The 41,286-nt window shown below is 39.7% G+C and carries 37 protein-coding genes and 1 pseudogene; 20 read left to right on the top strand and 18 right to left on the bottom strand.

The features are described 5' to 3' along the window. Positions 1 to 128 precede the first annotated feature (128 nt). Positions 129 to 1,457: a pyridoxal phosphate-dependent aminotransferase gene (locus tag A33Q_RS07955; RefSeq protein ID WP_009035936.1), complete on the top strand. Its 1,329-nt coding sequence runs from the start codon at positions 129 to 131 to the stop codon at positions 1,455 to 1,457. Here A33Q_RS07955 and A33Q_RS07950 read toward each other — a convergent pair. Further along, on the bottom strand, positions 1,411 to 2,445 hold the full coding sequence (locus A33Q_RS07950) for a zinc dependent phospholipase C family protein (protein ID WP_009035937.1): 1,035 nt from the start codon (positions 2,443 to 2,445) through the stop codon (positions 1,411 to 1,413). The two genes, A33Q_RS07955 and A33Q_RS07950, sit on opposite strands and share 47 nt — an antisense overlap. A 203-nt stretch (positions 2,446 to 2,648) precedes the next feature. Here A33Q_RS07950 and rpsT point away from each other — a divergent pair, with 203 nt between their 5' ends. The 9 genes from rpsT to A33Q_RS07905 all read left to right on the top strand — a co-directional run bounded on the left by rpsT (position 2,649) and on the right by A33Q_RS07905 (position 11,694). Beyond that, positions 2,649 to 2,903, top strand: coding sequence for a 30S ribosomal protein S20 (rpsT, locus tag A33Q_RS07945; RefSeq protein ID WP_009035938.1), 255 nt, complete (start codon positions 2,649 to 2,651; stop codon positions 2,901 to 2,903). A gap of 142 nt (positions 2,904 to 3,045) precedes the next feature. Continuing rightward, positions 3,046 to 3,744, top strand: a complete 699-nt coding sequence (gene radC / locus A33Q_RS07940; protein WP_009035939.1) for a RadC family protein — start codon at positions 3,046 to 3,048, stop codon at positions 3,742 to 3,744. A 6-nt stretch (positions 3,745 to 3,750) separates the two neighbouring features. Continuing rightward, positions 3,751 to 4,377: a DUF1684 domain-containing protein gene (locus A33Q_RS07935; RefSeq protein ID WP_009035940.1), complete on the top strand. Its 627-nt coding sequence runs from the start codon at positions 3,751 to 3,753 to the stop codon at positions 4,375 to 4,377. A gap of 179 nt (positions 4,378 to 4,556) precedes the next feature. Continuing rightward, complete coding sequence (gene pheT / locus A33Q_RS07930; RefSeq protein WP_009035941.1) at positions 4,557 to 6,968, top strand: phenylalanine--tRNA ligase subunit beta; 2,412 nt, start codon at positions 4,557 to 4,559, stop codon at positions 6,966 to 6,968. A 2-nt stretch (positions 6,969 to 6,970) separates the two neighbouring features. Next, positions 6,971 to 7,255 (top strand): hypothetical protein, encoded by a 285-nt coding sequence (locus A33Q_RS07925; protein ID WP_009035942.1) that lies wholly within the window; start codon positions 6,971 to 6,973, stop codon positions 7,253 to 7,255. 1 nt (position 7,256) lies between these two features. Next, positions 7,257 to 7,541, top strand: a complete 285-nt coding sequence (locus tag A33Q_RS07920; protein WP_009035943.1) for a cell division protein ZapA — start codon at positions 7,257 to 7,259, stop codon at positions 7,539 to 7,541. Between the two features lie 65 nt (positions 7,542 to 7,606). Then, complete coding sequence (gene rny / locus A33Q_RS07915; protein ID WP_009035944.1) at positions 7,607 to 9,172, top strand: ribonuclease Y; 1,566 nt, start codon at positions 7,607 to 7,609, stop codon at positions 9,170 to 9,172. A gap of 199 nt (positions 9,173 to 9,371) precedes the next feature. Continuing rightward, a complete protein-coding gene (locus tag A33Q_RS07910; protein ID WP_009035945.1) occupies positions 9,372 to 10,163 on the top strand; it encodes a zinc-dependent peptidase in 792 nt (263 codons plus the stop codon). Positions 10,164 to 10,410: 247 nt separating this feature from the next. Continuing rightward, the gene (locus A33Q_RS07905; RefSeq protein WP_016254923.1) at positions 10,411 to 11,694 is read left to right on the top strand and encodes a M20/M25/M40 family metallo-hydrolase; all 1,284 of its coding nucleotides are present in this window, start codon (positions 10,411 to 10,413) and stop codon (positions 11,692 to 11,694) included. Positions 11,695 to 12,187: 493 nt separating this feature from the next. Here the strand turns inward: A33Q_RS07905 and A33Q_RS07900 are convergent, their stop codons facing one another. From A33Q_RS07900 to A33Q_RS07890, 3 genes and pseudogenes are all read right to left on the bottom strand, one after another. After that, complete coding sequence (locus A33Q_RS07900; RefSeq protein WP_009035947.1) at positions 12,188 to 12,448, bottom strand: type II toxin-antitoxin system PemK/MazF family toxin; 261 nt, start codon at positions 12,446 to 12,448, stop codon at positions 12,188 to 12,190. Between the two features lie 70 nt (positions 12,449 to 12,518). Further along, positions 12,519 to 12,752, bottom strand: a complete 234-nt coding sequence (locus tag A33Q_RS07895; RefSeq protein ID WP_009035948.1) for a hypothetical protein — start codon at positions 12,750 to 12,752, stop codon at positions 12,519 to 12,521. Positions 12,753 to 12,912: 160 nt separating this feature from the next. Further along, positions 12,913 to 13,209: pseudogene (locus tag A33Q_RS07890) on the bottom strand (efflux RND transporter permease subunit); the annotation flags it as partial. A 731-nt stretch (positions 13,210 to 13,940) separates the two neighbouring features. Here A33Q_RS07890 and A33Q_RS07885 point away from each other — a divergent pair. Next, positions 13,941 to 15,137, top strand: a complete 1,197-nt coding sequence (locus A33Q_RS07885) for a 6-bladed beta-propeller (RefSeq protein WP_009035950.1) — start codon at positions 13,941 to 13,943, stop codon at positions 15,135 to 15,137. A 235-nt stretch (positions 15,138 to 15,372) separates the two neighbouring features. On the opposite strand, the gene A33Q_RS07880 is transcribed toward A33Q_RS07885, so the two are convergent. The 4 genes from A33Q_RS07880 to A33Q_RS07865 all read right to left on the bottom strand — a co-directional run bounded on the left by A33Q_RS07880 (position 15,373) and on the right by A33Q_RS07865 (position 23,686). Further along, positions 15,373 to 18,480, bottom strand: a complete 3,108-nt coding sequence (locus tag A33Q_RS07880; protein WP_009035951.1) for an efflux RND transporter permease subunit — start codon at positions 18,478 to 18,480, stop codon at positions 15,373 to 15,375. A 449-nt stretch (positions 18,481 to 18,929) separates the two neighbouring features. Next, complete coding sequence (locus tag A33Q_RS07875) at positions 18,930 to 19,229, bottom strand: GIY-YIG nuclease family protein (protein ID WP_009035952.1); 300 nt, start codon at positions 19,227 to 19,229, stop codon at positions 18,930 to 18,932. A gap of 346 nt (positions 19,230 to 19,575) precedes the next feature. Continuing rightward, on the bottom strand, positions 19,576 to 22,608 hold the full coding sequence (locus A33Q_RS07870) for an efflux RND transporter permease subunit (RefSeq protein ID WP_009035953.1): 3,033 nt from the start codon (positions 22,606 to 22,608) through the stop codon (positions 19,576 to 19,578). A 4-nt stretch (positions 22,609 to 22,612) separates the two neighbouring features. Next, positions 22,613 to 23,686 carry an efflux RND transporter periplasmic adaptor subunit gene (locus A33Q_RS07865; RefSeq protein ID WP_016254918.1) on the bottom strand — a complete coding sequence of 358 codons (1,074 nt, stop codon included), beginning with the start codon at positions 23,684 to 23,686 and terminating at the stop codon, positions 22,613 to 22,615. Positions 23,687 to 23,958: 272 nt separating this feature from the next. Here A33Q_RS07865 and A33Q_RS07860 point away from each other — a divergent pair, with 272 nt between their 5' ends. Then, positions 23,959 to 24,153 carry a Uma2 family endonuclease gene (locus A33Q_RS07860; protein ID WP_009035955.1) on the top strand — a complete coding sequence of 65 codons (195 nt, stop codon included), beginning with the start codon at positions 23,959 to 23,961 and terminating at the stop codon, positions 24,151 to 24,153. A gap of 287 nt (positions 24,154 to 24,440) precedes the next feature. Here A33Q_RS07860 and A33Q_RS07855 read toward each other — a convergent pair whose 3' ends face one another. Beyond that, positions 24,441 to 25,703: a replication-associated recombination protein A gene (locus A33Q_RS07855; protein WP_009035956.1), complete on the bottom strand. Its 1,263-nt coding sequence runs from the start codon at positions 25,701 to 25,703 to the stop codon at positions 24,441 to 24,443. 295 nt (positions 25,704 to 25,998) lie between these two features. Here A33Q_RS07855 and A33Q_RS21815 point away from each other — a divergent pair, with 295 nt between their 5' ends. After that, positions 25,999 to 26,100, top strand: coding sequence for a type II toxin-antitoxin system YoeB family toxin (locus tag A33Q_RS21815; protein WP_084328474.1), 102 nt, complete (start codon positions 25,999 to 26,001; stop codon positions 26,098 to 26,100). Between the two features lie 655 nt (positions 26,101 to 26,755). Here the strand turns inward: A33Q_RS21815 and A33Q_RS07850 are convergent. The 9 genes from A33Q_RS07850 to lpdA form a co-directional block, all read right to left on the bottom strand. Then, positions 26,756 to 27,772, bottom strand: coding sequence for a threonine aldolase family protein (locus A33Q_RS07850; protein WP_040490243.1), 1,017 nt, complete (start codon positions 27,770 to 27,772; stop codon positions 26,756 to 26,758). 206 nt (positions 27,773 to 27,978) lie between these two features. Next, the gene (locus tag A33Q_RS07845) at positions 27,979 to 28,905 is read right to left on the bottom strand and encodes a glycerophosphodiester phosphodiesterase family protein (RefSeq protein ID WP_040490245.1); all 927 of its coding nucleotides are present in this window, start codon (positions 28,903 to 28,905) and stop codon (positions 27,979 to 27,981) included. After that, entirely contained in the window at positions 28,895 to 29,353 is a 459-nt protein-coding gene (locus A33Q_RS07840) for a DUF2721 domain-containing protein (RefSeq protein ID WP_009035959.1), read from the bottom strand. Before A33Q_RS07840 ends, A33Q_RS07845 begins: the two co-directional genes overlap by 11 nt. Positions 29,354 to 29,430: 77 nt before the next feature. Next, positions 29,431 to 30,450, bottom strand: coding sequence for a hypothetical protein (locus tag A33Q_RS07835; protein WP_009035960.1), 1,020 nt, complete (start codon positions 30,448 to 30,450; stop codon positions 29,431 to 29,433). A gap of 387 nt (positions 30,451 to 30,837) precedes the next feature. After that, positions 30,838 to 31,995, bottom strand: a complete 1,158-nt coding sequence (locus tag A33Q_RS07825) for a DUF4221 family protein (protein WP_009035962.1) — start codon at positions 31,993 to 31,995, stop codon at positions 30,838 to 30,840. Between the two features lie 82 nt (positions 31,996 to 32,077). Further along, on the bottom strand, positions 32,078 to 32,269 hold the full coding sequence (locus tag A33Q_RS21960) for a hypothetical protein (protein ID WP_152527393.1): 192 nt from the start codon (positions 32,267 to 32,269) through the stop codon (positions 32,078 to 32,080). 331 nt (positions 32,270 to 32,600) lie between these two features. Next, positions 32,601 to 33,431: an anti-sigma factor gene (locus A33Q_RS07820; protein ID WP_009035963.1), complete on the bottom strand. Its 831-nt coding sequence runs from the start codon at positions 33,429 to 33,431 to the stop codon at positions 32,601 to 32,603. Then, a complete protein-coding gene (locus tag A33Q_RS07815) occupies positions 33,431 to 33,964 on the bottom strand; it encodes an RNA polymerase sigma factor (protein ID WP_009035964.1) in 534 nt (177 codons plus the stop codon). The genes A33Q_RS07820 and A33Q_RS07815 overlap by 1 nt, the downstream gene beginning before the upstream one ends. 97 nt (positions 33,965 to 34,061) lie before the next feature. Next, on the bottom strand, positions 34,062 to 35,462 hold the full coding sequence (lpdA, locus tag A33Q_RS07810) for a dihydrolipoyl dehydrogenase (RefSeq protein ID WP_009035965.1): 1,401 nt from the start codon (positions 35,460 to 35,462) through the stop codon (positions 34,062 to 34,064). 178 nt (positions 35,463 to 35,640) lie between these two features. Between lpdA and A33Q_RS07805 the strand changes: the two genes are divergently transcribed. The 7 genes from A33Q_RS07805 to A33Q_RS21810 all read left to right on the top strand — a co-directional run bounded on the left by A33Q_RS07805 (position 35,641) and on the right by A33Q_RS21810 (position 40,692). Then, a complete protein-coding gene (locus tag A33Q_RS07805) occupies positions 35,641 to 36,039 on the top strand; it encodes a GxxExxY protein (RefSeq protein WP_235062781.1) in 399 nt (132 codons plus the stop codon). 113 nt (positions 36,040 to 36,152) lie between these two features. Next, the gene (gene fabG, locus A33Q_RS07800) at positions 36,153 to 36,899 is read left to right on the top strand and encodes a 3-oxoacyl-[acyl-carrier-protein] reductase (RefSeq protein WP_009035967.1); all 747 of its coding nucleotides are present in this window, start codon (positions 36,153 to 36,155) and stop codon (positions 36,897 to 36,899) included. 257 nt (positions 36,900 to 37,156) lie between these two features. Then, complete coding sequence (locus A33Q_RS07795; RefSeq protein WP_009035968.1) at positions 37,157 to 38,458, top strand: M23 family metallopeptidase; 1,302 nt, start codon at positions 37,157 to 37,159, stop codon at positions 38,456 to 38,458. A 242-nt stretch (positions 38,459 to 38,700) separates the two neighbouring features. Then, complete coding sequence (locus A33Q_RS07790; RefSeq protein WP_009035969.1) at positions 38,701 to 39,549, top strand: SPFH domain-containing protein; 849 nt, start codon at positions 38,701 to 38,703, stop codon at positions 39,547 to 39,549. 6 nt (positions 39,550 to 39,555) lie between these two features. Next, entirely contained in the window at positions 39,556 to 40,047 is a 492-nt protein-coding gene (locus tag A33Q_RS07785) for a hypothetical protein (protein WP_009035970.1), read from the top strand. Between the two features lie 2 nt (positions 40,048 to 40,049). Further along, complete coding sequence (locus tag A33Q_RS07780; protein ID WP_009035971.1) at positions 40,050 to 40,532, top strand: hypothetical protein; 483 nt, start codon at positions 40,050 to 40,052, stop codon at positions 40,530 to 40,532. Further along, complete coding sequence (locus tag A33Q_RS21810) at positions 40,522 to 40,692, top strand: Arc family DNA-binding protein (protein ID WP_009035972.1); 171 nt, start codon at positions 40,522 to 40,524, stop codon at positions 40,690 to 40,692. Before A33Q_RS07780 ends, A33Q_RS21810 begins: the two co-directional genes overlap by 11 nt. Positions 40,693 to 41,286: the final 594 nt, after the last annotated feature.

The raw sequence follows: 41,286 nt of genomic DNA, 5'->3' as shown, positions 1-41,286 counted from the left end.
ATGTAGGCGGATATTCATATAATATATTAAGTAAAAATTAATCTTCAAAAATTCAGAGATCTTATTGAACTTTCTTCAATAATTATTCTTGTTTTTTGTTTCTTTGTCAACGAAACACTGGTAAGCACATGAGAAACCTACTTTTAAGACCCGGGGCAGAAGAGCTTTCCTACGAGATCCGGGGCATTGTCAAAAAAGCACGGGAAATTGAAGCATTGGGATATCCCATCACGTGGGAAAATATTGGTGACCCTATACAAAAAAGTAATACCATTCCTTCTTGGATGAAAGCCATCGTATCTGACTTAGTACAGGATGACAAAACCTACGGTTATGCAGATTCTAAAGGAGTACTGGAAACCCGTCAGTTCCTTGCCAAAATCAATAATGAAAAAAAAGGCACCCAAATCACTGCTGACGATATTCTTTTTTTCAATGGTCTTGGTGATGCCATAGCCAAGCTCTATCAATTTTTGATTCCTACAGCAAGAATTATAGGACCTTCACCCGCATACAGCACGCATAGCTCAGCAGAAGCTGCCCATGCCAATACCGCTCCGATTACCTACAAACTCGATCCGGATAACCAATGGCTACCTGATATGGAAGACCTGTACAATAAAGTCAAATACAACCCCAGTATTGTAGGGATTCTCATCATCAATCCCGACAATCCCACAGGTATGGTTTATCCAAAGGATGTTTTGGAAGGTTTTGTACAAATCGCGAAGGAATTCAACTTGCTCTTGATTGCTGATGAAATCTATCAAAATATTACTTACAATGGTATTGAGGCAACTGCATTGGCTGAGGTAATAGGCGAATTGCCTGCTATTTCTCTGAAAGGGATTTCCAAAGAATTTCCTTGGCCAGGCTCTAGGTGCGGATGGATGGAGTTTTACAACAGAAATGCCTCCAAGGAATTTGCGAAACTCTGCCAGACATTGGAAAACGCAAAAATGATTGAAGTCTGTTCAACAATACTCCCGCAGCTTTCTATCCCCAAAATCATGAGTCATCCTGAATACAAAGCTTATAGAATGGAGCAAAATGAACGAATTGGGCAAAGGAGCAGAATCATGAAAGAAATTCTTGGGGACATTCCTGGCATCAAATTCAATCCTACCCAAGGAGCATTTTACAATACTATAGTTTTTGATGAAGATTTCCTTGCCCCGTCTCAAAAGCTACCCATAGAAGACAAAAAAATTCAATCGCTTCTGAATGGATGGCTTCAAGAAACTGAAATGCCAATGGATAAAAGGTTTGTATATTATTTGTTGGCTGCTTACCAAATATGCGTAGTTCCCATCAGCTCATTCTGCTCTGATCTGAGAGGATTTAGAGTCACACTTCTAGAAGAAGAGGAGGAAGTATTCAGAAATACATTTCAAAAACTCGGACAAGCCATTAGGACTTATCTGAATATTTCAAAGATGGAAAAATCCTTTTCCTGATTAAAGCTACCGGAAAGAAAGGCCTCATATGAGTCAATACCAAGCCCTCATGTTCGCGCACTTTCAGGTTTTTGTCGGGATTGAGGTTTTCTTTAGGCCATTCGGTTGGCCCCAAGTCCAACTCAGATAAATCCGGCTGCCCGGCATCTATCCAAGCTGTATACCAAAAATCCGCCGTCATTTTAATGGATCGCTTCATCTGTCTTTCTACCTGACCTGAAAGCATCGTGTGGTAAGCTAATGTAAATTCTCTGGAATAAACTTGTGTGTTGATACCTCCCCTTTCTTCAAAACTGTATTTTTTGTCAATTGCAAAACGATCTGTTAAGATCTTTTCAAACAGCAAGACCGAATCCAAAGCCAAATGAGCACCGGCCACAGCTTCCCAAACAGAAAGCTGTGGTTTTTCGTGATAAACAGCCTTCCCTACAAAAAAATCAAAATCCTCTGCCAATAATTCGGGTATCCTGCTTTCCCAGAACCCATGAATTCCATATTGGCCAGTCAATTGCCCATTGTAGTTTTTTGTAGTATGCAAGGGGACATGCATATCCGCTATGTAATGTCCCAAATCTGCAGAAAGTCTTAAAATTGCTTTGATATCCTTTCTCTTCATGGCCTCAGTAAGTTGGATTTTGACATGATAGACATTCCAAGGGCCTATCCCCTTTTCCCTTAGAACTTCTTCGGTATATATTTCCAATGCTTGATTCCAGTAAGGAGGCAATTGATACAATGCAGAATCACCATAGCTGTCCAGATCGATAAAATGTTTTTCAGCTTCACCTTTGACCGCATATCTCCTCCGGTCAGGATTGACAGCATTTTCAGAAATAAAGTCTATGTACCGTTTATAAAATCCAAAAACCTCTGGAGGCAAAGAAAAAACGGCTTGCCTATTTATCCTTCTATGGGCATAAAAACCCCATCCTAGAAGCTCTGCACAACAAAAAGTAAGCAGGAAGAAAGAAATAAAAATCATTTTCATACCTAAAATTAATCAATAACTAAGTTTAAATAAAACAATTTGTATTACATTTGTCGACTTGAATTTAAAAGAGGCAAAACATAAGCTAGAAGGTTCACAAGAAGTTAAGTTTTCAAATTCTTTTGTGAATCTAAAATTATCAGTTAACTTTGCACTCCGTTTAGGATAAGGGTATAATCAAAGAAATTAAGTAAAATAAGGATATGGCAAATCACAAATCGGCACTTAAGAGAATCCGTGCAAACGAAGCCAAGCGTTTGAGAAACAGATATCAGCACAAGACCACCAGAACTTTTATCAAAAGACTGAAGTCCTCCACTGATAAAACAGAAGCGCAAGAGTTGTTGAAAAAAGTTACTTCCATGATTGATAAGCTTGCCAAAAAGAATATCATTCACAAAAACAACGCGGCAAACAAAAAGTCTAAATTGACCAAATTCGTCAATTCTTTAGCCTAAAAGAAATTTATCCGTTTAAATAGCCCCGGGATCATCACCGGGGCTTTTTTTGTTTTGAAGCTCTTCTTATTTTTAAGTACCCACAATTTTTGGGGACCATGGGATCTGATCCTGTATTTGTCATTTTTAAACCCAACATGCCATGGAAGACTATACATCCATCAAAATATCCTTACTTTCAGAGGAAGACAGACCAAGAGAAAAACTTTTACTGAAAGGCAAATCAACACTCTCAGATGCAGAGCTTATTGCTATTCTAATAGGTTCAGGCACCAAACAGCTCAGTGCTGTAGATTTATCCAAACATATTTTAGCCAAAGTAAACCACAGCCTTGCGGATTTAGCCAAACTGAGTATCACAGATCTAAAAAAATTTAAAGGAATTGGAGAAGCCAAAGCTATTTCCATAGTTGCTGCACTAGAGTTGGGGAGAAGAAGAAAACTGGTAACCGAACAAACAAGAAAAGTAAAAATTTCATCCTCTGCTGATGTATGGAATATTATGAAGCCTGACCTGATGGATGAATCTATTGAACATTTCTACATTCTATTGCTTAACCGAAGTAACCATGTCCTGAAGAAGCAGCTTATCAGCTCAGGCGGTACAAGTGGGACAGTTGCAGATCCTAAAATTATCTTCAAGCACGCTTTGGACAATATGGCCAATTCTATTATTCTGGTACACAATCATCCTTCAGGCAACCTCAAACCATCTGAGCAGGACCGTCGTTTGACCAATCGGCTAAAAGAGGCCGGCAAAAACCTGGAAGTACCTGTCCTGGACCATGTGATATTCACAGATCTTGCCTATTTTAGCTTCGCAGATGAAGGTTTGATTTAAATTAACATGAAAACAAATACCATACTTATCATTGGAGTACTGACTGTAATAGTTCTTGCAGTAATCTATACCTTAACTGGCACCGACAGCCCGGAGACTTACATAGAAAATGTAGAAAAGGAAAGAGAAAGGCAATATAAGTTCATCAGGTTCAATGTTGACTCCCCCCTTACTGAAGAACAGAAAAGAACTTTTGGAGAGCTGGAGTATTACCCAATAGACCCGGACTATAAAGTAAGGGCAAAAATGGTTCCCTTGGAAAACAAAAAGATGGTAGAGCTTCCCATGACTGACGGTACTTTGGAAAAATACTTACAGCATAGCTATGCCGAATTTGAACTGAAAGGGGAAAGCATCAAATTATTGCTCCTGCAATCCCAAAAAGATCCGGACCGGAGAAATTTCTTCTTAGCATTTGCCGACGCCACAAGCGGTGAGGAAACATACGGAGGAGGGCGCTACATCAACCTACGCCAAGATGGCAAAAACAGCATTACCATAGATTTTAATCTCGCCTACAACCCCTACTGTGCCTACAATCCAGACTTTGCCTGCCCATTACCTCCAAAGGAAAACATTCTCGAAATCCCAGTCTATGCAGGGGAAAAAGATTATAAGAAGGATGAAGGATGAGAAGCGAGAGACAAGAGACGAGAGGTTAGAAATAAGATGCGAGATGCGAGACAAATAGAAGATAGGTATGATATTTAAATAGAGCCTCGTAAATCCTAAATCGCAATTTTTCAGGCATCGCCTTCTAACCTAAGGCAATTCTCTTAAATTTGTGCCTTATTCTGAACTGAAGTAATTCCATGAAAATATCAATCAATAGATTACAAGATTTTATACGCCTTGATCAATCCCCTGAGGAAATAGCCGATCTGCTCACCGGCAGTGGCTTGGAAGTCGAGGGACTTGAACTTTTTGAATCCATCAAAGGTGGGCTGGAAGCTGTGGTGATTGGAGAAGTACTGACCTGCGAAAAGCACCCCAATGCGGATAGACTCAGCATCACCACCGTGGATATCGGAAATGAAACTGTACCCATTGTCTGCGGAGCACCCAATGTCGCCAAAGGCCAAAAAGTAGTGGTCGCCAAAGAAGGGTCAACCCTTTTCCCAATTAGCGGTGAACCCTTTGAAATCAAAAAAGCCAAAATCAGAGGAGAAGTTTCCCAAGGAATGATCTGCGCCGAAGATGAAATCGGCATAGGCGAAAGCCATGCAGGCATTATGGTCTTGGATACCGATCTGCCTAATGGCACTCCTGCTGCTGAATATTTCAAAGTAGTACGTGACCATGTTCTGGAAATCGGATTGACCCCTAACAGGGCTGATGCCGCTTCTCACCTAGGTGTAGCCAGAGATTTGAAAGCACTACTCAAAAGAGAAACTTGCCTTCCTTCAGTAGAGGAATTCAAAGTAGACAACACCTCCAGAACTATTCCTGTGGAAATCGAAAGTGCCGAAGACTGCCCTAGATATGCTGGATTGACCATCTCCAATATTAAAGTAGAACCTTCACCAGAGTGGTTACAAAACTATCTGAAGGCACTTGATCTCGAACCTATCAATAACATCGTAGATATCACCAATTTCATTCTCCATGATTTGGGACAACCGTTACACGCTTTTGATGCAGATCAAATCTCCGGAAACAAAATTATCGTCAAGAAATTATCCAAGGATACTCCCTTTACCACTTTGGATGACAAAAAAAGAAAGCTTTCCGGAGAAGAATTGATGATATGTGATGAAAAGGGAGGATTGTGTATAGCAGGTATTTTTGGAGGGAAAGGATCTGGAGTATCTGAGAATACCACAAGCATTTTCCTGGAATCTGCCTATTTTTCACCGGACGTAATTAGAAAAGGCTCTCAATTTCATGGACTCAAAACAGACGCTTCTTTTAGATTTGAAAGGGGAACGGATCCCAATATGCCGGTGTATGCCTTGAAAAGGGCAGCCATTTTGATCAAGGAAATTGCAGGAGGAGAAATAAGCTCAGAAATATCTGATTTTTATCCCAACCCTGTATCAGACTTTGAAATAGAGGTTAGCTATGCGAATATTCACCGTCTGATCGGAAAAGAAATTTCCAAAGAAGAAATAAAAACCACTTTGGAAAATCTTGATATCCGCTACATTGGAGAAACGGAGAAGAATTTCACTGTTTCCGTAAAACCTTACCGGGTGGATGTCACTAGAGAGGCCGACGTCATTGAGGAGATACTCAGGATACATGGTTTTGACAAAGTAGTTCTTTCTGAAAATCTCAATTCGGATTATTTAGCTGAGCATCCATCTAAGGACCTTAACAAACTCCAATATAAATTAAGCGAGGTACTTTCGGGCTTAGGTTACTATGAAATCATCACCAATTCACTCACCAAGCCTGCTTATGCAGAAAAATCCGGCTTTCTAAATCCAAAAAATAACGTAGAAATTCTGAACAAACTTAGCGAGGATCTTGGCGTGATGAGGCAGACCCTCCTATTTTCAGGATTGGAAGTTTTGGCCCACAATATCAACAGACGCCAAAAAGACCTCAAATTATTTGAATTTGGGACTACTTATCAAAAAGCTTCTGAAGGCTACCAGGAAGAAAAGAAACTGGCCCTATTCCTGACTGGGGATAAAGCTGCAGAAAGCTGGCTGGAACCTTCCAAACCAGTGTCTTTCCCGGACTTGTATGCTACAGTAGAATTAATCTGTGAAAAACTGGGCATTGATAATTCTGAAGTAGAAATCACCCATGATGGACCTTTTGATTACGGATTGAAAATCAAGCTTGGAACCAAAGAGCTGGGCAAAGTTGGTTTGGTCAGTGAAAAACTATGCAAACTGGCAGAGGTAAAACAGGAAGTTTTATATGCAGAGCTGAGCTGGGATCTTCTTGGTAAAAAGGCTAAAGGGCTTAAGAAATACAATGAAATCTCTAAGTTTCCTGAGGTCCGAAGAGACTTGTCTTTGGTGATTGACAAAGAGGTGAGTTTTGATCAGATCAAAAAGACCGCTTTGAAGGCTGGAGGTAGGCTTCTACAAAGAATAGGAGTCTTTGATGTCTATCAGGGAGAAAAAATCGAGACAGGTAAGAAAGCTTATGCATTAAGTTTTTATCTTCAGGACAAAGAACAGACTTTGACCGATAAAATCATCGATAAAACCATGAACAGGCTAATCCAATCCTTTGAAAAAGAGGCAGGTGCCTTTATCAGAAAATAACTATGATTCACGAAGAACTTCAGCGCATGGAAAAGCTTACCGCGCAGGTAGGCAAAAAACTCAATCAATTGGAGGAGGAAAACCTAAACCTCAATTCAGAGCTTCAGGCTTTACGGCTCAAGCTACAAGACAAGGAGCGTTCGCTGGAGGATTTTAAAAATCAAATTAAAATAGCTAAACTTGTAAACAGCATACCGGTAGAAGAAATGGAGTCTGCCGAATTGAGAGAAAAGATCAATAATTATATAAAGGAAATCGATAATATAATCGCCTACTTGTCAGAATAATATGGAAACACTTTCTATCAGGTTAAAAATCGGAGATCGGGAATACCCCATGAAAGTGAAGGCCGAGGACGAAGCCAAAATCAGACATGCAGGCAAATTGATTAATGATAAAATAAAGAGATACAGAGAAGAATTTGGATTGGACGACAGGCAGGATCTTTTGGCAATGGTGGCTTTTGATTCCATGGTGGAATCTATGGAGCAAAACATGATCAATGCGGAAGACAGCGAGATGATCCATTCAAGTGTAAAAAGAATCAACGAACAACTCAACACTCTTTTATAATTTCATCCCTCGCAATTCACAGATTTTTACTTCATCGGTAAGTTAATCATATATATAACATACCTATGGGAGAGTCATTATACATTATAATCGCAGGCGTTTTGGGCCTGGGACTTGGCGCGGTAATAGCCGGCCTTTTTCTGAAAAATAACAGTAAAAAAATCGAAGAGGAGGCCAGAGAAAAAGCCAAAAGCATTCTTAGAGAAGCAGAAATCACTGCTGAAGCTACCAAAAAAGACAAAATCCTTGAAGCCAAGGAAAAATATTTACGCTTAAAGTCTGAGTTTGAAGATGAAGTCAACAAAAAGAAAAACATCATCATCACCAATGAAAACAAACTCAAGCAGCGTGAGCAATCCCTTTCCAAAGAAATGGAGCAGATCAAAAGGAAGGAAGCTGAGCTGGATTCGAAAAAAGAGAACCTTAGCGCACAGCTTCATGCCGTTCAGATCAGAAAGGAAGAGCTGGACAGGGTGACCAATCAACGTATTTCTGATCTTGAAAAAATTGCAGCGTTGACAAGAGAAGAAGCCAGAGATCAATTGGTGGAAATGCTTAAAGACGAGGCCACAACCAAAGCATCTTCCCAGATCAAGGACATCCTGGACAATGCCAAACTCACTGCCACCAAACAGGCCAAAAAAATCGTCTTGGATACTATCCAAAGAACAGCTACTGAGCATGCTATTGAAAATTGTGTCTCTGTATTCAACATTGAATCAGATGATATCAAAGGAAAAATCATTGGTAGAGAGGGACGTAACATCCGTGCCTTGGAAGCTGCCACTGGAGTTGAGATCATCGTCGATGATACTCCTGAAGCCATCATCATTTCAGGCTTTGATCCAGTAAGAAGAGAAGTTGCCAAGCTGTCCCTTCATAGACTTGTACAGGATGGAAGAATCCACCCGGCCAGAATAGAAGAGGTAGTAGCCAAAACAGAGAAAAACATCGAAGATGAAATTATCGAAATTGGAGAAAGAACCTGCATAGACCTTGGTATACATGGACTGCACCCTGAACTGATCAGGATGGTCGGAAGAATGAGGTTCAGGTCGTCATATGGACAAAATCTCCTACAACACTCCAGAGAAGTGGCCAAACTTTGCGCTACCATGGCTGCTGAAATGGGCTTGAATGCCAAGTTGGCCAAAAGAGCAGGACTACTTCATGATATTGGAAAAGTATGGCCTGAAGAAGCTGAATTGCCCCATGCAGTCTTGGGTATGGAGTTGGCCAAAAAATACAAGGAGCATCCGGAAGTGTGTAATGCCATAGGAGCTCACCATGACGAAATCGAAATGACTTCCATGATATCTCCGATCGTTCAGGCCTCTGATGCCATTTCAGGTTCAAGACCTGGTGCAAGAAGGGAAATTATGGACAGTTATATCAAGCGTCTGAAAGAACTTGAGGAGTTGGCCCTTGCTTTTGATGGGGTTAATAAATGCTTTGCAATGCAGGCAGGCCGTGAATTGAGAGTCTTAGTAGATGCGGATAATGTAGATGATACTACTGCAAGCAAACTTTCGTTTGACATTTCACAGAAAATTGAAAAAGAAATGCAGTACCCTGGTCAAATCAAGATCACTGTGATCCGGGAAATGAGGGCGGTCAATTATGCGAAGTAAATAAAGGATAAATTCAACAAAGGTGTAGGGGAAACTCTACACCTTTGTTGTTTAAAAATATTGGGAAAACTTTTCCAAAGTTTTTATTTCATGCCAAGCTTGAATCTGAATTTAGCAAACTTTGGAAAAGTTATTTATAGCGTTTCAAAAAAAAACAACATATATCAAAAAGCTTAAAGCTCACCTTTAAATCACTATAATGCATTTTTTAATCCACCTTTTTTTCTCTCTAGGAAAACTGATTTACTCCAGTCTTTTAAACCTGAAAGTCCGGTCCAAAATCCAGAAACTCAGCAAGGAGGATATCAATATTTTGGAAAATCTTTTTCCCTATTACAAAAACCTGGGAGCAGAACATAAGAAAGATTTCACTTCGAGATTGGAATGGTTTATCGCCGAAAAAGAATTTGTGGCGAGGGGTGGTTTACAAAAGGTGACTCCGGAAATGAAACTGCTCATAGGCGCAACTGCCATTATGGTTACCTTCGGTTTCAGGGGTGTTTTTCTCCGTCATTTCCGCAAAATCCTTATCTATCCTGATTCCTATTATTCGACCATCAACCAACAATACCATTATGGCGAAGTCAATCCCAAACTTGGGATGATAGTGCTGTCATGGGAAAAGTTTGTGGAAGGATTTATGCACTCCCAAAGCGGTATCAATCTGGGAATCCATGAGATGGCCCATGCCATGAAACTGGAAAATCAAATCCATTACAACCGGGAAAGCAACTTTTTTAACCCACATCGCTGGGAGACTTATGCCAAGGAAGCAAGTCTTCAGCAGAAAAAAATCCTTAATGGGGATTCGGTTTTTTTCAGAGGATCTGCAGCGAAGAATATGCATGAGTTTTTTGCGGTGGCCTTGGAAGTGTTTTTTGAAAAGCCCAGAGAGTTTTCATCCTACAATCCCAAGCTGTATAAAAGCTTGGTCTACCTATTGAAACAGGACCCTTTGACTTTGAGCGGAAAGGGGATCGAGAGAGGTTAAACTTATTCAAAGTCTGATTGGTTTTATGTATATTAATGAAAAATTCTAAAATCATGGAAAAAATTATCATTGAGGTAGATCAGCTAACCGCTGCAAAGTGGGATTCGGTTAGCCCAATAAAGAAAAAAGAGATTTCAATTGTAAGCCCCAGCCAATTTCTCCTTCAATAATCAAAATGATATTGACCAGCGGTATTGCCAGAAAATTTATTTTTTCCCTATTTCGTCTTATACAGCATTCTTTTCCAATGAACATCAAGATCGTATTTACCCTATTCGCTCTATTGCTTTGCCATACAATTGCTTTTGCCCAGACCATAAAGCCACAATACCAAGAGCAAGTTTCTGCATTGACTGAAAAACCGGAGATCAAAAAGGCATTTGACTATATCCGTGAAATCGATGATGAGACGATCGCCGATATGATCACCTTAACAGAAATTCCTGCCCCTTCTTACCATGAGGAGGAAAAAGGAAAGGCTTTTGCCGAAATGCTCAAAGCAGCAGGTGCAGATTCTGTTTGGACAGATGAGGTCGGCAATGTCATTGGATTGAGAAAGGGAACAAAGAGAGAAAAAACCATATTGGTGGAAGGACATCTGGATACGGTTTTTCCTTTTGGTACTGATGTCACAGTTAAGCAAAGAGGAGACACCTTATTTGCACCGGGAATCGGTGATGCCAGCAGATCGATAGCAATGGTCGTAGCCCTTCTGAAAACCATGACTGCCAATGACCTGAAAGCAGAACAGGACATCTGGTTTGCCGGCACGGTCGGAGAAGAAGGCCTGGGCGACCTTTATGGTGTCAAACACCTTTTCCGAGAAGGAGCCCATCCTTTGGCTGCACATATAGCCATAGACGGTGGTGGGCTGGAAGATATTGTCAATGGCGGCATTGGTTCTTTGCGCTACAAGGTAACATTCAAAGGAAGTGGTGGCCATTCTTATGGGGCATTTGGCATTGGCAACCCCCACAACGCCTTATCACAGGCCGTGGTGGCTTTTATCCCCAAGGCGGATGACTTTACCAAAGATGGTCCAAAAACCACTTACAGCATTTCTGTACTGGGTGGGGGCACCTCAGTAAATTCCATTCCCTATGAATCGTGGATGTTGGTGGATATGCGATCCGAAAGTCAGGAAAATCTGAAGGGAATCAATGCGCTTTTTATAAAGTCAATGGAAGAGGGTCTGGAAAAGGAAAACCAAATCATCCGAAGGGGAAAGCCACTGACCGTGGACATAGAAAAAGTCGGAGACAGGCCGAGTGGATTGGCCAGTCCAGAATCGCCTCTGATCCAACAGACCATGGCCATTGCCAATTTCTTGACCGGAAAAGAACCCAGATTGAGTTCCAGTTCTACCAATTCCAATATCGCTTTTTCCAAAGGAATACCCGCAGTGACTATAGGCAGAGGAGGTGAAGGAGGCGGAGTGCATTCCCTGGATGAATGGTGGATGAACAAAGATGGGTATTTGGGGATTCAGCAAGCTCTACTACTGACACTTATGCAGGCGGGGTATAAGTAGTATATCATACCCCATTCGTTTAAACACTAGGATTAGCTTAGAAAAGTTCTCTTCTGATGTATCTATCCAAAAATCTACGTCGGCAGAATGGCGCTGATATCCATGAAAATTTACCTGCTTACTTTTGGTTTAAAACTTAATTTCCATATCGGATGAATTAGATTTTAAAATATAACAAACTGATTTGAGATTTCTGAAAAAATTCCAATCCACACCTTTATGGAAGCTAATAAGATTTTAATAAATATGAAAATCCTTACATTTTAAAAATCCGAATCAATGAGCTGATTTAGGTATTTAATGGAGCACAAAAGTACTTCAAAGAAAGAGGAAAATCCGGTAATCGGGAAAGTAAAGTTGAAATGATCGGTCTCATCAAAAAAATGTATGGAAAAATATGGAATTAGATTCCATATTTTTCCATAAATAATAATAATAAGACTAATACCCAAAAAATGCAAAGGAGTTCAGACTTCAAATAATTTCATTTGCTTTAAAGATCAAGGACAATCAACAGGTTTTCATTTACTTTTTTTGCTTCACTAGCAGGTATAATGCCTATTTTTTTAATTAATCTTTTATTGTCAATTGCCCGCAATTGATCAATCATAATATCGCATGATTTATCTAGATTAGCCATACCTTTCTGAAGATGAACGCGCAGTATTTTACTGCCCGGCTGTACATTAGAATTGATCGGACAGACCAAAGTGGAAGGATGTACTTTATTGAGAAGGTCTGTTTGGACCACCAAAACAGGCCTGGTTTAACCAGCTTCTGTCCCGAATCTTGGATCAAGATTTGCCAACCAAACCTCGAACCTTTTAACCTTCCCCATCTTCAATTTGCTCAAATTCAGATAAAACCTGCATAGATTCCATGCTTACGAGCTTAGATTCAACAGCTAGGACCTTTTCTAAAAACTTCCGCTTTTGGATTTTATTATAATAAGCCAATGCCTCATTGACATAACGGTTCCTTGACTTTTCTAATTTGAATATAAGTTCCTCGGTTTCTTGGAATATATCATCATCCAATTTAAGTGATAAGTTTTTCATATTTATTTCAGTAGATACTAAAAGTATATACCTTTTTCTAATTGTATAGTTTTGGATTGGATAAATTTATTCTGCTAAAAATAGTCCAGAACTTAAGGCTACTGATTCCTGATATCCGGATCCATAAGGCTCTTATCAGGAAATACGGATTTCACCAAAATCAGCTCACTTCATCCTTCCTCCACAAAAATACCGGCAAAGCCAAAAACACCCCCACTACACTGAAAACAAGCCCTCCAATGGTTCCTATAGCCAGAGAAAACCAGAAAATCTCGTTTTGCCCTTCCATGATAAATGGAATCAAACCAAAACAGGTAGACAATATGGTAAATAAAATAGGCACTGCTTTGCCTCCTACAGCTTTCACCACCCTGCGGTTATACACCCCTATTTTTTTGTTATTCAGGCCATTGACAATAAAGATGGCCGCATTGACTGCAAGACCTCCCAAAAGCATATTTACACCTTCCCGAGATCCTTCTTTAAAATTTACTTTAAGATTTTTTTTGAAACTATAAAAAAAGTTCAAAATTCTGCAGATCCCAAAATTACTTGTCATTTAGTTTGTATAGGGGGGTAATCTTGATTATTAAAATAATATTTGTAAATTTAATATTTAAATAATACAATATTATTTATTTTAGGTATAATAAGTTTATTTATTTTTTGGAATTAAAACTTTTAATTTTTAAGTTTAAAAAATAAATAATCTAGGATGAAAGTTTATTTATTATTCAAATGTGTTTTTTAAACCATGTTTATCAATGGATATGGATCACCAATAGCCTAAACAATAGAAGATCTATATTTTATTCTGGTGTAAGAAGTCAAGCTTGTACTATTTCTATTAAAATATTCAATCGCGATGGATGGTCAGAGTCTTCGGCTGAGCCTAATGTTCGGAGATTTTAAAACTCAATAAAATCTAAAAAAATGAAAAAGTTAATTATCGGAACAATTGTATTCGTTCTAAGCCTTGGGTTTCTTACGCCCTTGAAATCAAGTGCTCAAGAATCGGTAGAACCAGATAAGCCAAAGTATTACACTATGGCACAAACAGGCCCTGACACCTATTGTTGTGTAGAAAGCACGAACGAATTGGATTCATGCACAGGAATACCTTGTTAGTAATCAATTATTTATCACATGAATAAAAAGGGGGAAACCCCTTTTTAAATTCCTTTCTTTATGAAAAAAAGTCTTTACATTTTACAGGTTTTTATTGTTTTTATTTTATTTGTTAATTGTTCTTCACCTGGCAAAAAGGATACAGACAAACCAAAATACGTAACAATAAATCTTGAAGATTCAAATCCTGAAACTTTTGAATCATTCTTTGCAATAGAGGAAATGATCGCTATAAAAGGATCAGAAGAAATTCCTATAAAATCAATTAAAAGGGTCTTATCTAGAGAAAACAACTATTGGTTACTCTCCTCCAATAAAATTCTTCGGCTTGATTCTAATGGAGGGTTTTTAGATTCTATTTCAAGATTGGGAAATGGTCCCGGAGAATTTCAATCAGTCGATGACATTCGGTGGAATGAAAATTCTTCTTTAATAGAGGTATTAGATAGAAAAAATGGCAAATTGCTGAGATTTAATTCCGAAGGAGAGTTTCAAAATGAATGGAACAATCCTTACCTCTACTTGGCCACGTCCTTTATGCCAGATGGAGAGGATTATTTTATTTATGGCGGTGTTTTTTTTGAGGGAGATGGATATAGTACTGTTTTAGTTTCTGGTATCTCCGGTGAAAAAAAGAAAGGGTTCGGTAAAATTGAAAATCAAAGAAGGTATCTAAGTGTACTCAACAATGATACTTTTTATGCTAAGGATGGAGAAATTGATTTCTTTTATTCCGATAATGATACGCTTTATACACTAAGCGGAAACCGTTCTGACATAAGGTATATAATTGATTTGGGAAAATTTCAAACACCCTCTGAATTCTTTGATCGGTCATTTGAAAATATAATGGACTTTAGAAACCAAGCAGCAGCCAATAATTATGCGTCAGTTTTTTCAATACAACCAACAGATAGTCATTTTTTCCTTTTCTTGCTTCAGGGTTCCAAGTTCTATACTGCTATAGTAGATAGGAATACCAATGAAGTTAAGGTAACCAAAGGGTGGTCAAGCGAATTTGGAAATGATTTTTCAGATTTGAGTTCCTATTTGGTTTACACTCCTATTGGAAGTGATAGGCAATTCTTATATTTTTCTGTAGATCCCTATAAGATTAAATCAGAAATTAGTAAACTGAATGAAAATCCATCCCTTCCTGAATTCCTAAAAATCAATCCATACATTCATCGTATCAATCAAGATTTTGATAAGTATGAAAATCCTTACATTTTAAAAATCCGAATCAATGATTTTTAATTAATTAGTCCTACTTCGTCAAGATTATTATATCAAAACAATTGAATTTCACTTCTTCAAATGAAGAACAGAGTCTTGTAATCAGATATACAAAATATTTTTAGAAAATGAAAAGTTTGGATTGAATAAATTTATTCTGTTTTTAAATTATCCAGACCTTATGACTCCTGATTTGTGATATCCAAATCTTCCAAAGAAACATAAGGTTTGTCAGGGAATAATGACTTCAACAAAATTATTTAACCCCATCCTTCCTCCACAAAAACACGGGCAAAGCCAAAAACACCCCCACTACACTGAAAACAAGCCCTCCAATGGTTCCTATAGCCAGGGAAAACCAGAAAATCTCGTTTTGGCCTTCCATGATAAAAGGAATCAAACCAAAGCAGGTCGACAAAATGGTTAATAAAATAGGCACTGCTTTACCTCCTACAGCTTTCACCACCCTACGGTTATACACCCCGATTTTTCTGTTGTTCAGGTCATTGACAATAAAGATGGCCGCATTGACTGCCAGACCTCCCAACATCACAAATGCGGCATACCCCCCTTGATCAAAGTAAAAATCAAAAAGGGAAAAGATCAAAAACAGGCCTATAAAGGAAATAGGGATAATGACAATGATATAAAAGGGCTGCTTGAGGTTTTCGAAGAGTATAGAAGTAATAAAAAATATCCCTACTACCAATACCAAAATCAGACTGTACTGCCTTTTGGCTTTGTCAAAATTATAGGCCCAAGTATTCTTCTCTGCGGTATAACCAATCGGCATCTGGGTTTTCATTTCCTTCAATACCTCATCCAGGTATTCATTCCCAAACTTGGCCGAACCCATATACTCAAAAGCCACCAAACGGATGTATTGCCTGTCCTCTTTGTGCAGGGCCGTCGTAGTAGTTTCCTTTTGGAGGCTGCCAAAACTACTGACTTTGAACACCCGGTCTTCACCGGCAATCATACTTTGCTCCTCCAGGTCATAGCGGGAAAATCCAGCTGAAGCCTTTTCCCTGACAACTACACCATAGTTCTGATCATCCAGAGTGAGGTAGGCAGAAGGATTTTGAGGCTTGGAAATATCTCCCAGTGCAGACACCAATTCATACTGATTGGTCCTTTGAAGAGCCATGGCCGACTGGTCCAGGCGGAGGACAAATTCCTCAGACTTCAACTCATTCCAGCCCAAGCGCTCGTTGGTATTGACTTCCTGAATACGCTTATGCTGCAGGAGTTTTTCTGCAAGGGCTTCAGCCTGCCTCTCCAACTCGTCAAAGTTGTAGCCTTTCATCGTCACCCTAAACGACGGAATGCCCTCTCCACCAGCACCCGTATAAAAGCCCTGCCCTACTCCATAAATGGTCCACCTCGCTCCGGACCAGTCGGTGGACTTTACTGAAAGCCTACCTTTCAGCTGATATGGCAAGGCACTTTTCTCATATTCCTCTTTGAAGGTGATCACAATCTGTGCATACTGACCGGAAGTCACGTAGGTCACAAACTGGTCTACCCCATCCACTCCTTTCAAATACTTTTCAAATTCCCTGATAATAAAATCCATCTGATCCAAGGTATTTCCAAATGGAAGCCTTGCAGTAACGAAAAGTCTGGTTTTTTCTGCTTCTCTATAACTGGATTTCTCAAAAACACCCCGTACAAACATCCTCAGCGATCCTCCCAGAGCCTTGTCTACATAAGGCCGCATCTCTTCCTGATAAAAGGTACTGCCTATGGACTTGTTGTACCATTCCTGCCCCTCCCACTTGGACGGCAGGTAAAATATCGGTATGCCAAAAAGCAAGATCAAAGCTGTCACAAAGACTTTTCTGTACATGGCTACAAAGCCTATACTTCCTGAATAAAATCTAAAAGCTTTAACCCTTTTCCTTAATTGCCTGAAGGTAAGCTGCCTGCCCTTTTTAGCCTTTTCTCCAAAAAGCAAAGCATACATGGCAGGCGTGAAAAACAAGGCGACCAAAAGCGAGACCCCCAACATGACCGAGACTACTATGGAAAATTCAGAAAGATTTTTTCTATCCTCTTCCGGAAGGAAAAACACAATCATCAATGCCGCAATGGTAGTCAGGGAAGCTGCCAACAAAGCCACGAAAACATTCCTGTTGCGGTGCTTGTGCAAATGATCGATCATGATGATGGCATTGTCCACGATCAGACCAAAGGAAATCGTCAAGCCTGCCAAAGAGTAGAGATGAATATCTACTTTCAGCAGGTATAGGATAATGGCAGTAATACTGAGGTTGACGATGATACCCAAAAAAAGCGTAGAAAGGTAACGGAGGTTACGGTTGATCAGAAAAATAAAAACCACAAGGATCAGGATAGAGAGCCCGGAGCGCTTGTAGATCTTGTTCATTTCCTTCTCCAAAAACTCGGTGTCGTCATTCTCCAGCCTGACCTCCACACCTGCCGGCAGTAGCTGACGGGCTTCATCCATGGCCCCTTTGATATTTTTGGCCAAAAGTATTTTATTCACGCCATCCCTGTTGATAATGGACAGGGTGACGGAATTGTTGCCATTGATCCGATAATAGGATTGGGCTTCTGCTTCTTCCAAAGTAATCTGGGCAAGATCCCTTAGCATCACCTCTTTGCCTGACTGGGTGGTAATGATCAGGTTTTCGAGCTGGGAAATACTGTGTAAAGAACGGTCAACCTGTATGAAAAGCGTCTCTTCCCTGTTGTTGACCACAGCACCTGGATAAGTCCTTCCAAATGCACTTCGGATTACAGACTCCACAGAACCTTTGTTCAGACCGAGACTTTGTAGCCTTTGAATATCGTAGGTAATGTAGAGTTGGAGGTTATTGGCTCCTCTAACGGCTATTTCTTCGATCTCTTCAAACCGGTTGAGGGAGGACTTTAGGATATCTTCCGTGATTTTTTTGATTTCAAAAGTCGCAAAAGGCCCATTGACAGAATAGGTGAGGATAGGGGTTTTCAATTCCGACCTTCTTTCTTCGGATTGGGTTACCAAAGGGTAACTGACTTTGGAATCCATAGAAGGGTAAACCTGACGGATAATGGAAGAAACTTCAAATTTCTTGAATTCCATATCCGTGTTTTTGTCAAAGCGGAGTGTAATATTTCCCCTGTCGTAATTGGATACCGAATTAATCCTTTTCAACTCTGCCAATTGGGATAAGGCTCCTTCCAAAGGAGATGTAGCCAGCTTTTCAACCAGTTCAGGGGAAGACTGGGGTACGTTGTAGCTGACTGTCAAAACCGGTTCCCTTTCTCTGGGGTTCAGGTCCACAGATAGCCTGGGTATCAGGGCAAAGCCAATGATACTCAGCACTACAAACGCTATGATTACCCTAAATGGAGTCATGGGGAACTTAGATTTTTGATTTAAGATTTTAGATTGAGGAAGCTCATTTTTTCCTATACTTTGTTACTAGATTTCTCACTTGCTATTTATTTTTTTAATCGATTCTTATTCAGATTTAGCGTTGATTTCCTCCGTCATTCTGAACGCAGTGAAGAATCTCTTACTCTAAAGGGAAAGAGACCCTTCGCTTCACTACCATTGACAGATGTGGAGGGATCGTCATTCTGAACGTAGTGAAGAATCTCCTACTCTCAAGGAAAGAGATCCCCCGCAATGCTGCGGGACAGGCTTTCACCTCCGCAAGCTCCGGATCAGGATGACGTACACCAACTGTCATATCCTTTCTGTAAATGCCAATTTTAATGACTCAGGGTGACGACACACCACTCGTCATTCTGAACGCAGTGAAGAATCTCCAAGTCTAAAGATCCTTCAGCATGATGACAAATTCACCAACTTCTCACTTCATCACTTAAATCCTCCCATTCAGGATTCATGGTGTTTACAAGAATATTCTTCTTCTGTCTCGTCCACCCCTTTAATTGTTTTTCTCTCATAATAGCCTCGTCTATGGAGTGAAATCCCTCATAATAAACAAGCTTGTTTAGGTTATATTTAACAACAAATGAATTTGGCTTCAAGCCATTTTGATGTTCATAAAGTCGTCTTTGTAAATCATTGGTCACACCTATATATAGCGTTGTATGATGTTTATTTGTAAGAATGTAAACTGCACCGCCTTTTTGCATATTTAAGACTTTACGATAGACATTTTTTATTTACATGCAATGAGATCCTTCAGTCGTACCTCCTTCAGGATGACGAACCGCTACCCGTGATTCTGAACGCAGTGAAGAATCTTCTACTCTAAAGGGAATGAGACCCTTCGCTTCACTACCATTAACAGATAAGAGTAACCGTCATTCTTAGCGCAGCGAAGAATCCCAAACTTGTATCCATGAGATGCTTCACCTCCGCAAGCTCCGGATCAGGATGACGTACACCAACTGTCATTTCCTTTCTGTAAATTTCAATTTTAATAACTCAGGGTGACGACACACCACTCGTCATCCCTCATCCTTCATCCTTCATTTCTCATCCTTTCTTTCCCCTAGCCAAAGCCCAATACGCCAATGGCACAAAGTACATGGCTGTAAAGGTTCCTATTGTCAGGCCGCCGATCACGGAAAATACCAAAGGCCGCTGAAGATCTGCTCCTAATCCTGAACTGAAAACCACAGGCAGCAAAGCCAATATGGTGGTCACCGATGTCATCAGGATTGGTTTCAACCTAATCTCACCTGCCTCGTACATGGCCTTCTCCAAGGCTTCTCCCGGAGAATTATTTGCTGCATACTTTATCCTAAGCCTGTTGATGGTGTCAATTTTCAAAATGGCATCATTGACCATAATCCCCAACATCACCACCAAGCCTATGGCAGACATCACATTCAAAGAGGTCCCTGTCAGCAACAAGACTGTAAATGCTCCCGCAATCCCTAAGGGCAAGGTAAAGATTACCACCAAAGGCTGCACAAAACTCTCAAACTGGGCTGCCAGAATAAAGTACAGCAATAAAACCGCTACCAACAGGATCCCCAACAGTTCACTGATGGTCTCCCTGTCCTTGAAATACTGCCCCACAAATGATATCCCCAGATTTCTTTCATTTCCCCAATTCAGGATTTCCTGATTGTGGGCAGTAGGTTCATTTTCCTCCAAATACACAGATTGGAAAACCCCTCCCTTATCCGCAGTGACAAATTTGTAATGGTTTTCGTATTCAAAACGGATAAAATTGTTCAAAGCATATTCTTGTCCCTCTGTACCTTTGATATAGGAGTTGCGGAGCAAGTCCTCAAAATCTCTTTTTTCCGCTTTGAGCTTGATGGGCGTGATTTCACCAAATCTCTTGATATCGGTTATCCCATATACCCCAAAAATCCGTTTCACTTTTTCCTGCAGGTCATTTGGATTCACTCCATAGGTAGCCATTTCAGCAGCGTTGAGTCTGAAAACTACAGAAGCTTCCTTCTGCAAACCTGGCCCTCTGGAAAATTGCCGGACAGGAAATTCACCCAACCAGACATCCATGATCGACTCATCAATTGGCTTTTTGCTGCCCAGGTCCTTCCACCTGACTTCATAGTATGGCATGTTAGATGCAAAAAGCTGGTCAAAAGCATTCGGGGCATCTTCAATTTGCACTACAGCATTGGGGAAGTTTTCCTGAATCAAATTGTCCAAATGGGGCATTTGCTGCTCTTTTTGATTTTGGTTTTCAAAAAGAAAATAAAGCGTAGCCTCCTGCAAGGAGCTTTCTCCATCAAACAACAGAAACTGCCTGACCCCAATATCACTTTCAGCCTTTACAAAATCACCCCGTAAGGCCTCCAATAAAGAAAGTACCCTGTCCCTATTTTGGGCAACCCCGATAGGCTCATTCCAATTGACGGTCAATACTGCGTCTGTTTTTTCAATAGGAGGCAAACCCCTGGTTTCCAAAAATAAGGACAAAGCCAATCCTGCCGGGATCAATATCACAAATAGGGCAAAACTGAGTTTCCTTTTCGCAAAAATCTTAATATAAAGACGTTTATATCCTGCCAATATCCTTACAAACAATTTTGAATCCTCTTGTATCTCCTGACCTTCGGGCTGCTTTCGGAAGAAAAATCTGTACAGCATAGGCAGAAAAATAAAAGCCACCAAAAGGGAAACTCCCAAGATGGAAGCCACAGCTACCGCTTGGTCAAAGAATAAAGCACCGGAAATTCCGGATAGAAAGACCAGCGGGACAAATACCGCCAAAGTAGTCAATACGGAACTGATCAGTGCCGACATCACTTCATTGACGCCCTCTACACAGGCTTCAAACAAGGGCAATCCTTCTTTTCTTTTTCTGGTAATGTTATCCAATACAATGATGGAATTGTCTATCAACATCCCCAAACCTAAAGCCAGGCCGGAAAGTGAAATCACATTGATGGAAATATCGAAAAAATAGAAAACCAGAAAACTGATAATCAGGGAAGAGGGCAAAGAGAGCCCAATGATGATGGGTGTTTTGTAATTGCCCATAAAGACAAATAATACCCCGAAAGCAAATAAACCTCCGAACAGCAAACTGGTCTGCAGGTTGCTGATGCCTGCATTGAGCAATACCGACTGGTCTTGGGTCACATCGAATGCCACTTGCGGATAATCAGTCCTGAAGATTTCAATTGCCTCATAGATTTTGGGCAACAGTTCATTCATTTTGGCAGCAGCCTGCTTGTGTACGGTAATAACCAGCCCTTCATTCTCACCGAAAAGGTGGTAACCTAAAGGTTCGCTTGTCTCATACTGTACCGTCGCCACAGTACTCAAATCTACCGTAACACCTTCTGAAGAAGTCACGGGAAGCTTCATAATGTCCTCGGGACTGTCCACCCGGGTAGCCAATCTTAAATAATACCTGAACTGTCCATCTTCGACGGAAATGCCCGGTAATTCTTCATTGCCGTATTTGATGGCATTGATGACATTCTCCTCAGTCATGCCAAGCCCCCTTAGAATTGCAATTTTGGGGCTGACAGTGATCATCCGTTCTTTTTTCCCATTGATATCTACCAAAGAGACCCCTTCAAGCTGTTCCAAACGCTTTTTGAGGACATTTTCGGTAAGCAGACTGACTTCTGTAAAATCAAATCCATCCTTGGGCACAACCTGCACCCTTACGACAGGAATATCATTGGTATTGATTCGGATGACTTGAGGACGGCTGAGGTCAGATGGCAAGGAATTGGTCAAGCGGTCAATTTTCTCATTGACCTCAATGTAGGCCAGTTCCATTCTGGTACCATAATCAAACGTCAGCCTGATAGTCCCCACTTCTGAACCTGCTTTGCTGTCCATATCTTCAAGTCCACCCAAAGTCATCAGCCCTTCCCTAATTGGAGAAAGCACATTCTGCTCAATGGCCTCGGGTGATGCATTGGGGTAATTGACCTTGACCAGAATCTGGGGGACATCTATAGGAGGCAAAAGGGAAATAGGCAAAGTCCTGAATACGATGACTGAAAAGACCATTAAGGCCAAAAATGTCATCAATACCGCTATGGGCCTCGCCAATAAAAATCTAACCATAATCTTAGTCTTTTACCGGCTTTACAGGTGCCTCATGGGCAAGCTGAAGGTTATTTGTAACAATGACGGTTTCCCCTGCTTCCAAACCTTCCAGAATCTCCACCTCACGGCCATTGTCCTTTCCCGGTTCAACATAATTCCATTTGGATTCATTGCCATTGACCACGGTGAAGACCACAGGCCTGCCAGACCTGGACACTACTGCTTGCTTGGGTACCACTATACTGTTACTTTGAGGTGCTTTGATGATGGCCCTGGCATTCATCCCCGGCAGCAAACCTTTACTTTCAGTCACCTGAATCCCTACCAATACCAGTCCGTTTTCATCCACTTTGGGATTGATGCTTCTGACTTTACCGGAAAGCTGGGTTCCTCCAGAACCTACCGGAATGATCTCGGCTCCCTGCCCGATCGATACCATGTGGATGTCCGATTCCAGCACCTTGACCTTCAATTCCAATTGGGAGGGATTGATGATCTCCATCAGTTCATCCCCTGCATTGACCAAGCTTCCGGTTTTGACCTGAAGATCGGCCACCCTGCCGGAAGTAGGTGCTTTGATAATGCTTTTTTCCAAATCCAGTTCTGCTTCTTTGAGTTCAAGCTGTGCTGTAAAAAGACCGCTTTTGGCCATCAATTGATCCCTTACGGGTATAATTCTGGCAGAATCTCCGGAAGTAAATATCCCGTCAAAGCTGAGAATCTCTGATTGGTAGGTAGCTTCGGCATTTTTCAGGTTGATCTTGGCCTTTTCCAGTTTGAAAAGACTTTCTGTCTGATCCAACTTGGCCAGGATTTTACCTTTTTCCACATAGTCCCCTTCCTTGACATTCAACTCAGTCAGGTAGCCGGACCTCTCAAAAATCACCTTGAGCTGGTCCAATGCTTCAATTTTCCCTGAGGCATTGATCAGGTAATCAAAAGTCTTTTTTTCGGACAGAGCCACCCGCACAGGTGTGGCCTCCACCTCGCTTCTGAAATTATCCATAGGTTGCTCATTTGATTCTGCCTTGTCTTCCGAACAGGAGAGTATGAACAAAATATAAAGGCAACAAAGTGATGAAAAATAGAAACGCATAGGCATAAGTTTTACAGACCTTTAAATAAACTAAGTAATTAGAAAATTCAAAAGATTTATGTAAAAAGTAATGGAAGGATCAATATTTTTTAACTTCAAAACCTGAAGGATAAGAAAATGATCCGAGACAATGGCATTCAAGCGGGTATCAACATTGCTGATCTCAAACAGAAAATTGAGAAGGTGGATGAATTCAGATTTATGCAATAGGTATTAGGCCACTACCTAAAAACCTGCTCGATTATTAAAAACAATTTTTCGTAAATTTAACTATGGAAAAAGAGGAGTCTAAATCAGGTGTAAAAGAATATTGGATCGTGGATCCGGAAGGGAAAACTGTTTTGATCTACACCTTGACACAAGGGAAATATTCCGCCTCGCGATGGATGACCGAAGGTGACTTAGCCAAGTCTTCCGTGCTTTCCGGTTTTGAACTGGATTTGGACGAGTTTTTTAAAGACACCTAAAATTAGATATTGTCATTCGCATCTTAACCGTTTGTGCAATTTTTAAGAGTTAAGAATTGCTTTAAGCCAATATCTTTTAATATCAAATATCTAAAAATTAGAATATCATAAAGGATTTTGATAAAACCCTAATCTGATTATACGCTTCTTTGCCAGTAAATCAATTCATTGGCTTATTCGGTTGCTAATGGTCAATATCCACAAATAACTTGTCCTTAGCGGCGGATCGGATTTAGATAATTCGGATTTTTTAATGTTACTGGTAAAGTTTCGTATATCCATAAATCCTAATACCCATACTTACCCTTCCACCTGGAATTCAGGTATTTTCTCAGTTCATTTTCGCGGGCATTGCTACCAGGCTCATAAAGTTTAAGATTTTTGAGCTCATCGGGCAAGTATTCCTGATTGACAAAGTTCCCCTCATAATCATGCGAGTACTTATACTCCTTGCCATAATTCAGGTCTTTCATCAGCTTGGTGGGCGCATTGCGCAAGTGAAGCGGAACGGGAAGATCCCCTTTCTCCCTCACCAATGCCTGGGCCTTGTTGATTGCCATGTAGGAAGCGTTGCTCTTTGGGCAACTTGCCAGGTAAGTGACACATTGAGAGAGGATGATTCTGGCCTCCGGATAGCCTATGATTTTGACTGCTTCAAAGCAGTTTGTGGCGAGCAGCAAAGCATTTGGATTGGCGTTGCCAATGTCTTCAGACGCAAGGATGACCAAGCGTCGTGCAATAAACTTCACATCTTCCCCTCCTTCGATCATCCTGGCCAGCCAATACACAGCCGCATTGGGATCAGATCCCCGGATGGATTTGATAAAAGCAGAAATGATGTCATAATGTTGCTCACCTGACTTGTCGTACAAGACCACCTTTTGCTGGGCGATCTTGGTGACTTTTTCATTGGTGATCACACAGGGATCTTCCTCCAATCCATTGATCACAATTTCAAACAGGTTCAACAATTTCCGTCCATCACCTCCTGACAGCCGCAATAGAGCCTCTGTTTCTTTCAGCTCTATATGCTTCTTTTTAATCAATACATCCTTTTCCATGGCTTGATGCAGCATGGCTTCCAGTTCAGTCCTTCCCAGTGGATTGAGGGTAAAGACCTGACAGCGGGAAAGTAAGGCTGCATTGACTTCAAAAGATGGGTTTTCCGTAGTAGCTCCGATCAGGCGGATGATTCCCTTTTCCACTGCTCCAAGAAGTGCATCTTGTTGGGACTTATTGAAGCGGTGGATTTCATCAATAAAAAGTACCACACCCATCTGGAATTTTGCCTTTTCGATCACTTCACGGATATCTTTCACACCCGAACTGATGGCGCTCAAGGTATAAAAAGGAGCTTTGATTTCATTGGCTATGATATTGGCAATGGTGGTCTTCCCTACCCCTGGAGGCCCCCAGAGTATCAGAGAAGGTACACTGCCGCTTTTGATGGCCCGGTGCAAAAATGAAGTGGGTGCCGAAAGGTGCTCCTGCCCAATCAGTTCTTCCAACTTTGACGGACGCATTCTTTCTGCTAGAGGGGTATTGTTCATTGATGATGCTGATATTGGCTTGAAACGGATTCTTTCCTAGAGTACAAAATTAGAAAGATATTGATGGATATTGGATATTCGGAACTAAAGCAATAACAAAAAAACCGATTTAGCTTAGTTCCGATACTGATTGATATTGGATACTTATTGATATTGGTAGATAGGAACCGATGAAATTGATAAATTGATATTTCTAGCAAAGCAGTGTGTACTCAAAAAAGGATATTGATGGTAATTGACTATTAATTACATTTGGAACTCTACAATAACAAAAAACAATTAATCAAATAAAGAAATTTCCGGTTGGTGGTCAAGGAGAATCAACCTCGAACACAGACTGGTCTACAGAACAGACAATGATTCCATTTATATACTCCAGTGCAGATACCATTACTGAGTAGATATGCAGAAGGTATTTATTTTATCAAAGTAAAATATCTTACGTTCAAAAAGTAAATCTTTTTACGCTGTAAAAATAAGTTTTATAAACTTCATGGCAAGGTCCAAAGAGAATGAATTATAAGGTACCTAGGATTGCTTTCTCCAATTCCTCCTGAAAAAGATCTAATGCTGACGTGTGCGGAACCAATGGGGCTCCGATAAATTTGGAAAGTAATTTACCATCCTTGACGATAAAATGACTTGGAGAAATTACAACGTAAAATTATTCTAACCATACTTTGAATTCAAATGTCCATAAATATCCACCTAATTTCACCCCATTATTTCGCTGAAAGCATATCCCGAATCGCTAAAGCTCTCAAGACCTCCGCTAAAGCTTCGGTTTCAACAGTATTTCAAACTGAAAAAACAGCTAACATTTAAGACCTTCGGGGATTTTAAAACCCCAAAGGTCACCCAATATCTCAACCATATTTCGCCGAAGGCATATTTCCACCTTATTTCACGAAGTATACCCCGATAAACCGGGACAAGTTATCCATCAATATCATGAAATAAATATCAACCCAATATTTCAACCTTATTTCACGAAGTATATTTCGCGAAGCATATATCCAATTAATATCCACCTAATATCACGAAGTAAGTATCTATGAAATATCCTCTAACCTCTCCCCAAAAACCCCCATCATCTCATCATCGAAATCCAAATGCGTCACAAAACGAATCTGATCTTTGCCAAACTTGACGGCTTTGATTCCCTGCGCCTCTAATTTTGACAGCATCTCTGCCGGGGTAATTCCTGATAGCCTGGCTATCACAATATTGGTCATTACCGGAAAGACTTCAGCTACTAGAGGATGTTGTTCCAGCATTTCACCGAGTTTTCTTGCTCTTGCATGGTCTTCTTTCAGCCGCTCCACATGATGATCCAAGGCATAGATGGCCGCAGCAGCCAAAAACCCAGCCTGACGCATGCCTCCGCCAAAAGCTTTTCTAACTTTTCTTGCGCGCTTGATATCTGCTTTGGTTCCCAAAAGCACAGAACCTACCGGACAACCCAATCCCTTGCTCAAACAAATAGAAATCGTATCAAACATAGCTCCCCATTCTTTGGGACTTTCACCAGATTCTACCAAAGCATTGAAAAGTCTGGCACCATCCAAATGCAACTTTAAGCCATACTGTTCACAGATCGCTTTGATGGGCTTGATTTCATCCAGTGTGTAGATACTTCCCCCACCTTTGTTCATGGTATTCTCCAGAGAAACCAATGTCGTCTCAGGTGCATGCACATCATCTGGATTGATGGCATCTAGAATATCCTGAGGACTTATTTTGCCGTAAGGACCATCAAGCAACTTAACCGAAGCATGGGAATTGGACATGATGCCGCCACCCTCGTAGAGGTAGATATGTGAATATTTATGGCAAATCACCTCCGTCTGCAACCCAGTATGCAAGCGGATGGCAATCTGATTGGTCATGGTACCAGATGGGCAAAACAAGCCAGCCTCCATACCAAACATGTCCGCCAGCTTTTGTTCCAGTGCATTCACCGTGGGATCCTCCCCAAACACATCATCCCCAATTTCCGCAGCCCACATGGCTTGAAGCATGCCTGGGGTGGGCTTAGTTAGGGTATCGCTTCTTAAATCAATTATCATACAACATTAGTTAAGAAAATACAGTGGAAATATACTTTGTGAAATATAATTTATAACTGAAATACACTGCGTGAAATAAATTGAAATATGCCTTCGGCGATATAATATCAAGCATCATACGTTTTTATAAGTACCGCATCACCCTTTAAACTAAATATTATTTCTATTGTATTTCTATCGTATATCTACCATATTTCTATATTATTTCAATCGTATTTCCAATATTTCATTTTCGAAGTTTTCTCTGGTATTAAGTCCTTTATCGCCTCCGCAGCCTCTATCGGTCTGTCAGTAGCCAAGATATCGGCACCGTTTTTTACAAATTCCTTATAAATATGATCACCCCGGGCAATGGCACTACGGTCTAAGTTGCCCAAGACACCAAGAATGGTAAAAACCCCTCTTTCGTGAAGCATTTGATTGAATTCCTGTGGTCTTTCAGAGGTACCAGTAAAAGCAATCCATTTTTCTACTGGAATGCCTGAATCTTCAAATCTTTGTAATTCCTCTTCATTTCTGATCGTCACAGACAACATCAAGTCAGGGTGAAGGGCATGCACTTCCTTAGCCGCTTCTGCGCTATAGGTAATCACTGCGGCATAAGGCTCTGCCTGCGCTTTCTTGATCTCATCCACGACCATTTCGAAAGGCACTTCACGCTTGACATCCACTGTAAAAAGCGTCTTCCCTCTGCCCCATTCCAAGACTTCTTCCAGCGTAGGAATAGTGAAATCTGTCAGCTTACCTTCGTTATCCTTAAGCCTCAAAGCTTTGATTTCTTCATAGGTTTTGTCAATCACTTTGCCAGAGCCATTTGTCGTCCTGTCTAAGGTATTGTCGTGCATCAGCACCTTCACAGAGTCTTTGGTCAGTGCCACATCAAACTCAAGAATGGAAGCTGTATGCCTCAAGGTATTTTCAAAAGTCTCTATACAGTTTTCCGGAAAACCAGGATAAGGACCTCCTCTATGGGCGGAGACCATGGGAATTCTGTCTGGAGACCAGGTATAAAAGTCTTCCATTTCGGAAAGACTATTTACCTGAATTTTATAGAAATCTTCAAACTGCTTCTTACAGGAAATAAAGGCGAGAGCGCCAAATAAAATTATAAGCAGTAAAAATCTATTTTTCATCAACATTCTTATCTTTTTTGAACCAGAAATCAAGCCCCGCTGACCTGGACTGAAAAAGGTCTTCCATGTCCTGTATTTCAAGGTTCAGTGCTTTATTGGAGACCATAATTTCTACAAAAGAAATGGCCAATGAAACCAAAAGTGTGAACATGCTCCCTATAAATACATAATTGGCAGCTTGCTGGGCTTCAATAAAAATCAAGTACATACAGATGACACAAAGCAAAAAACTCAGCACGCCGCAGAGCTGCATGTATTTGATCATGCTGAGTCGCCTTTTGAGGTTGTGTATCTGTCCTATAATGATTTTTTCATCGGGATTTTCCAGGTACTTTTTGTGCAATCCCCTGATCAGATTGGCCGTAGCCAAAAACCTATTGGTAAATGCCAACATCATCAAGGTGATGGCTGAAAAAAGCAATGCTGGCGTGGAGAGTTGGAGTTCCATTTGAATAAATATTAGAATTTCACCAAATCTAACTAAACATAATTTAGCGGAGCCAATTAGACTATATCAAATTTAAACTATTCTTTTGGAAAAAACCTTTTGACCAAATATTGATATTCTCCCCTTTTCAAAACACCTAAATAAAAATCATTATCCCCCAAAGTTTTTACGAAGACATGATCCTTCAAAAAAAATTCTTTTTTAAAATGTTCATTTCCAAAATTCATTAAAAAAGAATCTGAATACCTATTGACCGAATCCCTTTGAAGTATTTTACTTAATAAATAAAATTTCTCATTCTTATAAGAATTTCCAACAAACTCATCTGGGAAAGTTCTATTTTTCTTATATTTATCTTTGTTTTTCCAGTTTGATAAGTCTGAGCCTACATCATCCAGTTTTCCTTGGTAACGGATATTGGAATCAGGCAAAAATACAGAGTCCGTAATCCCAAGGAACGGTTTCCAAACTAATGCTCTGTCTATGTTGGGATGAATGATATAATAGTTTGAATCATTGTATAAACCAATTTTTATATATGCCGCATTTTCACCTATATCATATTCAAAAATTTTCTTTGATTTCCCACTTTCTAAAGAAATCAAATATAATTCAAAATAGTTTGGATTGAGACCAGGGTGGTATACGTTAACAATAATCTGGCTTTCCTTGGCCCAAACCAAATCGTGAAAAACACCAGAGTTATATTCAGGAATTAACATATCCACTTCAACTCCTTTTAAGTCTGTGACTAATATATTTCCAGGGTTATGTCCTAAAAAATAAACCTTATCTTTCCATATATGAAATGAGCGGATCATGTTTTTAGGATAGTAATTCACAGTGCCATCAGAGTTTAAATCAACATATAGGATATTCTTTTTGGATTTGTTTTCTCCATTACTTTTAAAAACGTAAAAATTATGCTTATTAGTAAGGAGGTAAAAGGCCTCTTGATGATAAGCAATATCCCAAATAGTTTCCTTATTATCTAAATAAAACTGTATCTCCGTTTCTTTTTCATCTAAAATTTTTTGAAGACATGCTTGAAAAAAAAAGAACGGAAAAATAATTATTAAGAATAATTTAATCTTCATCAATAAACCTATCTATTATTTCGGGACTAATCACTTCTATTACGGTACCATCTGTTAAATAAATTCTTGGTAAAGACTCAAGGATTTGGTAATTAAAGGCTAAGTTCTTTACATCATGGAATACGTTAGCATTTTTCGAATTTGATAATAAGTTCGCCTTTTTACTTTCTTTAGCTATTACGACAATTATATAGTTCTTTAATTCAAATTTCTTGACAGATTGAAAAAAAACTGAATAACATGAAGAGCAACTATCTAAATTTATAACCAATGCAGGTCTATCAAATACTATTTCTAATTCTTTTGTGTATTTTTGGAATTTTGAAGATTCACTTTGGCAAGAGACAAAGAAGTATATACTCAGAAAACATATGAATAAAACATATTTCATCTTGAAAAATTAAAAATATGATAATGTAAAATATCCTCTTTTTGACCTTTGTAGTTAGGATTATTCAAAGGTAAATAAACGCCCTTTTCTCCAACAAATAATCTGTAAATGTTATAAATCCCGCCTTTGAATAATACTTCATCTATAATATTAAAACTATCATCTAAGATAATAATTGAAAAATCTCTGCTAGCATCCAATAATTTTGCATCCGCTCTTTTTTGATATGACCCGGGAAGTTGAACAGTCCTATAGTATAATTTTCTATATTGATCATAATAAATACCATAGTATTTTAAATTAGTTAAAGTAAATTGGATTTTTTGATCATTATTGGGCATCATTCTAAAAGGTTCAAATTCCTTATTTTTAAACTTGCTTTTTGCATTAGTATAAGTTGAATTTTCATTTTCCTTGTCAATTACTAATATACTGTCTTCCATATTCCAAGAATAAATCCATTTACCGCAATTTACTTCCCTAGACACTTGTAAGTGATTAGAAGGCCATATTTTATTGTGATAAAAAATTGGAAAAGATGACTCATCCAAATATTCTACTTTATTTGATTTTGTGTCATAAATGACTTCAAATTTAAAATCACTATTAATATTTGAAGGATTGCTCATTTCAAAAAGAGGATAATGAATAAAATAAATTTTATCACCAAAAATTAATGTTCTCTGAGCACCAAAAGAAATATGATTAACTAAAGAAGCCTCTAAATCCTTGGTCTTATCCGGAAGGTACCTTTGAATTAATTCACCATTATCATTTATTAAGATTGTACCTCTGATCCCTAATGATGGATATAAAAAGATAGAATCTTCGTTTACCACAGAAATCCCCTGAACCAGTTTAATTACATAAGGTTCATCATTTGGATAACCAATTGTTTTTACCAGCAAACCAGTCTCAAGGTCAAATTTTTCTATTTTATTTTTAAACTGATTATAATGATATAAAAACTCTTTTTCACCTGATTTTAAATATTGAGTCCGCATAAATTCATTAGATGTTGAGTCATCTAAATTTACCCCTACAGAATCATATAAAAATTTTAAATAATCGTATTCTAAAGAGTTTTTATTTTTAATATCACAAGAAATTAAAAATAAAGCTATATAAATATTTATAAAATATTTTCTTTTCATTGGTAAATAATACTCTTACAAAAAGATCTTTTGTGGATTGATAAGAAAAGCTGGTCCCTTTCAATCAAGGAACCAGCACCTTTTACCACTGAGAAATTGGTCTTGCACAATTCCAATTACAATCTGAACAAGAGCCATCAAAATTATCCCCAGAAAATACTTGTCCATGGATTATAGCAATATTTCCATTAGAATCATAACAAATCGCATTAGCTGTTGTCATATTTATCCACATAAATACAACTGCTATCATAATAACAATTTTATTTTTCATAAACTTTTATTTTAGCTCCCATCGCAATATGCAGGCAGGGATATTAAGCCTGTTCAAAAATTACCGGTAAAAAGAACATTAGAAAAGTAAAAAAAAAAGAATAGCTGTCAAGCTAAATTTTAAAATTTAACTAAAACTTAACACATAAAAAGAAATCCAAAACCTTTTTTAAGGAATTGGATTTCTTTTAACAGGAAAAATATGGTTTATAATTATTCCTTTTAAAATTGGCTGTCATAATTGAATGAGAAATAACAATTGAAGATCACTAGGAATCAATTATCATTCATTATACATTTTTAACTACAGGTGAACAGTTTGATTTTTAAGATTAACCCACATTCCCTATCACCACCAGATTCTCCAAGGTAGGGCTTTCCGAACCGCCTTTTGGCTCAATGGTCACGGCAAAAGCACCTGCTGCTGCTACTGCTTGCATTTGCTGAAGGCTATATTTCCTTTCAGCATTAATCAAACCTATGCCCACAGGACCATCGTCACCGATTGCCCATAACTGATAATCCTGATTTTCATCCAAATCAGCCAGTCTATTCACGGAAATGAATACTGATGCAGCATCCTGATCCCACCACACATCTATTCTGGCATCTTTTTGAATTTCAAAAGGTTCTCCTTTCATAGGAATTCGCTCAAAATTTCCCGCAAGCAGCGTTTCCAACTGTGTATCCACCTGCTCATAGTTCACCTTGTACCTATCCAATTCCTCAGCAAGCACAGATTGCTCCTGCAGCAAAGCAGTGAACCTGTTGTCTACATCTTTATACTGTATGGCAAAGAAAACGGCAGCTATAGAAGCTATGACTGTAGTGACACAAGCTGCCACAAAGTAAGATTTCCAAGGTGTCATGGCCACTTCCTTAGCCGCCGGCTTGGCTTCAGACCTAAGACTTGCAGTAGGCTTTTCAGCTGCTGCAAAGTCATTTTCAAGAGAATCAAAGATTTTGGTCTTCACTTTGGCTGAAGGAGCTTTTCCTGTCTTATCATCAAATTCGAAGAATGTTTCTTCAATCTGATCTAGTTCGGCACGGATTTCAGGATATTCATTGGCCAATCGGATAACCTCCTCCCTTTCCCGTTCGCTCAACTCTCCTAACACAAAGAGTTCCAGCTTTCCTGTCGATATGTATGCTTTAATATCCACTAGATTTTTTCTAAATTCTTTTTCAATAAATTAAGGGCTGCACGGATCCTTGATTTGACTGTTCCCAGAGGAATGTCAAATTCTTCAGCTATTTCAGAGTGGGTGTAACCTTTGAAATAGATGCATTCTACCACAAACCTTTGCTCCGTGTTTAAATTGAGAAGAAGTTCTTTAACACCAATCCCATCAACCAATTCGGCGGTACCAGATTTGCTTTCCAATCCATATACGAAATCATCTATGGTATTGGTCTTACTGCCCTGTGAAAATTCTTTAGACCTGGTCTTATCAATGGCTGCATTACGGCAAATGTTGGCCATCCAGGTATATAATCGCCCTTTGGATTCATCATAACTGTCTATCCTGCGGGTGATTTTGATAAAGGAATCATGAAATACCTCTTCCGCGATATCCGGATCAGTAATTATCCTACCGATCACCGTAAAAAGTGCACGTGAGTATTTTTCATATAAATACTCCACGGTCTTTCTGTCCTTTGCACGAAGTCCTGAAACAAGCTCTTTTTCTTCCAATGTATCGTTTTTTACGGAAACCAAAATTTCCTATAAAAAGAAAAACACAAGGTCAATTGTTTAACCTTGTGTTTCGAATATAAATAAATTTTTAGAATTATAAGTGAATTACTTCATCATATGCTGCGGCGGCTGCTTCCATCACTGCTTCGGACATGGTTGGGTGCGGGTGAACTGTTTTTACCAATTCCATACCTGTAGTTTCCAGCTTACGGATAGCTACAATCTCAGCAATCATTTCAGTCACATTTGCACCTATCATGTGAGCACCTAACAATTCTCCATATTTGGCATCAAAGATCAATTTAACAAAACCATCTTTAGCCCCGGCAGCTGATGCTTTTCCGGAAGCTGAGAAAGGAAACTTGCCCACTTTAATTTCATATCCAGCCTCTTTGGCCTTGGCTTCAGTATAACCAACGGAAGAAATTTCAGGCACACAATAAGTACATCCCGGAATATTGTTGTAATCCAATGGCTCAGGGTGATGGCCTGCTATTTTTTCTACACAAATTATACCCTCCGCAGAAGCCACGTGTGCCAATGCAGGCCCTGTAGTCACATCACCAATGGCATAATAACCTGGCATGTTGGTTTTATAATACTCGTCAACTTTGATTTTGCCTTTATCCACAAGGATCCCTACATCCTCCAAACCGATGTTCTCTACATTGGAAACTACCCCAACAGCAGAAAGTACAATATCACAATCAATAGTGGACTCTGCTCCTTTTTTATCCTTGACAGTGACCTTGCAACCCTTTCCTTTGGTATCCACGGCGGTTACTTCTGTACTGGTCATGATCTTCATGCCTGCCTTTTTGTAGATCTTTTCCAAAGCCTTGGAAACTTCTTCATCCTCATTAGGGACGATTCTGTCCATAAACTCCACTATGGTCACTTCCACACCGATAGAGCTGTACACATAGGCGAATTCCACGCCGATGGCTCCTGAACCTACCACTACCATTTTCTCCGGTTTTTTATCCAAAGTCATGGCTTTTCTGTAACCGACTATCTTTTCGTTGTCAATTTTCAATGCTGGGAGCTCTCGGGCTCTACCTCCGGTAGCGATGATAATATGGTCTGCGCCATAAGTGGTCTTCTTACCATCTTTGTCCTCAACTTCCACTTTTTTACCGGCCTTCACCTTGCCCCAGCCTGTGATTACTTCGATCTTATTTTTTTTCATCAAAAACTGAATGCCTTTGGACATTCCGGCAGCCACATCTCGGCTTCTTTTGATCATACCGCCAAAATCAACTTCGGCATCTTTTACCTTTATCCCATAATCAGAAGCATGGTTGATATATTCAAAAACCTGGGCACTTTTGATAAGTGCTTTGGTCGGGATACAGCCCCAGTTAAGGCAGATCCCGCCTAACTCAGCCGCTTCCACTATGGCCGTCTTGAGCCCCAGCTGAGAAGCACGGATGGCTGCAACGTACCCTCCCGGGCCTGAACCTAAAACAATAACATCATATTTAGTCGAAGACATATTCTTTGGTTTTAATTTTCAAATAAGCTATGCAAAAATAAGGTTTTTGGGGAGAGTAAAAAATTGAAGGGGAATTGCTTTTGGGCTTAAAGAAAGTTCTCGCAAAGACGCAAGGACGCAAAGAAAAAAAATTATTTAAATTAGCTTATTACTTAAAGTCATCTCAATTGCTTAAAAAATGTTGAAATCAATGACCGAAAATGATATCGCTAAAGAAATTTTTGATTCTGCCTATCACATACATTACACCCTCGGTCCTGGTCTTTATGAAATTGTTTATGAGAATATTTTAGCTCATGAACTTGTGAAAAAAGGACTTCATGTAGTCCGGCAGAAGGAAATCAAAGTCTATTGGGACGATCTTATCTTTGAGCAAGGCTTTAAAGCTGATTTAATTGTTGAAGACAAAGTTTTAATAGAAATCAAAGCTGTGGAAACACTCCATCCCAACCATTTTAAGCAGGTAAACACCTATTTAAAACTTACTGATATCAAACTGGGACTATTAATTAATTTCAATGAAAAACTGATCAAATATGGTTTTAAAAGGATTGCAAATGGGTTAGAGGATGAGTAAACTTTACTTAGGTACTGCCCATCTTTAATTTATTAATCTTTGCTTCTTCGCGTCTTTGCGTGAAAAATATTTATTTTTGACACTTTAACAAACACCAACCAAAATAATACAACATGGGATTATTAAGCGGAAAAACAGCTCTGATCACGGGAGCATCTAAAGGAATAGGAAGAGCCATTGCTATCAAATATGCACAGGAAGGAGCCAATGTAGCCTTCACTTACCTTTCAAGTGTAGAAAAAGGACAGGCTCTGGAGCAGGAACTTGCTGCTTTCGGCATCAAAGCAAAGGGTTTTCGCTCAGATGCATCTGATTTCAAAGCTGCCGAAGAGCTGGTCAATGCCGTAGTTTCTGAATTCGGTGCCTTGGACATTCTGATCAACAATGCAGGTATCACCCGCGATAATCTCCTCATGAGAATGACAGAAGAAGCCTGGGATGAAGTGATTGGGATCAACCTCAAATCCTGCTTCAACACAGTGAAAGCCGCTACACGTACCATGATGAAGGCCAAAGCTGGATCCATTATCAACATCACTTCTGTGGTAGGAATCAAGGGAAATGCCGGTCAGGCCAACTATGCCGCATCCAAATCCGGAATCATTGGCTTTACCAAATCTGTTGCTTTGGAATTGGGTTCAAGAAATATCCGATGTAACGCAGTAGCACCTGGTTTTATCGAAACTGAGATGACTGGAGTATTGGATGAAAAAACAGTTCAGGGCTGGAGAGATGCCATCCCTATGAAGCGTGGCGGACAGCCCGAAGAAGTTGCCAATACCTGTGTGTTCTTAGGTTCAGATATGAGTTCTTATATCTCTGGCCAGGTGATCCAGGTGGATGGAGCAATGCTTACTTGATATAGGGATTTAGATTTAAGATTTTAGATTTAAGATTTTAGATTTAGGGGGAGCATTACATCATTATTCGGAGTTCGATATTCGAAATTCGAAATTTAGATTGAAGATTAGAGAAGTTATAAACACTTGAAAACCCAACCCTTAAAAACCTTTGAGGTCTTAAAGACCTCGAAGGTTTGATATTTTAAAAGAATCTTTGGGGTATCAAAAACCCAAAAGGTTTGCCTAAGTGCACGGTATTTGCCTAATGTACCTGTATGAACATCAGAACAATAGGCATAATTGGTTTTTTAGGATGGGCTCTATTAGCTTGTAATGGGACTAATATCCAGAGGATTGTTGGCCCAAGCAATCCTTATGAGCAATATAGAAACTTTTTACAATCTACTGAGTTTGAAAATTCCGCCATGGTGAGGGATTGGATTGCAGCAGAGAAGGAAGCGATTTCCAAACCTATTACGATCAATTTGCCTTACCAAGAAATCACCCAGTTTGAGAAATCCAGACCACAGGCTGTTTACTTTGAATTTGACACTCAGGAGGGACAATTGATCACGGCTGAAATCAACCCTGTGTCTCAACCTGACGCAAAATTTTTTCTTGACTTGTATGAAATAGAAAATTCAGAACGCAAGCATCTGAAATTTGCCAAAGACACCAATAGGATCGAAAAGAGGGTCAAAAACTCAGGCCGAATGGGTCTGAGGATACAGCCAGAACTCTTTCGGGGAGGAATTGTCGAGGTCAGAATTCTCCAAAACCCTTCCCTGGCCTTTCCAGTAGAGGGTAAAAATCATCGTTCCATTGCCTCTTTTTTTGGGGATCCCAGAGACGGTGGAAGACGAAAGCATGAAGGGGTAGATGTATTCGCACCGAGAGGAACACCGGTAGTATCTGTCAGTCCGGGCAGGGTGAGCCGCGTAGGAGTCAATAACCTTGGAGGAAAAACCGTAAGTGTCAGCCATGATGTTTATTCTTACTATTATGCCCATCTAGACACCCAACTGGTCCGAATGGGTCAAGCCGTGAAAACGGGAGATACACTTGGAACAGTTGGAAATACGGGAAATGCCATTACCACTCCTCCTCATCTACATTTTGGGATTTACAGAAGGGGGGCAGTAGATCCATATCCTTTTTTTGAAACTGCCTCTATGCAGGCTTCCCATACCGTTTCTGATTCAACCTATCTAGGCCGAATTGCTCGGGTAAACGTTGGTACAGCCAATATAAGGCAGTTCCCGAATACCAATGCAGCCATTTCTGGCAAACTTTCCCAAAACGAAGTTTTGCTGCTGGAAGGAAAACACAACGATTGGTTCAGGGTTAGGCTACCTGATGGCAGTCAAGGATATGTTTTTGAAAATCTGATCACACATAACCTATCCCCTGTCCAAAAATTAAGGGAAACCCAAGGACTAATGGTGAGCGAGGATTATAATGAAAGAAATTTTTTTGAGGCTTCTACAATCGTGGAAAGTGACCTTGAAGTTATCGGGAAATTTAAGGATGCGAAGTTATTAAGAACTGAATTGGGAAAGCTTTATTGGACTTTTTAAAATCTAAATCAAAATGAGGGTCTACACATAAAGAAAAAAGCCCTCTAAAACCTCTCTAATTTCTATTTTTCACCTTAGACAAATCAATCTTGTAAAACTCGTATTCATCCTCCGTGATAGATTCCCCATTAGGTTTATTCAAATAAAATCCATCGGATGCTAAAAAATAATTCTCCAAAAGAACAACTTTTTTAAACTCAATAAAGTATATTACAATGATATCATTTTAATATCATTACAATATGGAAAAACTTGTAAAACCCATTTCAGGCTATTTGATGGTTTCTGTGGCGATAGCCTTGATTCCGGCCATAATTTTCTCGTTTGCCAATGACATTACTTGGCTAGGCATAGTACTTACCGTACTGTTTATTTTAGTACTTCCGGGATTTTTCACCCTTCAGCCCAACAAGGCTATGGTTCTGATTCTCTTTGGAGCCTACAAAGGCACCGTCAAAGCCAATGGTTTCTTTTGGGTCAACCCTTTTATGACCAAAACTAAAATTTCTCTGAGAGTCAGGAACTTTGAAAACAAGCCTCTGAAAGTCAATGACAAAATCGGCAATCCGGTCATGGTAGGCACCATTGTGGTCTGGCAGGTAGAGGACACCTTCAAGGCTACATTTGATGTCAATGATTATGAAAATTTCGTGCATTTACAGACTGATGCAGCTGTTAGAAAAATGGCGGGAAAGTACCCTTATGATGATTTTGAGGCTGAAGATGCGGAGATCACCCTTAGATCGGGGGTAGAGGAAGTCAATCACTCCCTTGAAGAGGAAATCATAGACCGACTCAGACATGCGGGAATAAAAGTAATTGAGGCCAGAATTTCACATTTGGCTTATGCTTCAGAAATCGCCTCAGCCATGCTTCAAAGACAACAGGCTACAGCGATCGTGGCAGCCAGAAGAAAAATCGTCGACGGCGCTGTCGGTATGGTGGAAATGGCCTTGGAAGACCTCAAACTTAAGGGTATCATTGATTTTGAAGAGGAAAAGAAAGCCGCTATGGTAAGCAACCTGATGGTGGTACTTTGCTCAGATCGCTCCGCGAGTCCGGTACTGAATGTGGGTACCCTCAATCAATAAATCTATATGGTAGTCAATGAAACACATACTTTCAGAGGCACCTGGCTGATGTATGCCATCCTGATGCTGGAAATGCCAACCCTGATCCTAATGTTGGTCCTTTGGCAAACCGGTCACCTGGGAGAAGATGGGCCGATTGCAGTTGCTGTTATTGCAGTTATCATGACAGCCGGTTTTATGTTAATCATGAATATCAAACTCGAATTGAGATTGGACAGGTATGGTTTGGCATTTCGAAATCGGCCTTTTCTAAATGGCTGGAAAAAATTCAGCGCTGATCAAATCCTTGAAGCAAAAATTAAAAAGACCGATGGTATGTTTGAGTATGGTGGAATAGGTCTTCGGATGGGAAGAAAGTTCAGGGCATATATTTTCATGGCAGACCATATTTTGGAGATCCAAACTTCAAAAAGAAAATATGCCTTTAGCCTAAAAGACCCGGTACTTGCAGAAGAACTGCTTAGTGAATGGAAAGTCCAAACCTCAATTGACAGCTAATTATGGGCAACTACGTATTCAAAGAAACACAGCAATTTAAGCAACCGTGGATTTGGGGAATTGTACTGGTAGCCTCTGGCATCATATTTTTTGGATTGTTTAGCCAACCAATAAAAGACTGGGAAATGGCCATCCCCATCATAATTCTTGCCTTGGTCATTTTGCTGTTGGCCAAAATGCAACTAAAGACACGTATTGACAATTCCACCCTTACCTTCAGTTTCTTCCCTTTAATCAGAAAAAGAACCTATAAATTATCTGAAATAGAAAAACTAGAGCTCATTAAGTACAACTCTATATTCAATTTTGGAGGTTGGGGAATCCGGTACAACTTTTCCATGTGGGGATATAATGTAGCTGGAAATCAGGGCCTGATAGTTAGCTTGAAGGATAAAAAATTTCTGATCGGAACCCAAAAACCGGAAGAAATGCAAAAAGCTATCAAACAGTTTGAAGAATTAAAATCAGCGTACAATGCCCGCTAAAAAACCATTTGCCCTTCGTCTTGACGAAAAAATGATGAAAGCCGTAGAAAAATGGGCTGCTGATGAATTCCGCAGCACCAATGGGCAGATCGAATGGATCATTCATGAGGCTCTGAAAAAAGCGGGGAGGCTTGAGAAGAAGAATGAAGAGAAAAACTAAGGTTCGAGGGGTAGAGATCCGGTACATGCTTAAAAAGGGATTAAAAATCTTAAAGTTTGAGGCTCTCACTATAAGTCTTAAGATTATATTAATATTTATTTTTTTTAAAAAAAGCAAATTATCTTTCCCAAGAAAATCAGGCCCGAAATTCACACCAAGACACTAAGCCATTGGATTTGAACATCATAAATCAACAGATAAACTCCTTTTTAAAACTCTGCTAATATATTCGGCACATTTTACCAAAAGCAGTAAATCCACTTCTTGCTTTCCCTATTCTAGTGACAAGATTTTTTTTCTTTTTTTTCCTCTCTTCTCGGTTCTTATCTCCGACCCTCCTAAAACAAAAAAACCTCAGGGTTGCGCCTGAGAATTATAATAATGTGGCGGCGATCCCGATACGGGACAGGCTCTCCTCACCCGTGCGCCCCGATGAACCAGTACCATCGGCGCAGCAGGGCTACTCGCCTTTTTTAGGCTTTACTTACTTTCTTCAGCATAATCCCGTGAAAAAAATAAGTTTTATGGAACAATCTCTTTTTCATCCACGCCCCTATATATCGCCTTTAGGCATATATCCATTTATATCGCGCG

Source organism: Indibacter alkaliphilus LW1 (assembly GCF_000295935.2).
Classification (GTDB): Bacteria; Bacteroidota; Bacteroidia; order Cytophagales; family Cyclobacteriaceae; genus Indibacter; species Indibacter alkaliphilus.
Note: the sequence above shows the minus strand (reverse complement) of the source record. Positions and strands in the feature narration are given on the sequence as shown.

What these genes read in the sequence shown, in the direction of transcription:
- A33Q_RS21810 (WP_009035972.1), top strand. Translation starts at nt 40,522, where the DNA reads ATGCCCGCTAAAAAACCATTTGCCCTTCGTCTTGACGAAAAAATGATG.
- pheT (WP_009035941.1), top strand. Translation starts at nt 4,557, where the DNA reads ATGAAAATATCAATCAATAGATTACAAGATTTTATACGCCTTGATCAA.
- A33Q_RS07935 (WP_009035940.1), top strand. Translation starts at nt 3,751, where the DNA reads ATGAAAACAAATACCATACTTATCATTGGAGTACTGACTGTAATAGTT.
- A33Q_RS07920 (WP_009035943.1), top strand. Translation starts at nt 7,257, where the DNA reads ATGGAAACACTTTCTATCAGGTTAAAAATCGGAGATCGGGAATACCCC.
- A33Q_RS07950 (WP_009035937.1), bottom strand. Translation starts at nt 2,445, where the DNA reads ATGAAAATGATTTTTATTTCTTTCTTCCTGCTTACTTTTTGTTGTGCA.
- A33Q_RS21960 (WP_152527393.1), bottom strand. Translation starts at nt 32,269, where the DNA reads ATGAAAAATAAAATTGTTATTATGATAGCAGTTGTATTTATGTGGATA.
- rpsT (WP_009035938.1), top strand. Translation starts at nt 2,649, where the DNA reads ATGGCAAATCACAAATCGGCACTTAAGAGAATCCGTGCAAACGAAGCC.
- A33Q_RS07870 (WP_009035953.1), bottom strand. Translation starts at nt 22,608, where the DNA reads ATGGTTAGATTTTTATTGGCGAGGCCCATAGCGGTATTGATGACATTT.
- A33Q_RS07780 (WP_009035971.1), top strand. Translation starts at nt 40,050, where the DNA reads ATGGGCAACTACGTATTCAAAGAAACACAGCAATTTAAGCAACCGTGG.
- A33Q_RS07860 (WP_009035955.1), top strand. Translation starts at nt 23,959, where the DNA reads ATGGAAAAAGAGGAGTCTAAATCAGGTGTAAAAGAATATTGGATCGTG.
- A33Q_RS07835 (WP_009035960.1), bottom strand. Translation starts at nt 30,450, where the DNA reads ATGAAGATTAAATTATTCTTAATAATTATTTTTCCGTTCTTTTTTTTT.
- A33Q_RS07855 (WP_009035956.1), bottom strand. Translation starts at nt 25,703, where the DNA reads ATGAACAATACCCCTCTAGCAGAAAGAATGCGTCCGTCAAAGTTGGAA.
- A33Q_RS07790 (WP_009035969.1), top strand. Translation starts at nt 38,701, where the DNA reads ATGGAAAAACTTGTAAAACCCATTTCAGGCTATTTGATGGTTTCTGTG.
- A33Q_RS07875 (WP_009035952.1), bottom strand. Translation starts at nt 19,229, where the DNA reads ATGCAAAAAGGCGGTGCAGTTTACATTCTTACAAATAAACATCATACA.
- A33Q_RS07905 (WP_016254923.1), top strand. Translation starts at nt 10,411, where the DNA reads ATGAACATCAAGATCGTATTTACCCTATTCGCTCTATTGCTTTGCCAT.
- A33Q_RS07805 (WP_235062781.1), top strand. Translation starts at nt 35,641, where the DNA reads ATGTTGAAATCAATGACCGAAAATGATATCGCTAAAGAAATTTTTGAT.
- A33Q_RS07925 (WP_009035942.1), top strand. Translation starts at nt 6,971, where the DNA reads ATGATTCACGAAGAACTTCAGCGCATGGAAAAGCTTACCGCGCAGGTA.
- A33Q_RS07825 (WP_009035962.1), bottom strand. Translation starts at nt 31,995, where the DNA reads ATGAAAAGAAAATATTTTATAAATATTTATATAGCTTTATTTTTAATT.
- lpdA (WP_009035965.1), bottom strand. Translation starts at nt 35,462, where the DNA reads ATGTCTTCGACTAAATATGATGTTATTGTTTTAGGTTCAGGCCCGGGA.
- radC (WP_009035939.1), top strand. Translation starts at nt 3,046, where the DNA reads ATGGAAGACTATACATCCATCAAAATATCCTTACTTTCAGAGGAAGAC.
- A33Q_RS07895 (WP_009035948.1), bottom strand. Translation starts at nt 12,752, where the DNA reads ATGAAAAACTTATCACTTAAATTGGATGATGATATATTCCAAGAAACC.
- fabG (WP_009035967.1), top strand. Translation starts at nt 36,153, where the DNA reads ATGGGATTATTAAGCGGAAAAACAGCTCTGATCACGGGAGCATCTAAA.
- A33Q_RS07845 (WP_040490245.1), bottom strand. Translation starts at nt 28,905, where the DNA reads ATGAAAAATAGATTTTTACTGCTTATAATTTTATTTGGCGCTCTCGCC.
- A33Q_RS07910 (WP_009035945.1), top strand. Translation starts at nt 9,372, where the DNA reads ATGCATTTTTTAATCCACCTTTTTTTCTCTCTAGGAAAACTGATTTAC.
- A33Q_RS07850 (WP_040490243.1), bottom strand. Translation starts at nt 27,772, where the DNA reads ATGATAATTGATTTAAGAAGCGATACCCTAACTAAGCCCACCCCAGGC.
- A33Q_RS07885 (WP_009035950.1), top strand. Translation starts at nt 13,941, where the DNA reads ATGAAAAAAAGTCTTTACATTTTACAGGTTTTTATTGTTTTTATTTTA.
- rny (WP_009035944.1), top strand. Translation starts at nt 7,607, where the DNA reads ATGGGAGAGTCATTATACATTATAATCGCAGGCGTTTTGGGCCTGGGA.
- A33Q_RS07785 (WP_009035970.1), top strand. Translation starts at nt 39,556, where the DNA reads ATGGTAGTCAATGAAACACATACTTTCAGAGGCACCTGGCTGATGTAT.
- A33Q_RS07880 (WP_009035951.1), bottom strand. Translation starts at nt 18,480, where the DNA reads ATGACTCCATTTAGGGTAATCATAGCGTTTGTAGTGCTGAGTATCATT.
- A33Q_RS07840 (WP_009035959.1), bottom strand. Translation starts at nt 29,353, where the DNA reads ATGGAACTCCAACTCTCCACGCCAGCATTGCTTTTTTCAGCCATCACC.
- A33Q_RS07955 (WP_009035936.1), top strand. Translation starts at nt 129, where the DNA reads ATGAGAAACCTACTTTTAAGACCCGGGGCAGAAGAGCTTTCCTACGAG.
- A33Q_RS07795 (WP_009035968.1), top strand. Translation starts at nt 37,157, where the DNA reads ATGAACATCAGAACAATAGGCATAATTGGTTTTTTAGGATGGGCTCTA.
- A33Q_RS07865 (WP_016254918.1), bottom strand. Translation starts at nt 23,686, where the DNA reads ATGCGTTTCTATTTTTCATCACTTTGTTGCCTTTATATTTTGTTCATA.